Below are 57671 nucleotides of genomic sequence, written 5' to 3'. Positions count from 1 at the left end.
TTAGTCCCAATATGGATAGCGTTGCCCGAATCGACGGGATGAAAAGCAAAATTTTTATAACCGCCTGGCCCCGACAATACTGCGGGCAGGGGTTTCTCATGACCGACGCCGCAACCAGACATAGCATGTCTGGCGGTTTTCTATTAGAATTGGCTATTTGCGCAGCAGCGCACTGTACGCGCAACCTAGCAACACCAACCGGATGAGTTCTATGGAGCAAACCCCGCAGTCTCAGCTTAAACTCCTCGTTGCCAAAGGTAAAGAACAGGGCTACCTGACCTATGCCGAGGTGAACGATCACCTCCCGCAAGACATTGTCGATTCAGACCAGATCGAAGACATCATTCAGATGATCAACGATATGGGCATTCAAGTGGTTGAAAACGCTCCGGATGCCGATGACCTTATCATGGCTGAAGGTGGTACCGCCGATGAGGACGCTGCCGAAGCAGCGGCCCAGGCTCTGGCATCTGTTGAATCTGAGATTGGTCGCACGACCGATCCCGTCCGCATGTACATGCGGGAAATGGGTACCGTCGAACTGCTGACCCGTGAAGGCGAAATCGACATCGCCAAGCGGATCGAAGACGGTATCAACCAGGTACAAAGCTCCGTAGCCGAGTACCCTGAAGCAATTACTTACCTGCTCGAACAGTACGACAAGTACGAAGCCGAGCAGCTGCGTCTCTCTGACATCATCTCTGGCTTTATTGACCCGAACGAAACTGAAGATATGGCGCCTACCGCCACGCATATCGGTTCCGAACTCGGCGAAGACGATCTGGCCGACGAAGATGAAGAAGACGAAGAAGACGAAGACGAAGATGGCGACAGCTCTGACGACGACGGTGACGGTGGTCCGGATCCGGAAGTCGCTCGCGAGAAGTTTGGCGAACTGCGTGCCCAGTATGAAGTGACCCGTCTCTCCATTCAGAAGAATGGTCGCGCGCACGAAGATACCCAGGCCGCCATCGCCCAGCTGGCCGATGTATTCCGCCAATTCCGCCTGATGCCCAAGCAGTTCGATCGCCTGGTCAACAACATGCGTGAAATGATGGAGCGCGTCCGCGTGCAGGAACGCATCATCATGAAGCTCTGCGTTGAGCAGGCCAAGATGCCGAAGAAAACCTTCGTCGCGGCCTTCACCAACAACGAGTGTGAAACTGCCTGGTTCGAATACCAGAAGCAGGCTGGCAAAGCCTGGTCTCCCCGTCTGGTTGAAATGGACGAAGATATTCAGCGCGCCATCGGCAAGCTGCAGCAGATTGAAGAAGAGACCGGCCTGTCGATTGCCCAGATCAAGGATATCAACCGTCGCATGAGCATCGGTGAGGCCAAGGCCCGCCGCGCGAAGAAAGAGATGGTTGAGGCCAACTTGCGTCTGGTTATCTCTATCGCCAAGAAGTACACCAACCGCGGTCTGCAGTTCCTGGACCTGATCCAGGAGGGCAACATCGGTCTGATGAAGGCGGTAGACAAGTTTGAATACCGTCGTGGCTATAAGTTCTCGACCTATGCAACCTGGTGGATCCGTCAGGCCATTACCCGCTCCATCGCGGATCAAGCCCGTACCATCCGTATCCCGGTACACATGATCGAGACCATCAACAAGCTCAACCGAATCTCCCGTCAGATGCTGCAGGAGATGGGTCGTGAACCGAACCCGGAAGAGCTGGCCATGCGCATGGGCATGCCGGAAGACAAGATCCGCAAGGTACTGAAAATCGCCAAAGAGCCTATCTCCATGGAGACGCCCATCGGTGATGATGAAGATTCCCACTTGGGCGACTTTATCGAAGATACCACCCTGGCTCTGCCAGCGGATGCGGCGACCAGCGAAAGCCTGCGCAACGCCACCCGCGAAGTGCTGGCTGGCCTGACCGCCCGCGAAGCCAAGGTACTGCGGATGCGTTTCGGTATCGACATGAACACTGACCACACCCTCGAGGAAGTGGGCAAACAGTTCGACGTTACCCGTGAGCGTATTCGTCAGATCGAAGCCAAGGCACTGCGTAAACTGCGCCACCCGAGCCGCTCGGAAGTGCTGCGCAGCTTCCTGGACGAATAGTCCTGACCCTGTGTCAAACTGCTCTGCCAAAGCCCCGCCATGCGGGGCTTTGTTTTGTCTGGCATTTACCCTTGCAACCCTCTTTTCGCCCTCAATCAAGCTGGACAATTAGTCGCCAAGTGGTTGATATGCCTATAGACTGCCCTTTCCTCTTCCCCTATAATCCACGCCGCTAAACGCACAATTTGGCCCCTTAGCTCAGTTGGTCAGAGCAGTCGACTCATAATCGATTGGTCGTGGGTTCAAGTCCCCCAGGGGCCACCAATTCCAGAGGGTTAGCGAGATAGTACTCGCTAACCCTCTTTTCAATAGGATACCTATAGGATATCTCAGCCTGTAGAGTAACAACTCTAAAAACACTCCCCAGCCCCTCAAAAAATTTTTTCTCCACCAGGAAGAAAAAGTATCAGCCTCTTCGGTATGTTCTCTTTTGAGAACCGTCGCTAAAATTTTTTTCTCCTCCTCAGATTTCCCTTTTCTATCTCTATATGTTGAAAAAAACGGGGTTACACGGGTTACGAGGTTACAACTCGGCTCTAGCCCAGTACTGGTGGGGCTTTGAGCTGTAACCCCACTCAGGGCACAAAAAGCGAATAGAGGTTACACGCACAGAAAGAGGCATGAGGTTACAAGCCTGTAGCCCTTGTCTGGTGCGGGCTGTAGCCATTTTCCTTGACGCTGTAACCTGTAACCCCATGAGGTTACAAATCTCAGCATCCCACTACTTGCCATGTAACCCATATCGAATAGGGCTGCCTATGCTGCTATCGTGCCATCTGCTCTTTTCACAGAATGTTTCATTATGCGCCGTTAGGCTTTTGGGGAAGGGGAGCAATCAAGACGGTTGAACCACACATGAGCCTTCAGCCATTGCTATTGTCATAGCTACAGTGCCATCACGCTTAGCATCAACGAGCCATATTTGCGTTGTGGCAGGTTCTTCAATGTGGATCACTGCAAAGTGCAGATCCAGCAACTCGTATATTGCATCGATTGCTGTAGGCAAGTCCTTACACAACTGATGAATCTGTGGGTCCTTGCCCCAAGGGTTTATCGTGTGTAGATATTTACCAAGCCGGTCGTAGAATTTTTCAAAGCGTGTTCTCGTCATGTACCCCGTTGTTTTGCGACCAAAATTCCAGCCCCCATCTGGTTGACGAATTGCTGGGACAAGTGGTGTTGGATAAAAATCAGGGTTGATCGCAGCTAACGAGGCCATGATCCTTCTGGCATGGTAGTGATCGCCAATGGTCTTTTTATTATGTCTATGGCTGTCCTCATAACGCTTTTCACTGGGTGCAATCGAAGAAAAAGCTATGGCCTCCATTGCTTTTCGTATCTGCAAAATAGCACTATCAACCCGAACTGCGTCTTGAAAATTATTACTATTTTTAATTAAATTATCAGCAGAACTTAGACGGTAGAGCGCTTCAATCATCATCTCACGATAGATAATTTCAGGCCGTTTTTTAGCCTTTACCATGTCAAGTTACCTTGTTGTGTTTACTGATGCCGATAACTTTATCGGCATCGCCATCTTAGTCCTTATCAACGTTATTCTGCTCAGAGCTATCAGGATCAGCTCTCACGTACTTGACTCCATTGCGCTCATAAATATGAAAGTTTGGGTGTTTTCCTTCATGTACCTCTTCAACAAGCTTTTTACGAGGAACCGTCCCCCGCCCAGGGATTGTGTAAGTTTGGTTTTCACCGTTCTTCCCATCCTTGTTACCACGAATATTCTTCGCCATATGTGTCTCCACCATTGAGCGACATGCTCCATACGGATATTGGGGCTCTCGCTCACAAAACAAGCCATTGATGACAAAACCTATACTTGATAAGAGTTAGCCACTAGATGGTTCTCCATGGCCTTGGGCGACAAAGCCAAGATGATCCCCACATGCCTTCTCAATGAATGCCAAAGTACGTTTAGAGGCCGTATGCGCCGTCATGGTTGGCACGCTCACTTTGCATGAATGGAAAACTGAAATTTTTCAGATCTTATAAATCTGAGAAATACACATAGGTCATTGTTTTTAAATGAAAAGAGGTGATTCCAGTCGGCAAACTGAAAAATCTGGGCAATAGCGAAACTGCCACGGAAAGTACGGTTTTTATATATAAATCAGATGGTTAAGTTTTACGTCTGGCCTGCTAATGCGGCTCATTTCTGCAAAAAACTGAAATTCCTTTCACTTCGTGCAGTTCCTCGCAAGCCCCCACCCCCCAAGAGCGGCGCGGCCTAGAGCTAGGAAACTGCGGTAATCCATTTCTGCAAAAAATTTTCTTAACGAGGCCCGCAGGCGGGAGCGGATGAGCGCGGATTTCGTGGCATAGCTCTATCTGTGGCTATTCCCCAAACCAGTCAAAACTGTGGTTGTCAGTACTGATTATATAAAAATACTTTTGTCATTTTTTAACATAAACAGTATTTAAACCAATTAACTAAAGGCGGATAGTCATTACGAAATTGATTGTTGATATTGTTATGACTTACAATGACAATCAAAAATACCCCTTACAAAATACACAAAAGGCGATGTATGACTGACGATAATAAAACCTCTGTTAAAATGACCATTGCAAATGTTTTAAAGTATGACTCAGCATATTTATTAAATCAGGTACTGCCCAAGTCATCTGTAGACGAAGCTTGCATTACATACTATGAAACAGCTGTTGGGATTACATCTCTTAGATTTAAAAACCATGATTTGTTTAAGCCATACGATAGTGATTTCATCGAGTGGAATTACTTAGATATTAATGATGAGCAATGGTCATGCATAGAGGAATTATGTTATCTAAGCAGGGATGAAACCATAAAATTCATTTGCAATGATATTTTATGGCTAAACAAAAAGAACGATCCCACCCATATTGAAAATGCCTTATCCTCTATTTTTGAGATCGAATTGTCAATTGATGAGCTATATGGTAAACAAGAGGGGCTCATCACTCGCGCTTTTTGTCTTGCTGAATATCACAAAAACAAAGATCTCATAAATAGACTAAGAGATAAACTATATTCATTCATAGAAAAAAACAGAGATAACCATGAGATATCCCATGTACTATCTTTGGTTTGCTCTAACAATAAAATGGCAAAGTATAGCAACGAATTTGGCTATATTTGTTTTGATTTAGCAATAGGCATGGCAAGACGTGATTCAGAAGTCACAGCACTCAGAAAGTCGATTCACTTATACGATTTAGGTGAGCAGTTCTTTAAAAAAAATAGAAGAATGACATCATACATTAAGATGTTATCTGCACTTACAATGGAGATAATAGGTGATTATGTTTGTAATCGAAATGAGTCATCAGCCGCCAATATCATATCTAACATTGAATACTCAAATGCGATAAAAAAGATAAAGGGCCTAGATAAACAATACAGGCATGAAAATAAGTATGATGAAGTGATAACTAGGCTTCATAGGAAAAAAGAAGTCGCAGGAAAAGAGTCTCTCCATTTTTTTCCAAAAACTAAAGAAAAAGCATCTATAAGTGATGATACGTTTACCTTTGTCAGATCTTTTGCAGGTATAACAAAGCAAGAGGCATTAAAAAAACTAGCAATTGAACTACCAAGGCTTGTTAACAACTCGACAAGGCCATCATTATTCAGAGAAGAAAAAGGTTTCTTTTCTTCTTTTTTTAACACCAGTCTCAGCTTAGATGATGGAGGCCGAACAGTCTCTATAGATTCTATCAATGACTCGGATGAAAAAAGAGCACTCTATCGAGCATCCAACAACTCAAAAATACTTCTTCAATATATAGTCAAAGTTTTTGTTATTCCTATTCTTCAGATAATAAACTTAGAGCACAATGTAACACTTGATGATTTTTATAAAATCTGCAAACTCTCATCAATTGTTCCTGAGGAACAAAAATGCATGGCAGCAAAAGCTATTTACTATGGATTTTCATTTGATTTTCAAACAAGTATATATCTATTAAGCCCAATTTTAGAAAACATTATAAGAACAATATTAAAAGAGCAAGGAGCAGTAACAACGAAACGTGATACTAATTCTGATGAAGACTGTGAACTAGCTTTAGGTAGTCTACTCAGGATTCCCCTGTCCTCAGAGGTCTTTTCTGAAGATTTAACCTTAGAGTTACAGCTGTTATTTACATTAACATCAGGGGAAAACCTAAGGAATAGATCGGCTCACGGGCTAATTACAGACAACGCAGCTAACAGCCATGGCGCTATATATGCGTGGTGGCTACTTTTTAGCTGGTTTTATCTAACTCAACCTATTGTTGATAAGGTCTAATAGAACTGTATATCGAAAATAGTGGGAACATCTAAGCATGTTATCAGATAATGGATAGTTAATGATTATACATGCTCGTTCCCACTTCCCCCATAATTAGCTTACATAAAAACAAGTAAGAAAAAGGAGCAATTCGACTTATTTATTGGCAAGATCATTCACCCTCGATATCATCAATTCTATCAGCCAACACTTGGTGCCCTAACACATACACCCTAGTCGGTTTGTTCTCCATACCAGGAAGACGGACAAGAGCTTGTGTTTTGTTTGGTGCAGCTTTGATGATCCAACCGGCGACTAAAGCTAGTTTTGCGGCTTTTTTGAAATCTCGACCACGATTAATCTCTTTCCATCCTTCAGGCAATACAAGGAAAACAACCCCTTCATCAGATCCAGCTTTGGGGTTCTTTCGATAGCCGACCATCTGGGATGGACGGTGATTGCTATCATCCCAATCTGCAAATCGGCTGTACTGGTAAGCCGTGAAGAACTGGCGGATCTGGCGCAGGGTTGCCGCGTCTTCCTGGTTGCCCAAGTGGCCACGGTCGGCCAACCACGCATCAAGGCAAGCTCGCGCTGCTTTGGTGGCCTCTCCTGCTTGCCATCCAGTGATACCCAAGCGGGTGGCCAGCTCACCAGCTGCCGCAACTAGGGCAAAGCGGTTAATGGCTCGGCCAACCTGATTACCGGCCCCCTCTGGGGTCATGGTTGTGACCAATCGGCGGATCTCCCCCTTCATCCATGCGCTGTGCCCGTTCAGGTCATTGGCCAATGCCTCAACATAGGCCCGAAAGGCTGTGCCGTGTTGGTCTTGCAGGCGTTCGCGCAGGGTATCAGCGAACTGGCGGCCATCGGCCATGCCGTGCAGCTCCTCAAACGCACCGTGCTTGCCGGTATCACTCGGGATCTGGATAGTGCGGACCTCCATACCGGCAAAGGTTCGCTGGCCCGCTTGCTCGGCGTGGTCTTCCAGGGAAAGCTCACCGGTTGAGAGGAACAGCAGACGCCACTGCTTACGCTCGCGCAGTTCCCCATCTTGGCGGCTTCGGCCCTTGCCCTGTCCATTCGCCAGCATATAGGCGACCAGACCGGCCTCCCGTCCATCCACCTCCTTGATTTCATCCAGGCACAGCAAGGCATCGTTGCGGCGACTGGCGATCCCTTCTATCGCGTTACCGGTAGCTCGCCAGGTATGGGCGAACGCCTCTGGGCCGTACACGCTGGCAGCAGCCATCATCACGGTGGTCTTGCCATCGGTACTCTCGCCTTTCAGGTGGAACCCGCCCCCCTCCACCCCGATCAGCGATAGTAGTGGGGCAGCAAAGGCACACGACATGGCAAAGGCTAACCGACTATTACCGACCGCCAGGGCGGCAACCTGTGCTTGCCACTCCACCAAGGTGCCGGACGTGGTGAAGTCGTTATTCACATAGCCGGTGGTTTGCAGGATCACCTCGTTGGCATCCGGCCCCAAGTTGCCATTTGGCAGCACATAGGCCCGCTTGTGCCATCCAGTGCGCTCGACACAGGTGATCCTGGCTTGCGGCTGGCAGCTCATCAGGTAATCGCGCAGCAGGTTCTTTTTGCTCATGTTGATATAACTGAGCCCGCTTTCCGCTAGCTGGCCGAATACCTCCTCTCCACCTTTGTGAACCAGCATGCGCATGGGCATCGCCCAACGGCGGGTCTTGCCATTGGTATCCCGCCACTCCAGCAACCGGCCAAAGCCTTGGCCCTGCTCGGTGTGTGTGATCGCCCTGACATGTAGCGGGGAACTGATAGGCACCGGCACCCGCTCGGCCTCCTCCCCCTTGCCACGCCACTCCATGGCGAAGAGTCGATCTTTCCCCATGCTGTAGTTGTCGGGAAGTTCTGGTGTCTCTGGTGCTTGTTCTGTTGGGGTCTTGGTATCAGCGAAAGAGGTCATGATCGCCTTCTTGGTATCGAGCAGCCCATGGGCCTGGTGGTAATCGTTCCAGTCACCAGCTTCACCAGGAAGGCAGATCAGCCCCCCTATCGCTGTTGCTGCTTCTTGGGCTTTGGCTTGGCCAGGGTTGCCATCAATATGGGCGTCGTTGTCACCGGCAATCAGGATCGGCTCTGCCCCTTCTCGGCGCTTGGCTATCTCCGCCACGGCTAGCAGATTGCTTGCATCCATGGCGCAATAGACGGTTGCCCCTGTCGCCAAATGGACAGAGACACCCGTTGCGTAACCTTCACAGATTGCCACCCGTAGCCCGCCGGTTAACCGGTGAAATGCCCCTGCTTTCTGGCCGCCGGCCAAATAGCGCTTTTCGCCCTGGGGGTCGATGAGCTGGACGTTGACCAGCTGATCATGTTCATCAGTAAGCGGGATAACCAGGGAGCCCTGGGGGAAGTTGTGCCGCGCTTCTCGGATCAGGGTCTGATTGGTATCTGCCAGCCAGTCAGGCAGGTGCTTGAGGGAGAGATAGGGGCTACGGCCCTTAACGCAATCCCCCATGATTGAGGCGGCCCTGGTGCAGGCTTTGCGCTTGGCTTTCTCTTCATCCTGTCTGGCTTTGGCTGCTACCTGCTCGGCGTTCTGTCGGCGGGCGGCTACCTCGTTTGCATCGAGACCGTCTGGGGATAACCCGAGCAAGGTGGCCACCTCTTGGGCGACCTCCTTGGTGCTCTTGTGGGTGGCCTTGGCCAGAAGGGTTAAGCCATCACCGGCGCCGCACTGGGAACAAATCCAGGTGCCCCGCCCCTCCTTATCATCCAGGCGAAACCGGTCTTTTCCACCGCAGGCAGGGCATGGGCCATGCTGGCCACGCTTGGGGACTGATAGGCCAAGTTCAGCAAGGATAAAGGGCCATTGGCCACGGGCTGCCAGGGAGACATCAGAGACAATTCGAATAGAGGTCATGACTCACCTCCAGGCAGCCGATCATTCAGCTCACTGATCCGGCAAGAGTTGGTGTCTATGTCTTTCGCCAGTGCCTTGAGCAGGCCGGAAATGCCATAGGTAAACTCTTCATGGTCTATGCGGTTCTTACGCTCCCAATCCACGCTGGCGGACAACAAATGGGAAAGGGTATGAAGGGCACACACTGACGTATCCAGTTCAGCAGTGACGCGAGTAAGCTCTTTTGAGGGGTTCTGATGGATGTTCATGCTTGCCCCCTTTTCGCACAGGGAATACGGGCAACAAACACGAGCGGCAAACCAGGTAGATTGGCGCGCGCTTGGGCTTCGGTATCAGCGACGGCAGAAATGGTGCGTATACGGTGAAGGTCAGAGACCTTGCCATGGGTGGCGATCAGGAAGGTGAAGATCATTTGGGTTATCCCTACGTGAAGTTGACGCAGGGCGGATCGGGTAGCCGCAAGACAGTGCTCACGTAGGCAGGCACAGTGGGGGCGTTTTCTTTGGCTCCCGACCCATGCCCCCAAAACAGGATAGATCTCCGGCAAGAGGCCAGAAATGGGGGAAAGGGATACAAATTTTCCTACGTGAGTCGCCGCTTGCGGGTGTCTAATCCGCCAGCCGTACCAAGGGGTGTCTAGGCCCTTGGTGATTGGAAGGCTATCCGAATTGATCCGTGGATGCAACTCTTGCCGGGGATCAGGGGCTTTGCTATGGTGCATGGGCTTGCTCCTCTGGATTTGGGGGTGGGGTAAGCAAATAGGGAGCCCTGGCAGGCTCCCTTTTGTTTTTCTGGGCGGCTACTCCTCCAACTCCCGTTGCAGGCATTGGCGTTTGCCTGGACTGTCACACAGGGCCAGCAGGTCGGCACACTGGGGGCGGGTTGAGGTAACGAGCGCCTGACGAGCGGCGGGGCTGTCTCCCTTCAGCATCACCTGCTCGCCGCTCATTGCCTCCTTGAGTGCCGAACCCAACTCGTTTAGCGCCCAGCGGCGCGCACCTTCCAGCCCGATGATGCAGCCCTTGGCGTGGGTCAGGGCCGCCAGTTCGGCCAGCTGCTGCTTGAGGTGGGGCAAGATGGCGGGCGCCAGCTTGTGGTCGAGGTAGCTTTCATAACATCCGGCGACCATGCTCTGGGCGCTGTTCACCGCCAGCTGGGTCTGATAGAGCGGTAATGCCAAGCGCTTCTCCTGACACTCCGACAAGCTGGCTGCCGCCTTGGCATCTTCCAGTAGCTCGGTCAGCTCGCGGTACTCCCGCGCCGCTTCCAGTGATACCACCCCGCCCATCAGCTGGTTAATCCGCCCTTGGCGCAGCTCCTCGCGGCGGGCCTTGGCGGACGGGATTTGCGCCATCAGGTTTTTGCGCTGCTCGCGCAGGGTCAATATCTCTTGGTCGAGTTCCATCAGCTTGCTGTGTTCGCTTTGAAACAGGGCCACGTGCTCATCCAGTCGGCTGGCTCGGGTCGCAGCGGGGGCAGTCGGCACAGCCTGCAAGGTGGGGGTCTGTTGCATGGGGTTACTCCTCGGTGGCAAGGGTGATGGCATCAAAAGCGGCGTAGGCGGTTGGCTCGCCCAAGGCGTAGGTCTGGGCGCGGTTGTAGCGAATGCCCCAGCTGGCCAAGTCGTCAATGTCGCCCGCCGTGAGGCGGTGGGTGTGGTTGACGGTGAGCACCTGCAGGTTCTCGACCAGCGTGATGGCCAGATAGGTGCTCGGCATGTGCTGGTGCGAGACAAAGCCCAAGTCCGCAATCTTCATGCGCTGGGTTTTATCCCGCACCTGTCCGGCTTTGAGGTGGGCTTTCTGGTGGGCGCGCAGCAGGTCGCCGCCGACCATCACCACCAAGCGCGGGTCTTGGCGGTACGCCTCGGGCAGCTTCTCAATCAGGGCATAGACCATGCTGTCGAGGTCGGAGAAATCGCCCTTGCCGCTGGTTGAGAAGGTGACCGCATCGCGCAGCACCCGCAGCCCCTCGGGGTCAGCCGCCTTGGCCAAGGCGGGCCAGCCCACCATGACATCCTCCCCGTTGGGGTTGGCAACGGGGTCGGTATTGACGGCGGCAGACTGGCCATGGAAACCGACCCGTATCAGGTCATCACCAAAAGCGGCCAAGGCCAGCTCTTCGAGCAGGTTGTTGGCTTGGCGCTGGTCGAGCCCTTCAAGCATCTGGGCCAGCTGTTGCCACGTCCAGATAACGCTGCTGTCCATCTCTTCGTATTGGTGGGCGCGCTTGCTCGGCTTGGCCGGAACCATGAAACGCGCTTGCGCCTTGCGGCCACTGCGCAGGGTTGGCTTGAGCGGGTCAAAGCGTGGAGCGTGCGGGTCATCCACCCCCAAGATAGAGACCATCCACAGGAACGGGACGGCCTGCAAAATGGCCGCCGTCAGGGCCATACTGGTGGCGTTGTCGAGGTTGCCAAAACTCGGTTGCGGCGCGGGGGCAAAGCTCATGCGCACATCGCGCAGCAGGTCAGATAAAGTCATCAGAAAGGCTCCTTAGTAGAGGCGGTAGGTGTTGTCAGAGTCGGGGTTATCACGGCGGCCAGCAGTGGGCGGGTCTGGTGGGCAGGGCATCATGCTGGCGAGCTTTTTGTTGATGCTGTCGATATCCGACACCAAGGTTTCCAGCTGCTTAAACATGCGGTCAGGGTCTGGTGTCCGGTTCACCGGTTTGGTGGGGACGGGCACAGGCAAAGAAGCAGGCACCAAAAGCGGGCGCGCCTCGGGCCGCTTGGCACTAAATTGCAGTTGGGTCAGCCCCGTGATGGTCGGCTGGTCGGTGACAGAGACCCCCGCCAGATACCACTGGCCGGTGCCTGCAAAGTTTTCAGCCGCCTCAATGGTGCAAAAGCCGTGGCTGCCGCTGGTGTTGAGGTCAATCAGCTCAAGGGTCGGGCAAAGTATTGCCATCAGCTTGAGCTGGCCCGCTTCTTCCTGCACCTTCAAGGCATCCACAGAGCCAAGCGGGCGAGTGCGCGCCCCCTCTGGCCAGAGCCTCGCGGTATAGAAACTTGGGTCATATGCCTCAGCCATCTGGCGCAGGCTCTCGGGGCTGATATTGCGGCCATCCAGTGTTGGCCCCGCCGTGGCGATGCACACCCAGCCGGTTTTGACTTGGCTACTCATACCACCCTCCGCAGTGTAACTACCGGTTTTTCCCGCTCTTGCGCGGCCAGTATGTCGAGCTGCTGCTGGCGCTCGTTCACGCTCTTGCACAGTGAGCCGTGCGCCTCGGGCGACAGCCCTTGCGCCAGCGTGATGGCCATCGCAGTGGCTTTCTTGGCCGAGGGGCTCAACGTGTGGCTATAGGCCAGCGTGGACACCCAAGAGTGACCACACTCGGCATCGGTACACTGGCAATAGAGATTGGCGACACCCGCCGTCAGGCGGTTGGTCTTGGTAATGCGGCCCAGCTGGCCGCACTCGGTGCACATCACGCGCATGTGAGTACCTCCAGGGTTATTGGATGGGGTTCGCAGGTTTGCTGGAATGCAGCATCTTGCGGGAGGCGAGGAACGCATCGAGATCGGCGCGTTCGTAGAGGGTACGGTTGCCGAGTTTGTAGTAAGGGATCTCGTACCGGCCATTACTGGCCCAGACCCCAAGGGTTTTCTCGGACAACCCAAGGTAGGCGGCAGCCTCACGGCGAGTAAGGCGTTGCGGAGTGTTCTGGTTTATTACTGATTTCATCTTGGCACCCCCAGTATTGCTTTGACGGTGCTGATTTTCTCTGGGGGGCTTTTAGGATGTAAGGTATAACTGGCAAGCGGTAAACTACCCTTGCGATATTAGAATTTTTTTGTTAACGCATCTTTTATTGTGAGATGCTCTACTCCTGACTTCACCAGAGTTCGTTTCCAAGCGGAAACATGACGCACATCAGAAAACCTCATTGCTTGATGTTTATATGTTTTCCTGAGTGCATCCAATTCAATATCAAGAGATGGATATAGTACATCCAAAATGACTAAATCACTGATTGCACCATTAAACAATTTATGTGCAATCATGGCGTCCAGCAATGGTAGATATTTGTTGTTGACAGCTTTCCTTAGTGCATTTGAGCTAATACCTTTACAATCTTTCTCCTCATTAACTGACAATTCACTCCGCCACTTTTTAAGCAAGCTGGCCATATCATCAAGGATTTCTTTGTCAGAAAAGCTCTCAATATTAATGTTTACGGCTACCAGCTTTGGCATGCTCTCTTTATAACGCTCTGCAAGCAGCGTAGCGAAAGGCATCTTGGGCATTCGGTAGCTGTAGGAGTCGTTACCATTAAAGCCATAACTCTTGGCCACCTCGGCCATCGCGATAATATTCCGAACGTGTATTGGGGTAATACTATTCAGTGATGATAACACCTCCCCATGGTCATCACTGCTATAAGAAAACTCCCTCTCTACCATTTCCGCCTTAGCTTCAGGCGATAACATTGCGGACACGTCAACAAGTAACTCCTCTGGCTCAGAGATATAAATATCATCAGATAGGTACACCGCTAACCAATTAGGCAAGTAATGGTGCAAACAGGGGGAGCCAATATTAAGCATTTCCATAATATCAGCCCTTATGCGCAACTGTTCTATAAGATTCAAGGCGCTAAGCTCACTCACCTTTTCGTACTTCCCTGACGCATAAATCTTTAAAAAGCTTTCTTTATGCTCTTTATCATCTCCGTTGTTTTCTGCATGGAGAATCAGATCATCAATATCCACAATCATACTCATGAATTCAATCCTTTTCATTTGCTGCCAGCATTGCTAATACTTAAAAGCAAGCGGCGCTGCTCGTCTTCTGGCAACGTGGCAAAAATAGTCAACAGATTACTATTGGCATTATTTTTACTGTCCAGGCGGCCTGCGTATTCCAAAATATCCCGTTCAATCCTGGTTGCCGGTTTACGCAGCTCGTCAGCGGTGAAGTGGATGTAACCCTGGGTGACATCTGCACTGCGCAGGGTGCGGTGGTTCATCAGGCGCTTGATGGTGTACTGACCGACCTCGGCCAGTTCGGCCACAGTGCCGAAGGTACGGCGGGCATCGTGGCATTTGAACTCGAGCGGCGGCAGGCCGTCAGGATTCGGGTTCGGTACAGTGGCCGCACAGATCTTGGCTATGACACGGCGCGGCTCATGGATAGGGCGCTCAGGATTGCGACCAGGGAACACAAACCGGCTCTGTTTCAGGTTCCAGTGCCAACAGCGGCGGAAAATGGTGAGCAGGGTATCGGTGATCGGCAGCTCCAGCGGATCACCATTCTTGGTCTGGTCAATCCAGAAGTAGCCGCCGCTCATGCTGACCCGATCCCAGGTGAGCTGGAATACTTCAGCGCGGCGTAACCCCGTAAACAGTGCCATGTCGATGGCATCGCAGACGGTGGCGGTCGTATCGTCCCGCCAGTCGATGGCGTGCTGCCTGACCTGCTCCACAGCATCCAGCCAGCGCCTGAGTTCATGGGTGCGGATCCGGTCGTTGCGTCTGGGGGTGTTGTGCCAAAGCCGCTTGCTGCTCAGGACTTCGGTCGGTGGCTCGGGCAGCATGACCCGATCATTGGCATCCCGATAGTGATCACGGGCAAAGCGCCACACGGCCCGCAGTGTGCGCGCCCAGCGGTCAGCCTGCGCCTTGCTGCCCTTGCCGGTGCCCGCCTTGCGAAACTCTGGCGATGCGCCGTGCCAGGCACTGGGCAACCCTTCGGTGATGGCCTTGTGGCGAACCTCGATCTTTTCCCGTGTGAGTTTGACCAGGGGGATCGTCATCCAGTCGCCGGAGTAGTTGTTGAGATCGGCGCGGTAGTGCTTGGCCGTCTCTGCTCTGATCCGGTCGCCACGGCTGGCAAGGTAGGCATCTATCGCCTCGCCCAGGGTGACTTTCAGCTTATCCTGTTCGCGGCGGATCACGTTGGGGTTCTGGCCAGTGATGGCCACGTCTCCCAAGATCTCCAGCGCCTTGGCGCGGGCCATGTCGATGGTCAATGCCGGATAGCGCCCCAAGGTCGCCCTGATAAAGCGCCCCTCTTTCCTCTTGGCCACGCTAAACGACTTGGTTCCAGTTGCCCCGACCCGAAGCCTCAGCCCTTGCACCATGGCATCACAGTACTCGACCTGCTTCCCCTCTGGTGCGCGGGGCAGTGCATCGATCGTGGCCTTGGTGAATTTGAACGCTTTCATCTTCCTCCCACCAACCAGGCTAGCCAGAGGAAGGGCAGGCAAGACAGGTCTTGTAACCTCTGTAACCTCTGACTATTTATGGTGAGGTTACAAACAAACCCAGTAAAACCGTGGCCTGTAGAGAGATGTAACCTTGTAACCTCTGTAACCTCAATATTTAAACCCTATGCGACCTTTTTTGGCCCAAGGGGGGAGTGGCGTTTGCTGCTCCTTTCCCTGGCTAGCCTGCTCTTGGCCGACCAATCGATCCAGGTATCCTAAAAATCGATTGGTCGAAAAAGGATACCTATAGGATATGACAGAGGGAGAATATAGGGGAAGATCAGGGAAGGTCATAAAATGAGCGACACGCTCTAAGGCATTGATTTATATAACATCATATACTGTACGCAAATACAGTAAAATGCATTTTCCCCACGCTCATAATCGATTGGTCGTGGGTTCAAGTCCCCCAGGGGCCACCAAATTTTGAAAGGCGTAGCAGGTTAGTAACTGCTACGCCTTTTTCGTATCTGCTGATTATAAGTGCACTTGCAAGTGCACTTAGGGGAAGGCTCACTACATCGGAGTCCCTGTGTTACAAACCAATGTCGGCAGGACATTTTCCAACCACACCTCTGCTGCCGCTCTCTCGTAAATCGCAATTTCTCAACAAGATTCTTTTGAATATGTGAGATACACACAATCAAAATTTTTGATGCTTTTGTTACTATGCCAAGTTCGTAACATAAAAACGCGGAGACACGAGTGCACATTTCCAAACTAACACTTATAAATTATCGGAATTTCGCGAACGCATCGTTACGATTCAGCAAAGGTGTAAATACGATCATTGGTGAAAATGGTGCAGGTAAGAGCAACGTCCTAAGAGCGCTAAGGCTCATGTTGGATGACAATATGGTCCGAGCATCATACAGGCTCAATGAATCGGACTTCTATCGAGGGCTTGGTTCCTGGCGCGGTCACTGGATCATCATAAGCCTCGAGTTCGAGGAGATAAGCACCGATGAGGCGATACAATCACTCTTCCTACACGGCACGGGAAATGGCGAGGATGGCGGAATAGTCAGAAAAGCAACTTACAACCTGATATTTCGCCCTAATAAGCAAATTAGAATGAATTTGGCAGCACTCGCTGACTTTGATGTGCTCGGAATGAACGCGATTCTTGACCGAGTAACTATAGATGATTATGAAACGCTATTTACGGGGCGAAGTAACGCCGATTTTACAGATCCAGAGATTTATCGACGCATCGTTGGAGACTTTGACAACGCAGTTTTTCATAGTGAGGTCGAATTTCCCGAGATAGGTGCTCGCATCCCAGGTACGCTTTCGGTAACTAGGGAGGTCTCATGCACCTTTATTCAAGCTCTGCGTGATGTTGTGTCAGAGTTCCATAGCAACCGAACTAACCCACTTCTCACTCTTCTGAAAAGCAAGAGCGGGCAGATTGACCCCATACAATTTCTGCCAATCGTAGAGCGCGTAAGGCAACTGAACGCAGAAATTGGAAATCTGAACGATGTGCAAAATATCCGATCAGACATCGTAGATACGGTTTACCGCGCTGCTGGCCAGACCTACTCGCCGGCCTTGCTGGCAATCAAGTCTGATCTTCCAGATGAAGCTGATTTACTATTCCAATCACTTAAGCTCTTCGTGGGCGAGTTCGACGCGACTCATGAGGGGAGTATTCAAGAACTCAGTCTTGGCGGTGCCAACCTCATTTTTCTGACACTAAAGCTTCTCGAGTTCAAGTATCAGCACGAACGTCAGGCTCTTGCAAACTTTCTACTTATCGAAGAGCCGGAGGCGCACCTACATACGCATGTCCAAAAGACTCTATTCGATCGAATCGGGTACACAGGGGCGCAGATTATTTACTCAACGCACTCAACCCACATCTCCGAGGCCAGCAACATCCAGAACGTCAACATACTAGGGCGAGTAGGGACTGAGTGCGAGGCATTTCAACCGTCTATGGGGCTTACTCCTGACCAAATTGGCAACGTTCAGCGCTATCTTGATGCTGTTCGAAGCAATCTGCTTTTCGCAAAGAGCGTGCTGCTAGTGGAAGGAGATGCAGAAGAGATCCTCATCCCGTTGATGATAAAAAAGGTACTTGGCGTTAGCTTGGACGAGCTTGGTGTAAGTCTTATCAATATTGGTAGCACGGGATTTTCCAACGTCTCAGTGCTATTCCATGAAGATAGAATCCGCCGACGTTGCGCTATCATCACCGACTTGGATGCGGCATTTATGCCTACGAATCCCCAGTTTGGGGACGATCCTGATACCGTAAATTTCAGAGCCAAACTGCTGAGATCCCAAATATCTGGAGCAGCTCGCAAAGTTGAGCTCGATGCTCAGACTAATGGTAATGCATGGCTTCAGCCCTTTTATGCTAACCATACGTTCGAAGTTGACTTCGTGGCATGTGGTAATGCCAGGCTGGTAGTCGCATCCGTCAATGATGTATATACACAGGCCGCTAAGCGAGCACAGTCAATAGCTGAGCTGAACTCTATTCATGCCGCTCAATTCGGTAGACGTGTGCTCACCATGGCAAATTACGAAGGAAAGGGATGGTTCGCCATACTTCTGGGTAAACAGGTTGACTGCAAGACCGTCATTCCGCCCTACATTCTCCAAGCGCTCATCTTTGCACACGGAACATTCTCGACAGAGCTAATCTTCAACATATTGAAGCACAGAGTTAGCGTGAACACTCCTGCGGGAGCCGCCCCACCACCATGGCTGCAACACTATTGGGAACGTCTGCTTGAGTATCGTGCTGGCCGAGTTGACTTCAACACTATTCGGAACGAGGCAGCTATAGGGCTACCTAACGATCAGATCCTTGCATTTTTAGGGGCGCTGCCGTGACATTCGCATGGGATCAATCTGAGCTAAATGATGAACAGTCGGGGGCGGTACGCACAGAGAATAGTGTATTACTGATTGCCTGCCCTGGCAGCGGAAAAACTAGAACTCTGACCTATAAGATCGCCTATGAACTATCACGTTTGCAGAACAAGCGGCAGTTCATCGTTGCCCTTACCTATACCCACCGGGCAGCTGACGAAATTCATGATCGTATCGAAGGGCTTGGGGTGGATACCTCTCAGCTTTGGATAGGAACTATTCATTCATTCTGCCTTGAATGGATTCTGAAACCCTATGGTATCTACGAGCCTGCGTTGGCGCATGGCTTCAGGATCATAGACAGCCATGAGCAAGAGAAAATTCTAGAAGAACTGTGCCGAACGCAACCAGGAATCACTTACTGGGACTGTGAATACTATTTCACAGAACAGGGGTATGTACTGGCATGTAGGGATCAAAGTAAACACAGACGTCTTCATGCCATCTTTGAGCTGTATTTTCGCCATCTTGCAAATAACAGGCAAATAGACTTTGAACTGATGCTTTTTTACTCGTCACGCCTGATCCAAAGTCAACCTCAGATAGCGAGAGTCTTAGCTAACATTTTCCCCTGGATTCTAATTGACGAATATCAGGATACGAGGAGGATTCAATACTCGATCGTTGCAGCTATAGTGAGAGCCGGAACTGAGCGAACAAAACTATTTGTTGTGGGCGATCCCAACCAAGCAATTTTCGGTTCACTTGGAGGTTTCGCGATGCCTGTTGCCGAACTGCGGCAGCTTTGTAGTGTCCAGCTGGAAGAGCGTGCTCTGTCTGAAAACTATAGATCCACTGATAGACTGATCAGATATTTCTCAAACTTTACCGTTCACCCGACCAATATTCATGGTGCCGCATCTTACCGAACATTTCCTAGCAGCATTACCTACAACACCAATTTGGATCGCGACCAGTTGGAGGCTGAACTTGTGAGGCTGATTCGACTCAGTACCGACCAAGGGGTTCCCGCAGATCAGATCTGCGTAGTGGCACCGTGGTGGATTCTGTTAGCGGGAGTGACACGTCGACTTGCAGGTGCGTTGCCCGAGTACCAGTTCGACGGCCCTGGAATGGTTCCTTTCAGTCGTGATCAAGAGAATTTCTGGTATCGATTATCGCGGATCGCACTGACCGAGGCGTCCCCTACCCTGTATGTGAGACGGTGCCGTTGGGCAACAGAAGTGATTAGAGACTTAGGTAATGAAGGGATTGACACTCGTGAGCTATCTGCTGCCAGGCTTCTTCGGGAGAGCAACTCAATCTTGCTAGATCAGCCTGACGGACTGCAATATCTGAGGGAGTATTTCGCTATGTTGATGGCTCGCCTAGGGATTGACTGGCAGTCACATGCAATGCTCTCCGGGCATCATCAAGCATTCTTTGACAGTTCAGCGGCTAAGATCGAGCGGCTACGAAGGGAGGGGGCACCATACATTGGCGGAATTGACTTCTTCCGCAAGGTGTTCCAACACCGTAGCGGCATCACCGTCAACACCATCCATGGTGTCAAGGGGGCGGAATTCGACGTAGTGATAGCATTTGGTTTACTGCAAGGAATGGTCCCGCATTTCAGCGAAGAAGCAGAAGTAGATGGTGGGAGCCACAGCGCAAAAAAACTGCTCTACGTAGTTGGCTCTCGGGCCCGCAAACATCTTTATCTGATCTCGGAGTGTCAACGTATGAGAGGGGGCGGGCGAGGCCCCTATGCTGCAACAGATGTACTTGCCGAATGTATATTCGATTACGATGTCGTGTAGCTAATGACTGTGCGTGAGATATGACAGCTTCGATATAGCAATGTAGACATACCTCAAACTTGCGACATTAAGGTCAAGCCCCAGATAAAGAGGTTGTAAATAAGTCCCTGCAAAAGCAGGGGCATTTTCATTTCTACTACAGTGATTATATTGTTCATTACGATAAATTAAATAGAGCTAATAATTCCCCATCAGTTTAATAGCAGCATCAAGTTTGATCTCACACATGTAGATGATATTTAATGCTGCACGCTTAATTTTTATTTCATGCCCATGAAGATGGTACAAAAAATAATTTTTAAAGTTCATTCTGAAGTTGCAACTCTGTCATAGTTCTTGTTTTTGCATTTCCATGATTCTCTATATACTCAGTAGCCATATATTTCCTACGGTCGTGTGACATAATATCGGCTATTGCTTTTATTCGTTCAGATTCATTGATATTAAGTCTATTTTCTACATTAGCCATTAAATCAAGCTCTTGGCTATTAAAAAACCAATGGCAATTATCTTTATGACGACTTCCTGCAACATAACTATTTGCTCTATCCATGCCGTTTGTCCAGTACACAAAAACATCACCATCAATAGTTGTACCTTGGCTGGCATATACAGTTAATGCATAACCAAGCGCTATAGGTAATCTTCCATCTTCATTTTTATAATCAAAGTCTTTGAATGTAATACACCTTCCGTCATCTAAATTAACGCAAAAATTAATGACTCCATTAATGGCATGTACTTTGTTGATAGTTCCTAATGTCCCATTAGACACTTGTATTCGATAATCATTTTTGCAGAACTTAATACGATCACCGGCCGCAAATTTATACTTACACCGATGTTCAGAGACGATACACTCGACCTCTACCTCATTGAGGCTGACACGCCCTTCGGCTTGGAGTATTGTACGCACTTGCTCTGAAAGTAGATTTACATCTTCCCATTTCTGCGCGAGTAGCAGATGTGATTTCTCTGGGTTAGCGAGTCTGTAGTTGTTCCAAGCCTGAACCATGGCGCTTTTAGTTTCGTGGGCGTTACTACTGAAATTAAGTAGACCTCTTTGCCTAAAAGCCTCTAATGCTCTTTCCGATTCCCCGTCCCTTAATTGCATCACAGTTTCCCGAGCCCAGCTTTCACGTTGTCGCTTGATGGTTTCAATGCGGCTACAATTTAATCGGCGTGATAGATATCTTAGGCACCCACCATGTTCAATCGCATCCAGTTGTTTATCCTCACCGACCAGTATGACCTTGACATTATTTTCGACGGCGAGGTGTAGCAGTTTATGTAGCTGTCTGGTTCCGATCTGCCCTGCTTCATCGATCACCAAAACATCAGCAGTGGAAAAATGATTACGCTTTCGCTCATAGTCGGTTAGAAGTTTCGCGACTGTAAATGACGGAATGTCAGACTCCTCTTGCAGATTGTCCGCTGCACGTTTCGCTATTGTCGCGCCAACCACACGATGCCCGCTGGATTGGTACGCATGTCTTAGCACCGCCATTGCGGAGGATTTACCCGCCCCTGCCGACCCCTGCAAAATACCTAGGTCGCCATTGCAGCACACATCCAATAGCGCCACCCGTTGTTCCTGGCTCAGCGCGTAGCCGCACCCTTTTTCCTGGAACGTAATGGCTGCTTGTACGACAGCCTCTGTCAATTTCAGTTCATTACGTGCAAACAGATCGGTAGCTATTGTGACCAATTCCTGTTCCACCCTCAGAATTTGCCGGGTCGTAAACAGCTGGCTGTGCTTCTCATCTATTCCTATAGGGATCAACTCATCATCAACTAATAAAGATTCGGAGAAATTTTGGATATCTGTTGCTGGCAAACAGGAACACTGAAGTTTCTCGGCAATGAGCTGGTACAGGTCTTGTGCCCTGAATACGGCAACTCGTTCAGTCAATGCTGCGTATACATCTTTGAAAAAAAGTGGTTCAACGACAGGCTTTCCGGCTAGGCGATGCCCGCTTTGGGACTCAATGTATTTAGCTGTTAAACCAAAGCCATCAAGTTCCGATTGCCACCTTTCAAGTAGTGCGGAACGCTCGACCCGTTGCTTGGTTCGACGGGTAACCAATTTTGCCCTGTCACCAATACTGCTGGCGCTGCTTGTCGCTGACGTCTGTGTCAGGCTTTCTGTGATAGCGTGCGCACGTTTAGAGAAATAGTGAGAGATAGAATCGGGAATACATGGAAGACAGAAGCTCTCCCCGTCAGGCTCAATGGCAAGCCCCAGCAAGTTTATCTGGTAAGCTAGCTCAGCACGGTATGTAGCACCAGCAGCTTTTTGCCATAGGTATAGGTCTCGGCTGATTATTGTTCCCCAACTTCCATCTGACCGAGGCGCTACATTAGCGACCAGGGCATGGGTGTGCAGTTGGGGATCGAGATCCCTTGATGTTTCATGCTCGAAAGTCGCAGCAACCAGCCCATCAACTCGTTCTCGTCGTTGGCCTGCATGCTCTCTGCGCGTAAAAGCTGCATGATTTTCGAGAAACGAGATCGCTCTTTTGACAGCAACAAGCTGAGCATCACTGATTTTTTCACGTAAAGAATGGTCGGCGGCAGCCCAGACGATACTCACCGATTTGGGTGCGGAGAACGTGAGATCCCAGCCTGGCTGATGTGATTCACCTGGTACGGAGCACAGCGCGGTTTTGCCATTTGGAGAAAATCCTCGCATAATGGAATGGTAATCTTCTCCTATCTCTCTGCCCGATATTCCTAACGCAATGGCACCTCTACCGATCCAGATCCCGGCAGGCTGATCATCCGTCAGATAATAATCCTCGTCGACGTAATACCCAATGTGGCTAATCGCATGCACTGATAGCATAAATTAATTCCCCTTCAATCGCCCATTTCTTGTTGTTGGTTGTGTCGATATTGAGCTGCGCTGGAGCAGCCAATCAGCAGCAATATGGCTTTTGGCTATCACATTCAGTTTTGGGTAGGGCCACTGGAGCTTATACACTGCATTCCAGCCAGAACTAGTGATGTATCCAGTAACCCCTTGTGGGGTTGATTGCGGCAGGTTTACCAGATCAGACGGGGTTACGAGCTGCCAGGTTTCCTTATGCCAGCTTGCAGCTTGCCCTTGATTCTCGGAATAGGTGGGCCGTTCGTAGATCGCTTCACCAAATGCTTTGGCCGCGTATTCGGCCACGCCACCAGTAGCACCACATCGGAGTGCAATGATCGTCGAAAATAGGTTCAGCAGGGTGTCAGTATCATGCTCACCGTATATTTTATGTAGCTGTGAAATAGACTGAGCACCAGCTAATGTTCGGCATCCTTTAGAGCGACCAATACTCATCCATTCTTTCAAGTTGTCATTTTTTGGAAGGTTTCCCAGTTCATCTAGCACTAGCCAGGTATTAGCGGCCTCATTATCTGGCTTGGCGGTGACAATCGTGGTCATTAGCCCGATCATCGCGTTGCACAGGGGGGCACCGACATACCTAAGCTCTGGATGGGCCTGTATGATAATTTTCTTAATTTTTGGTTCTTTTCCACCCAACCAATCTCGAATGGAAAACAATTTTTTCCCTGTACCTCTCCAAGCCTTCTCCAGGGAGTACAGCCAAGCGGCATCTGTCATAAGAGTCGACATGAAACCATGAGTTGTTTTCGATTCATCTTCAACAAATCTCGAAGCGCGATCATAGTACCTGTCCAATATAGAACGAAGCGAGAGTGTATCTAGTGACAAGTTCTCAATCACTTGTTGCCAACCCCAATTACCCTGCCCATTTGTGCTACTGGCAGCCAAAATTCCTGCAAAAATTGCACGCGCGCCGTTAGACCACATCGGATCTTCAGCTCGCTCAGCCACAAATATTTTTGCAATCAGCTCGAAATCTTCGATAAATCTCAGATCTTTAGATATATCCCATACCGCCGAGCGCTCATCCCACGGCGCGATTAAAATCGTGTCGGAGGGGTCATAAAACAGTTCAGTAAATTCGCGTTTTTCATCATAAATAACAACCATATCCCCGTTTTTTACGATTTGTCCTAGAGTCGTCTTGATGATTACTGACTTACCTGACCCCTGCTGACCGAATACAAATACATTTCCCTCGATTTCTTTTCTACTCAACATAATATCAGGGTGTACGGCAACACCAGAACGCTGGCTGTTTTTTAGGCGGCGAAGCTTGAGTCCCACCTGTAAGCTGGCATCTTCATATAAACTCGGGCCACTGACTTTAATAAGACTTTTCCGGCCGCCTGGCATCCAAAAAATAGTTCTTGTAATAGTGAATGAAAACAGCGACGAGACAACAAAAGACCCTATTGTCGTCAGTAATATTTTGTTACGGATGTCATATGCGTCTAACAAATCAATATAGTGTTCTAACTGTGCCCATGAGTGCTGAGTTAGTAGCCACCATATTCCTCCCCCAAACCGAGCCACATGATCTGAAAAAAGCCCCCAATCGTTAGTTGGCCAGAAAAGATTTATTTGTATGACCTGGCCTAACGTACCCAAGAAAATAAATAGTCCTGCCATTGATCCCCATTGCTGATACCCAATTGACGGAGGAGCATTGGTTTTCATCGGATGATCTCCTGGCCCAGAGCCGAATTTACCTGCCTCACAGCTATTTTGCGCTCAGTGTCTGAAAGACCCACTGTTGCAGCACAAATTTCGAATGTTTTGAGTAGTAGCTGTTGTTCCAATTTTGAGAGCAGCAGAATCAGATTTTGTTGTTCACGGTGACTAGCCCATGCCTGGCGAATCACTTCTGCTATGGTCGTATTTTTTTCCTCAGCCGAGTTCACCAAATCCAGATAATCCCGCATCGAAAAACGCACGGTCACAGCCCTCTGAGTAGGTTGTTTCATTTGTCACCTCTTGAAATCATTGAAATCCTCAGCAAGGACGCCAAATTTTTGGGGATTCGGCTGATAGCCAAAATCATGTTTGAAATCACTGGAATACCGCATAGGTTGTGGCTTTCAGAGATATTTTTTGGTGTTTCGATTGCACTCACGGTGCATGGGGTCTGATTTCCGCCTAACCCAGGTACCACATCTTGGCGATAGTTGATAACAGCTACCATTGCGAGCATATTTTCCAGTGTAGGAGGAAAAATTACCTGTTCTAGGGATTGATAATCCTGCAATGCCTCAATTGTTATACTTAGGAGTTGGTCCTGAAAGTCACTTTGGCATTCAACCTTGATGATGTTTTCTGCATGACAGATTGCCCCTGCCAACAAAAACGCTATAATTTCAGCATTGCCCTCTGAAATACCATTCAATGTTGCCCAATGATTATCGATGAGCTGAACCATATAATTAATACACCTTTTTGACGGGGTCATTTTATGCCTCCATATATTTTCTAGATTCAATCCACTGGTTGATAACAGTTCTCTCCCAGCCAACTAGTCTGGGGCCTAGATTTATGGGATGAGGGAGGACTCCCTCGTTACGCCAGCGCCACAATGTTGTTTTGCTGACTCCCAGCTCCAAAGCGAGCTGCGCCGGACGGATAATAATATTTTTATTCATTGCAATTTCCTTGAGTTCCATGTGTTCGTAACTAGTATCACTAAAAAAAAGAAGGCTATCTCCTGTCAGAGTGAAGATAACTCTGTTGACACATTCGAACAGACTGCTATCGTGGACACACCATTTAAAAGAGGTGAAACGTGTACATAGATGATATTTCTCGATTCCATGAGCTAAGAAAGGCACAGGTTCAACTGATAGATGCAGTCAAAAAGTCTATCGAGAATGCCTATGAGTTTTCGCAAAGTGAAAATACGGCAATATCAGATGGCCCATATTCAGGCCAAATAGCGGCAGATAGTTTTTTTGACGATGTAAATATTGATTCCAGGATGTGTGAGGTAATTAGAAGAGCAAATGCAGGATCACTCAAGACTACCGCTAGAGATATTTCCTTTGGGCAACTACTCAGAGATGCCAAAAGTATTAGCAATGCAAAAGAGTGGATCAGGAAAACAGATGAATATTTACGTAGTGATATGTTGAATCATGAAGAGTTAACATATTTTAAACTGCGAGATGCCGAAATAGACTACACAAATGAACTCTATCATTGTCTTGAGTTAGTTTTTATTCTTGTACGAAAAAGTAAAAAAAAACAAAGAAATGATGACAGTTATTTTCTTGAATATTGCGCTCTATGCTGGAGACTCGTACATAAACAAAATAATCAGAACCTCTATGATAGTACTGATTACTCAACATCGTATTGCTTAGTGCATCACCCTAAAAAATCAGTTTATGAACACAAAAAGGCAAGGGCAGCTTTGATCTCAGCTGTTGATAAATCAGATCATGAAATGAGAGATATGTTTATTAGAAGAAAAAATGATCTTTCGTTAAACCCTAGAATATTGTATAGAGCCACTGCCATTTTTTCAGATAAACCAAGCCGAGTGGAATTGGAGGCGCACCGAACAGGAAACTCCTGGGTGGATAGTGCTCGTCTTATAATAGAGATTTCTAAAATTCATTTTCCACGAGCATCAGTTGTCTTGAATGCTATTCCTATCAACAAATTATCCTCATGGAAAGAATGGTTTTATGCTGTTATAAATTCACTGGATTCTTCTGGAACTGACAAATCCAATTGGGAGGAGGCTTGGGGAAACCTGCCCAACGATCAGGCTGCAACCAGTTTAGAGGGTGGAGAAAATGTATTATTGAATATCATTCACAGATATGAGTCTACTAATAATATCAAGAATATGAAACAGCCAAGAGGACCGAAGGCGGGTTCTGTTCCAAAAAATGACGAGCTGAGGGCAAGCATCATTTTTCTGGCAGCTCAACAAATGGCAGAAAACAATAAAATAGATGCAGCTGAAATTGGCCGGAAGCTGAATAAATCACGAGAACGTATCAGAGTATTACTAAAAGAGCTCGGCATCCGCTAATTGCTGCTGATTTTATTGAGGGATTACGACCAAATTGTTATTTCTGATTGTAGTTCCTCGACTGGCCAAATTCAATTTTATTGGCCTGTTCTGAAAGGGGGAATTCAATGCGACGCACCTCCAGCTGAAATCAATTTTCAGTCCATCATTCATGTCCCCCAAAATCAACCGTTACTACGGTATCAGCCTCCATCTGGAGCAGGTGGCGCTCCCACAATTCCAGAGCTCCGCGCTTCTCCGGTAAATACTCGTAGCGGTCATAGTGCCTGCTCGAAACATCCCTTAGGGCGTGATTCTGGAGGCGATCGCGTAGATCTTTGGCTATGCCAAGCTCACCCATCAAGGTTTTACAGGTGCGACGAAAGTCGCGGGGAATAAAGTGTGCCATCTTGCAACGCTTGCGGTATCTATCGATAGCCTGGCTAAGTGATGCCATCGGCATATGTTCATCAAGCTTGGTGGCATGGGGGAATATAAAGAGGCTGTCTGCTGTTGCCTCTTGCTGCGCCCTCAGCACACGCAAGGCGCTGCTTGTAAGTGGGATAAGATGGGGGCGATTATTTTTGGAAATATCGGCGGTAATAGTTAAAGTCTTGGCCTGCCAGTCAATACTGTCCCAGTGTGATGCTGCCAGTTCATAAGGGCGCTGCCCGCCAGTGAAGAAACATAAGCGAATCAGGCTGCGTAGAGTTAGCCCCAAGTTCGTTGGCTGTTCCATGTCGTCAAGTAGCTGTCTGGTCTCATTCCACGATAGGAATCGCTCTCCCACCCGTTCGGCGTTCCTTTGCCTGGGAATTGCGGCAACTGGATTCATTGTCAAGCCAAATTGGGCATCATCGATGAAGTTGGCTGGGTCATTGTCGTGCTGGAGCCCGTAATTGAAGGCTGCCATCAGGTAACTACGCACCCTATTGGACTGGGTATCGGCGCCACGGCGGATCATGTTCGCCAGAATGAGCTTAATATCTTGCGGGCTCACATCCTTAGCTTTTGTAGTGGGTTTCAGATATGGATAAGCTTCCTTTTCTAATGAAATCAAAACGGCTTTGTAAGTGCGTTTACCGTTTTTTCTCATCTGCTCAGTGTAGCTTCGGAAAAGCTGAAGGATGGTGCCTTGCTGTTCATGCTCTCGCTGTGCCTGTTCCCGCTCTCTTTCCTGCCGTTCCAGTTCGAACTTGGGATCTAGACCATCACGGATCATCTGACCAAACGCCCTAGATTTGTCGCGAGCGTCGACCAGTTTCAATGTTGGAAAACTGCCAAGCCTAATAAAGGCCCACCGGCCTTCTCGCTTGTAACGGAATACAAGCATTTTATTCCCACTGGGAAACACCTGAACGCCTAACCTACCAGCGCCACGAGTACGGGTATCATCAAACTGGTAATAGGGGGTCTTTTTCGCAGGTAGTGCGGCAATCTCATTGTGAGTTAATGGCATAGTTGGCACATCTCGATAAGTACACTTGTTTACAATTGCAGTGTACATACAAGTGCACTTAAGATGAAGCTTCATGTAACTCAATAACACCTCATGAAATGATGGAATTTATAACAACATGTATTTTTTGGATTTTTTTGTTGTTTCGGTGTGTGGTGAATCACCATGAAATCAATATAATATCGACTCATAATCGATTGGTCGTGGGTTCAAGTCCCCCAGGGGCCACCAAATTAGAAAAGGCCGCTCATCATGAGCGGCCTTTTTGCATCTACGTATCGGGCAATGTCCAGTGATAAGCTCGATGAGGTCATAGAAAAGACCCGCCATGGGCGGGTCTGGGCAGGGTCCGGATCAGGCGCCTCACTCAGAGACAAGGAGCCTAATGCTGAGCCTCAGGTTTGCTCGTTGCTGCCGCTCTGGATGGATGAGCGACGCCCGATGGCAGGCAGCATCCGGGTAACCAGATTGCTGCGCTGGCGCCAGGAGGTGAAGACGATGGCCAGCAGGTGCAGACCAATCAGCCCCTGCAGCGCCACCACGCACCACTCATGCCACTCGTCAGCCCCCAGTTCAAATCCCGTCTCGGTATTTTGAAACCAGCCGCTGCCAGCGGTGGCCAGCACGACCAGCCAGAGCGCCCACACGGCCAGTTTGCCGCTGCCGTGATGACCCGGTGCCGGAGGCTGCCGCTCACGCATCTCGCGCGCTTGCTGGCGAAAATCCTCACCGCTGGGGATGAGGGCACCAAGGCGAGCGTAGCCACGGGCAAAAGTAAGCCCCCAGAGCAGACGCAAGGAGACCAGCCCAATGGCGCCGTAACCCAGCCACTCGTGCCACTCCTCGCCCGCTTCGTTAACCCAGAGGTTGCCGATGCAGACCGCCACCAAGCCCCAGTGGGTCAGGCGAACCAGCGGATCCCAGCGAAAGGGCTCACCCTTTTTGCTTGGCATATTTGTGGTACTCCTTCTTCAGGTCGTTGACCTTGGCCAGATGTTCGCGCGCCTTGGCCTCATCACCCGCCTTGAGTGCGGCCAGGCTGGCGTCCAGCTCGGTCTGTACCTCGTTCATCCCTTCAAGAAATTTCTCTTTCTTGGCGGCCGGCATGTTCTTCTGCTTGGCCACGTCCAGCTGGGCCTTCATCTCGTTGATGTGCTTCTCCATGGTGGCTGCATCATCAGCCTTGACGGCCTGCTTGTAGTTGAAGCCAATCTTCTTCATCGGCTGTTCCAGATCACCCGCCACGGCAGGCAGGGTCATCAGGCCAAACATCAGGGGCAGCAGCAGGGGGCGGACGGTTTTCAACATGGGATTTCCTTATATAACGACATGCTCGAATTGTTAGGGGTACTTATGAATCCAAACAAGAATTCATCACCAGCATGATGCCATGACTCATGGTGAAACGTTTGTGAAAAATGCTGTTTTTTGTGGCAAATAGTGACAGATATGCCGCGCTTGTTTGCGCTTGGTAACTGATTGAACGCAGGTGACACGCACCATGGGGATGGTTGAAAGCGGTAAACAGGGACAAAAAACCCCGCCGTAGCGGGGTCTGAATCAGCTGGCCATTTGCTGGCGTCAGTTACTCCTGTTCGCGAACAATGGCGCGCCAGCCGATATCCTTGCGATAGAAAACGCCATCCCACTTGATGCGGCCAGCGAGCTGATAGGCACGCTGCTGGGCTTCTGCCACAGTGTGACCGAGGGCGGTGGCGCACAACACGCGGCCGCCAGCGGTCAGGCTGGTATCGCCCTCCAGACGGGTACCGGCATGGAACACCTTCTCACCCGCCACTTCATCCACCGGCAAGCCGCTGATGGGGTGGTTGGTGCTGTAATCGCCGGGATAGCCTCCCGCCGCCAACACCACGCCGATAGCGGCGCGGGGATCATAGATGGCCTCTTTCTGATCCAGCTTGCCTGCGCAAGCGGCCAGGCAGAGCTCCACCAGATCGGACTGCATCCGCAGCATGATGGGCTGGGTCTCGGGATCGCCAAAGCGGCAGTTGAACTCGATCACCTTGGGATTGCCTGCGCCGTCGATCATCAGACCGGCGTAAAGAAAACCGGTGTAGACGTTGCCCTCGGCCGCCATGCCGCGCACAGTCGGCATGATCACCTGCTCCATCACGCGTCGATGTACCTCGGCGGTCACTACAGGCGCCGGGGAGTAAGCCCCCATACCGCCGGTGTTGAGGCCGGTATCACCGTCGCCAACCCGCTTGTGATCCTGACTGGTGGCCATCGGCAGCACGTGCTCGCCATCGACCATGACGATGAAGCTCGCCTCTTCCCCCTCCAGAAACTCCTCAATCACCACCCGGGAGCCCGCTTCGCCAAAGGCATTGCCGGAGAGCATGTCGCGCACCGCGTCTTCCGCCTCCGGCAAGGTCATGGCGACAATCACCCCCTTGCCCGCCGCCAGACCATCGGCCTTGATGACGATGGGGGCGCCCTTCTCGCGCAGATAAGCGAGCGCAGGCTCCACTTCGGTGAAGTTCTGGTACTCGGCGGTCGGGATGGCGTGACGGGCCAGGAAATCCTTGGTGAAAGCCTTGGAGCCTTCCAGCTGGGCAGCGGCAGCAGTCGGGCCAAAGATCGGCTGACCGGCGGCGCGGAAGGCATCCACCACCCCTTTCACCAGCGGCGCTTCCGGCCCGACGATGGTGAGGCCGACCTGTTTCTCTTTGGCAAACGCCAGCAACCCTTCGATATCGGTCGCCTCGATGGCGACGTTCTCGACACCCGGCTCAAGCTGGGTGCCCGCATTGCCCGGCGCCACAAAAACGTGACGTACCAGTGGGGAGTGTTTGGCCTTCCAGGCCAGGGCGTGTTCGCGGCCACCGTTGCCAATGATCAGTACTTTCATCGTATCGCTCGCTTCTATTTGTGGTCACCGGACGGCCACCCGGGCCGTCAGTCAGTGGAAATAGTCAGTTGAAAAGAGACAACAAAAGGGCCGCCATCGGCAGCCCCTGACCCATCAATGACGGAAATGGCGCATGTTGGTGAAGACCATGCACATACCGTGTTCGTCGGCGGCGTCGATCACCTCCTGATCGCGCATCGAGCCACCCGGCTGGATCACACAGGAGATACCGGCCTGCGCGGCAGCATCGATACCGTCGCGGAACGGGAAGAAGGCATCGGAGGCCATCACGGAGCCCGCCACGGTCAGTCCTTCATCCGCCGCCTTGATACCGGCGATTTTGGCCGAATAAACACGGCTCATCTGGCCTGCGCCGACGCCGATGGTCTGGCCATCTTTGGCGTAGACGATGGCGTTGGATTTGACGAACTTGGCCACTTTCCAGCAGAACAGCAGATCCTGCAGCTCGGCCTCGGTCGGCTGACGCTTGCTGACCACGGTCAGGTCACCCAGCGTCACCATGCCGAGATCCCGCTCCTGTACCAGCAGGCCGCCGTTGACGCGTTTGAGGTCAAACCCTTGCGCCGGAGCCGTCCACTGCCCGCATTCGAGCAGACGCACGTTCTGCTTGGCGGCGACCGCATCGCGGGCCTCCTGGCTGACGGTCGGGGCGATGATCACTTCGACAAACTGGCGGGCCACGATGGCTGCCGCAGTGGCGCCATCCAGCTCGCGGTTGAAGGCGATGATGCCGCCAAAGGCGGAGGTGGGGTCGGTCTGGTAGGCGCGATCGTAGGCACTCAGCAGGTCGCTACCGATGGCCACGCCGCAGGGGTTGGCATGCTTGACGATGACGCAGGCCGGCTCGTCGAACTCCTTCACACACTCCAGCGCAGCATCGGTATCGGCGATGTTGTTGTAGGAGAGCGCCTTGCCCTGCAGCTGGATAGCGCTGGAGACGGAACCCGGAGCAGCATGCTCTTCGGCGTAGAAGGCGGCAGCCTGATGGCTGTTCTCACCGTAACGCATGTCCTGCTTCTTGATGAACTGGCTGTTGAAGGTGCGCGGGAAGCGGGACTCCTCGTCACCCTCCTTGTTGTCACCGTAGGAAGGAACCATGGTGCCGAAGTAGTTGGCGATCATGCCGTCGTAGGCGGCGGTGTGCTCGAAGGCTGCGATGGCCAGATCGAAACGGGTCGCCAGTTTCAGGCTGTTGCCGTTGGCATCCATTTCGCGAATAACCCGATCATAGTCGGCAGCTTTGACGACGATAGCGACATCTTTATGGTTTTTGGCGGCAGAGCGCACCATGGTCGGGCCGCCGATGTCGATGTTCTCGACCGCATCGGCCAGGGTGCAGCCCGCTTTGGCCACTGTCGCGGCGAAGGGGTAAAGGTTGACGACAACCATGTCGATGGGGGAGATAGCGTGCTGGGCCATGATGGCGTCATCCTGATCCCGACGGCCGAGGATGCCGCCATGAACCTTGGGATGCAGGGTCTTGACCCGGCCATCCATCATTTCAGGGAAACCCGTGTAGTCGGAGACCTCGGTCACCGGCAGACCCGCCTCGCCAAGCAGCTTGGCGGTACCGCCCGTGGAGAGCAGGGCAACACCACGCTCGTTGAGTGCCTTGGCAAATTCCAGAATGCCAGTTTTGTCAGACACACTCAGCAGTGCACGGCGAATGGGTCGAGCTTGTTCCATCACACTATCGTCCTCAACATAACGGGGACCGTTCCATGGGAGGCGAGGCTCAACACAGAGAGTCCCCAAATAAATGGAAGTGGGGGATTTCGCAAACCACTCTCGCCCCGACATCCGGCAAAAGCGTTTTAGGAAATGCCCGCTTGGTGCGGCGCTCTGTTATGGGCGCGTATTCTACACAAAAAATGTGACCTGTGGTGGATTTTTTGAAACAGCAAAGCCTTATTTGGCGCGGCGTTAAACGTTTTCTACTTGATTTTCTCGAAACGTTTGCACTTTCAGTGTTTTATGGGAAAAAGGGTCGCCAGGAGATGTTTATCTGCCCCTTTTATGCCCTTGGCTGGCAATCCATGAGCAAAGGGGTGATAGTGGATTCCGGTTTTTGTAGCGGCATATATTCAAGGGGAGAGAGAGCATGTATCGGATCGGTGAACTGGCCAAGGCGTGCGGGGTCAAGGCAGATACCCTGCGTTTTTACGAGAAGAACGGGCTTATCTCACCGGGGATCCGCAACGAATCCGGCTACCGTCTCTACAGCGAACAGGACAAGCGGCGGCTGGAGTTTATTATCCGCGCCAAGTCGGTCGGATTCTCGCTGGCCGATATTGGCGAGCTGCTCGACCTCGATACCAACAAGGCCAAAGTCACCTGTCAGGAGGTGAAAGCAGTGGCCGACACCAAGCTGGCCCAGGTGGAGCAGAAGATCATCGAACTGACCCGCTTTCGCGATAATCTGCGCGAGCTCTCCAATATCTGCTGCGGCGGGCCGCGCTCGGCCGAGCACTGCGCCATCCTCGAGACGCTGGAATCTGGAGCCCCGGCCCATCACGAGCACCACAGCCACGACCAGCATGACCCGGTTCACGGCTGACATGGTATGCCTGACTGAGCGTGCCTGGCTCAGAGTGACTGACTCGGCGCGCCCGACGCATTGCTCCGGCGGCAATTTGGTGACAAAATCGCCGCGTTTTTAACCGGTGCCAGTGCATCCGGTTGCCGGGCGTTAGCCTGAACAGGCGCCCGCAGCGAAAACCGCCATCCAGACACAAGCATCAACACACCAAGAGAAAAGAAGAGGAGCCATCATGGCCAAGATCCGGGTCGACCAACCCGCCCTCCCCCGTGAGGAAAATGCGCAAGGGGGCAGCTATGCCCATCAGCGCGGCGAGATAAAGGATAACCATCTGCATGCCCTGCTCTCCGATCCCCTGTTTCGCAGCCGGGTCGAGCGCAACAAGAAGGGCAAGGGGAGTTACCAGCGCAAGGCCAAATTCGGCAAGCGGTGGGAGCCCGGCCAACAGCAGATGCTCCGCGTCTGCTACTGAGCGGGTTTCTACCGACCAAAACAATCAGGGCGCCATTGGCGCCCTGATTGTTATCTCGAAACACGGTTCGCCAAACCTGGCTCACGACCTGTCGCGAGAAGCTGTCAGCGAGGTGAAGAGCAGCGCAGGAACCGGAGCGTATAGAGATACGTGAGGCTTCCGAGCAGCGCATGAACCTTGATCACGGCTTCGCAGCCAGATCGTGAGCCAGTTTTCACTCATCCATAAACAGTTCGAGCAATACGTTCAGATAGCGATGGCCGAGAGAAGTGAGCTGCCAGCTATCCCCCAAATCCTCGATCAGCTCCTTGCTTTGGGCGATGGCGAGCACTGTCTCCACCCGTTCCAGCGGCAAGCCGGTATAGGCCTCGAACTCCACCTTGGGGGCAGGTTCAAACAGGCGGAAGCGGTTCATAAAGTATTCGAGCGGCAGATCGTCTGCCGTCACCTGCCACTGCTCGTCCAGATAGGGGCGACTCTTGTCCAGATACCCTTTCGGATGCTTCACCTTGGCGGTGCGCAGGATCTGTTGGTTCGCGAGATCGGTCACCTTGCCGTGGGCGCCACAGCCGATCCCCAGATAGTCGCCAAAGCGCCAGTAGTTGAGGTTGTGATGGCACTGATAGCCCTCTTTGGCATAAGCCGAGATTTCGTACTGGCGATAACCGCTGGCGGTAAGCATGGCGTGGCCCTGTTCGTAGATATCCCACAGGGTGTCATCTTCCGGCAGTTTGGGCGGTTTGGAGGCAAATGCCGTGTTCGGCTCTATGGTGAGCTGATACCAGGATAGGTGTGGCGGGGCGCAGTCGATCGCCTGCTGCAGGTCATAAAGGGCGTCATCCAGACTCTGATCCGGCAGACCGTGCATCAGATCCAGATTGAAGGTAGGCAACTTGATGGCATGGGCCAGTGCAGCGGCCTTGCGCGCCTCTTCCGGGCCGTGAATGCGACCGAGGCGGGTCAGCTTCTCCTGCTGAAAGCTCTGCACCCCGATGGAGATACGGTTGATGCCGGCGAGCTGGAAACCGGCGAACTTATCCGCCTCCACCGTGCCCGGGTTGGCCTCCATGGTGATCTCGCAATCTGCGGTGAGCGGAATGCGGGCCCGCACCCCGTCCAGCAAGGTTTGCATCGCCTCCACCGTCAACAGGCTGGGGGTGCCGCCGCCGATAAAGATCGAGGAGAGCGGCCGCCCCTGCGCCCACTTCAGATCCTGATCCAGATCCTCCAGCAGGGCGGCGACATATTCGAGGTGAGGCAACTCCCCCTTCTGGGCATGGGAGTTGAAGTCACAATAAGGGCACTTCTGGACGCACCAGGGCACATGAATATAGAGAGAGAGCGGCGGCAGTTGCAGCATGGGGCTTCCAATAAAACGGGGGCTCAAGGCCCCCATTGTAGATGACTATGTGTAATTGACCGTGTGTAACCGACAAAGTGGCGAAGTGACTCAGTGCGCCGCAGCCAGCGCCGCTTTGAGCTTGGCCAGCGCCTGACCGCGATGGCTGAGCTGGTTCTTCAGCTCGGCGGGCATCTGGGCGGCGGTGCAGTCGTGATCCGGCACGAAGAAGACGGGGTCATAGCCAAAGCCATGTTGACCGCGCGGCTCATCGATGATCATCCCTTCCCAGCTCGCCTGACAGATGATGGGGGTGGGATCGTCAGCGTGGCGCATATAGACCAGCACACACCAGAAGCGGGCGCTCTTCAGGTACTCGGGGGCACCTTGCAGCTCGCCGAGCAGCTTCTCGATGTTGGCCTTGTCACCGGCACCCACACCGGCAAAGCGGGCGGAGTAAACACCGGGGCGCCCTTGCAGCAGATCGACTTCCAGACCGGAGTCATCGGCCACGGCGGGCAAACCGGTAATGCGGGCGGCGTGGCGGGCCTTGATGATGGCATTCTCGACGAAGGTGGTGCCGGTCTCATCGGCATCGGAGACCGCAAACTCGCTCTGTGGGATCACCTGGATCTTCATATCGGCCAGCATGGCGGCCAATTCCTTCACCTTTTTCTGGTTACCTGTTGCCAGGACAAGCTTGTTCATCGAGCACCTCCGCAAAAATAATCTGCGCATTCTATGCGGCGCAAGCGTTTAGTAAAAGCGCCAATTACACCCGCTGTGATGGGGTTACGGGGGATTTGCCACCATCGAATAACCAGCTTTTTAATACATGTTTCCATAATGGAATAACCAAAGTGATTAAATACCATTTCTATTCATTACTGTGAGTCAGTAGACTCGCGCCCCAATTCATTAACCTGGCTGACTAAAGAGGTGACAGATGCCATTGATACTTTTACTCGTACTACTGGTGCTGTTCAGTCCGCTGGCTATCGACATCTACCTGCCCGCCATTCCGCAGATGGCCGAGCAGCTGGGCGCCGAAGTAACCCTGATGCAGGGCACCATCACCTGGTTCCTGTTCAGCATGGGACTGGGGCAACTACTTGTTGGCCCGCTGGCCGATCGCTACGGTCGCAAGCCCATCGCGCTGGGCGGCGTGCTGCTCTATGGCCTGAGCGCGCTGGGGGCCGGCTTTGCCGCCAGCCTCGGCGAATTGATGCTGGCCCGGGTGCTGCAGGGCTTCGGCGCCTGCGCCACCTCGGTCGCCGCCTTCTCGGTGGTGCGTGACAGCTACGGCCCGAAAAAGAGCGGCCAGATGATCTCCTATCTCAATGGAGCCATCTGCTTTATTCCTGCGCTGGCCCCCCTGCTCGGTGGCTGGCTCACCGCCAAGGCAGGCTGGTCTGCCAACTTCTGGTTTATGGCCGGTTATGCGCTCATCGTCGGCAGCTGGCTGATGTGGCGGATGCCGGAGACCCGCCCGGAGGAGACCCGTAGCGAAGGGGCCCTCATCAGCTGGTCTCGCTACAGCCCGGTGCTGCGCTCCCCCAGCTTCCTGTTCAACGCGGCGCTGTGCATGCTGGCGATGGCGGTGATCCTCGCTTATGTCACCGCCGCACCGGTGCAGCTGATGGTGAAACTGGGGCTGGATATGAGCGGCTTTAGCTACTGGTTTACCGCCAACGCTGCGCTTAACATTCTGGCCTGTTTCATGGCCCCGCGCTTTATCGCCAAGGTAGGGCCAAGACGCACCCTGCGTATCGGCCTGCTGGTACTGATGCTCTCGGCCATCACCCTGACCCTCGCGATGCACATCGAACATCCGCTGGCGATGATGGGGCCGGTATTCCTCTCCAGCATCGGCTTTGCCATGATTCTGGGCTCGGCCGCCGGGATGGCGCTGGCACCATTCGGCCACTGCGCCGGTACCGCCGCCGCCCTGCTCGGCCTGTTCCAGATGAGCGGATCCGGCGCGTTGGTTGGCCTGACCGGCGCCCTGATGCACGACCCGCTGAGCCAGCTGGCGCTGCATATGTGGCTGCTGCTGCCGCCCTTGGTGATGCTGATGACCCGACGCGGTCGCCGCTTGTGTTTGCAATAAATCCTGTGCTCTGATGGGCACACTCAGGGGGCCATCGGCCCCCTTCTCGTTTGTATCGCCTTTACAACGAATGGCCATCCGGCAGAGAGCCTGCGATGGCAACCCCACTCACTCGATGTCAGCGGAGAACTCCCGATGAGCCACACTCTCAACGCAGCCCTGGTGGGCTATGGCTTTGCAGGCAAGACCTTTCACGCCCCCTTCCTCTCCACCACCCCGGGCTTGTCCCTCAGTTGGGTGGTGAGCCGCGATGCCGCCAAGGTGCAGGCCGATCTGCCCGGCTGCCGGGTCGGTTCACTGGAGGAGGTGCTAAGCGATGAGACCGTCGATCTGGTGGTGATCGCCACCCCCAACGACACCCACGCTCCTCTGGCCCGCCAGGCGCTGCTGGCAGGCAAACATGTGGTGATCGACAAGCCCTTTGCACTGGATCTGGCCGAGGCGCAAGCGCTGGTCGAGCTGGCCGAAAAGCAGCAGCGGCTGCTCAGTATCTTCCACAACCGGCGCTGGGATGGAGATTTTCTTACCGTGCGCCGTTTGATTGGCGAGGGGACGCTGGGGCAGATCGCCCAGTTCGAATCCCACTTCGATCGCTATCGCCCCGAAGTGCGCCAGCGCTGGCGCGAAGCGGGTGGCCCGGGTTCCGGCCTCTGGTTCGATCTCGGCCCCCATGTGCTGGATCAGGCATTGCAGCTGTTCGGCCAGCCGGACTGGTTGCAGGCCGATCTGGCCGAGCAGCGCCCCGGCGCACTGGCGGACGACTACTTCCATGTGGTGCTGGGTTACGGTGCTCTGCGGGTTATTCTGCATGGCAGCAGTCTGGTCTCGGCCACCATGCCGCGCTTTGTCATTCACGGCAGCCAGGGTTCGTTCGTGAAATTCGGTATGGATGTGCAGGAAGATCAGCTCAAGCAGGGCAAGCGGCCACCGGCGGCTGATTGGGGCATGGATAGCGAACCCGGTCAGCTCAGCCGCATTGTCGATGGTCAGTTACAGCAGCAGAGCGTAGTGGGTGAGGCGGGGGATTATGGCGCCTACTATCGCGGTGTCTGCGCCGCCATCCAGGGCGAAGGGAGCAACCCGGTGCCAGCAAGTGAAGCGCTGGCGGTGATGGCGCTGCTGGATCTGGCCCGTCAGAGCCACCTTGAGGGAAAACGGCTGCCCTGTCAGAAGCTGTCTGACTAAGGTGTGGGCCATCGGCCGCGCTTGAGCAACCTTGACCTTGCTAAACCGCCACAAGATGGCAGTAAAGCGGTGTTTTATTGTGCAATTAGTGCCATTTAACGGCATCTTGTATTGATATCAGTCGTTGCAGTGGAGCTTTTTATCCACGGCACGAAAAAATGTCATTGTGATATCCGTTTTCATCGGTAACTAATGGGGCTATATTGCGCCCGCCTGCTGCCTCCCGGCTTCTTGTTTCAATACCGGGCAACGGTGGGCGCTGTGATGGTTGCACAGACCATCTCTCCATCTTTTTTTGAGGGAATGCACATGAACAAAGTACTGGTAGCCGGTATCCTGGGTCTGATGTTGACTGCTTGCGGTCAGAAAGAAGAAAAAGCTGCCGCTCCTGCTGCTGCTCCGGCCGCCGAAGTTGCTGCCACTGTAGAAAAAGCCGCTAGCGAAGCCACCTCTACCGTAGAGAAGGCCACCTCCGAAGCGACTGCAACCGTAGAAAAAGCTGCTACCGAAGCCGCTACCAAGGTTGAAGCTGCAGTGAGCGATGCCAAGGCCAACTAAGCCTGCACCTCATTCGAAGACGGGTCCGAAGGCAACTTCGGGCCCGTTTTTTTATCTGTCGTTCAGGAGGCCGGATTAATCAGCGAGGTGAGGATGTGATCCTCCCAGCGGCCATTGATCATCAGATATGCCCGCGCGAATCCCTCCCGCTCGAAACCGAGCCGCTCCAGCAAGGCGCCACTGCGCTGATTGGCAGGCATATAGCAAGCCATGATGCGATGCAGATCGTGCTCCCGAAACAGGTAGTCGATGGCGGCTGACAGCACCTCTCTCATCACTCCCTGCCCTTGATGCTGCTGGTCGATGGCGTAGCCCAGATGACACGCTTTGAAGACCCCCATCAGGATATTGCTGAAGTTGCAGGTGGCGATCACCCGCTCGCCAGCCGGATCGATGGCCACCAGATTGACGCCGGTGCCGTTGAAGAACTGGCTGTAGCTGTCCTGCAGCCGGGCATGCCAGTAAGAGAGGGTGTAAAAGTGCTCGTCCCGAAGCGGCTCCCAGGGGGTGAGATGGTCACGGTTGCGCCGGTAGAAGTCGAGCATCATGGGGGCCTGATCCGGCGACAGTATGGTCAGGTGGGTGCGGGCCGTCTTGATATGTGGCAGCGCCATCAGGACTCCCTCTGCCTTAACCACTCATCGCGCAGCAGGCTGTAGTGGGCATGGTCCACAATCCGGTTGCCCAGCCGCTCTGCGCGCCGGGTCACCCCCTCAAGCTGCATCCCGAGCCGTTCACAAACAGCCCTGCTGGGCTCGTTATCGGTGGCGGCGCTGATCTCCACCTTCTCCATCCCCATCTCTTCGAAGGCGTGGTGGATCAGGGCCTGACAGGCACGGGTGATGATACCGTTGCCCTGCCAGCGCTCCGCCAGCCAGTAGCCGATGACCACCTTGCCAAGGTCGTGATCGATGCTGTTGTAACCTATGACTCCCACCACCTCCCCCTGATACTCGATGGCGGTGGTGAGCCCCTCGCCCCGGGCGAACTTCTCGATGGCACTGCGAATGAAGAGGGCGCTGTCAACGGGGCGCTGGATCAGTGGCGGCCAGGGTAGCCACTGGGAGAGGTACTCCCGGTTGTCATTGCAGAGGGCAAACAGTTCGCTCGCCATATCGGGCTGCAAGAAGAGCAGCGCAAGCTCGTCGTCCAACTGCCATGAAAACATGGGATTCTCCTTTCAAATCAGTGATCAAATAGCGAACCAGCCACCCAATGTAGCCAATCGCCACTGGCCGCGCCAGCCACTTTTACGGCCCCCCTCCGGCAGGCTTCGCAGAGGGTGACAGCGCACGTACTCTCCTCCCTCAAAAGAGGAGGGTGGGAGTCTGAAACCGGATAATGCTCTCCACATGACGCCGATAAATGCCCCCCAAACGGCACTTTGGCAGATCCTGCTACCCCTTTGTGCTGCGCTGTCACTTTTGACAGGGGGCACTTTCCCCCACCGGCACTAGCTTCAAAACGCCCGACCTTCGGTCGGTTTATCAACCTCATCGATTTAAGGAAAGAAGAGATGAATAAAATTTATCTGGCCGTTGCGCTGGCCTGCTGGGGAAGCGCCGCACTGGCGGCGCAAGAGGTAGAGATCAACGTAACGGCAAACGGCATCCGGGCCATGACAGGCCTCAGTGCCGCGAGTGGTACCTTGCAGCTGGAAGATGGCGAGTTTCGTCAGGTGCGGGTGGTCAAGCTGCCCAATGGCCAGCAGCGGATCCGCTACGAGCAGGTCTGGAACGGCATCCCGGTAATGGGTCAGGTGGTGGTAGCTGACAAGAGCCTGAACGGCCAGCTGCAACAGGCCAGCGGGCGCATGCTGCGCCAGATCGATCAGGATGTGGCAAGCCCGGTCGCCACCCTCTCGCCACAGGATGCCGCCAGCAAGGCCAAGGCGGGCAGCAAGGGGAGCAACGAGCAGGTCAAACTCTACGTGATGCAGGATGAGAACGGGCTGGCCCGGCTGGTTTATCAGGTCTCCTTCATCGCCGAAGGTGACAAGCCGAGCCGCCCCTTCGTCATTCTTGATGCCCAGAGCGGTGAGGAGCTCAAACGCTGGGAGGGGATCAACCACAAGGACGCCAGCGGCCCGGGGGGCAACATCAAGACCGGCAAATACGTCTACGGCACCGACTTTGGCCCGCTCATCGTGGATGACAACTGCCGGATGACCAGCCCCAACGTCGATACCATCAACCTCAACCACGCCACCTCAGGCGGTGCCATCCACCAGTTCACCTGCCCGGAGAACCGGGTCAAGGAGATCAACGGCGCCTATTCGCCCCTCAACGACGCCCACTACTTCGGCAACGTGGTGTTCGACATGTACCGCAACTGGTACAACACGGCGCCCCTCACCTTCAAACTGAAGATGCGGGTTCACTACAGCAAGAATTACGAGAACGCCTTCTGGGATGGCAGCCAGATGACCTTCGGTGACGGCGCTACCACCTTCCACCCGCTGGTGAGCCTTGATGTGGCGGCTCACGAGGTGAGCCACGGCTTTACCGAACAGAACTCCGGGCTGATCTATTCAGGACAATCCGGCGGCATCAACGAGGCCTTCTCCGATATGGCGGGGGAAGCGGCCGAGTTCTACATGAAGGGGAGCAACGACTGGCTGGTCGGCGCCCAGATCTTCAAGGGCAACGGCTCCCTGCGCTACTTCGAGGATCCGACCCGGGATGGCAGGTCCATCGGCCATGCGGCGGATTATCAGGAGGGGATGGATGTACACCACAGCTCCGGGGTCTACAACCGCGCCTTCTACCTGCTCGCCACCAGCAGTGGCTGGAACACCCGCAAGGCATTTGAAGTCTTCTTGCTGGCCAACCGCCTCTACTGGGGCGCCAACACCAACTATCAGCAAGGGGCCTGCGGCGTCAGCCGGGCGACCGCCGATCTGGGTTACAGTCAGGCGGATGTGGCACGGGCCTTCCAGACCGTCGGGGTCGATGCCAGCTGCGGCAGCACGCCGCCACCGAGCGACAACGTGCTGCAAAACGGCGTGCCGGTAAGCAACCTCGCCGCCAGCAAGGGTGGCAAACTCAACTACACCCTGAACGTACCGGCGGGCACCAGGTCGCTGCAGATCAGCAGCAGCGGCGGTACCGGTGATGCCGACCTCTACGTCCGCTTTGGCAGCGCCCCCACCAGCAGCAGTTACGACTGCCGCCCCTACAAGGGGGGCAATAACGAAAGCTGCTCGTTCACCAATCCCAAGGCGGGCACCTGGCATGTGCAGCTGTCAGGGTTTGCAGCGTTCAGTGGCGTGACCCTCAAAGCCAGCTACTGATCCACCCGGTGCGGGCCTTGTCCCGCATCGCTCTACTCATTGCGCCACCGTTTCGCCAGCGTGCGGGCGGTGGCCAACACGGTTTCCCGGGCCGGGTTGGGCCGCTTGCCACCTCGCCAAGCCATCATCACATCCCAATGCTCTTGCGGCAGATTGCGCACATCGAGCCTGACCAGCCGACCCACCTCCAGATCCCGCTTGATGGCCAGCTCCGGCATCAGGGTGATAAACCCGTGTTCCAGCGCCAGATCCCGCGCTGCACTGGCGGGTTGCACCGCATGCAGGGGGCTGGCCGCCCGCCGCAGCCGCCGCAACTGCTGGATAAAGACGTCACACCCCGGCCCCCATACCTGAGGCGCCAGCCGCTGGTCGGCAATATCCTCCAGGGTGAGGCCGTGACAACCGGCCAGCGGATGCAATGGCGAGGCGATTGCGATGATGGGAGAGCAGCAGAGCAGCTCCATCTGCAGGCCAGCAACCGGCGGGCGCTTGAGCACAAAGCCGATATCGGCCTCGCCGGTCAGCAGCGACTGCATGATCTCGCCGGAGTGATCCGTGGTGCAGCGGATTTCGAACGGCTCGTCCACCAGCTCCATCAATAGCGAGCCAAACACCACCGAAGTGAGGGATGGCAGACTGGAGAGACGGATACAAGGCAGTGCAGGTGCCCCCTGCAGTGCCAACCGTCCTTCACTCAGAGTGGCCAGCGCCGAGCGGGCGGCAGGGAGAAACTCCTCGCAGGCACGGGTCGGCGTCACCCCGCGCCGATGACGCTGAAACAGCGGTGCCCCGAGGCTCTCCTCCAGCTGGGCAATCCGCTGGCTCACCAGCGGCTGTGACCAGCCACGAATGGCCGCCGCCTGACTGAAGCTGCCCAGCTCGGCCACATCCAGCAGCAGTTGCAGATCGTCCAGATCCATAGACATAAATAATCCTGATATGAAATATAGGTAGTTGTCGTCTACCACTATATCTAAACCCTCTCCAGAATGAAGGTATCTGTGAATGAGAGGGCGTTATGGTCGATAAGGCGAGGTTTTGGGGGCGCTGGTTTCTGGCGCTGGATACCACACTGGTGATCCTGGGTTTCTTTGTGGTGATGCCGATGATCAGCCTGCGCTTCGTCGAGCAGCTCGGCTGGGCGGCCGGTCTGGTGGGGCTGGCCCTCGGCCTGCGCCAGCTGACCCAGCAGGGGCTGGGGATCTTCGGCGGCTCGCTGGCCGACCGCTTCGGCGCCCGCCCGCTCATCGTCACCGGCATGCTGCTGCGGGCGGTGGGCTTCGCCACCCTGGCCTGGGCCGACAGCGGCGCCATGCTGATCTTCTCCTGCTTCCTCTCTGGACTGGGCGGTTGCCTGTTCGACCCGCCACGGGCCGCACTGGTGATCAAATTTACCCGTCCCCATGAACGGGGCCGCTTTATCTCCCTGCTGATGATGCTGGAGAGCGCGGGAGCCGTCACCGGCGCCCTGCTCGGCAGCTGGCTGCTGCGCTTTGACTTCACTTACGTCTGCCTGCTGGGGGCAGGGCTCTTCACCCTGGCGGCCCTGTGCAACTGGACCCTGCTGCCCGCCTACCGCCTCTCGGTCAAACCGACCCCGATGCGGGAAGGGTTGGGACAGGTGCTGGCAGATCGCGCCTTCTGCCGACTGGTGCTGATCTTAAGCGGCTATTACATGCTGTGGGTACAGGTGATGCTGATTTTCCCCATTCTGGTCAAGCAGCTCTCCGGCACCACCACGGCGGTGGGCTGGATGTACAGCCTGGAAACGGCGCTGTCACTGGCGCTGCTCTACCCTATCGCCCGTTTCAGCGAACGGCGCTATCGGCTGGAGAGCCGACTGATGGCAGGTATCCTGCTGATGACGGTGGGGATCGGGCTGGTCGCCTTTGTCAGCACTCTCTCCGGCATCTTCGTACTGCTGGCCTGCTTCTATCTGGGGATCATCATCTGTGAACCGGCCCGGGAGACCCTGATGACCCGGCTGGCCAACCCCACAGCCCGCGGCAGCTACATGGGCTTCAGCCGCCTCGGACTGGCGCTGGGGGGCATGACCGGCTATGTGGGCGGCGGCTCCCTCTATGACTTCTCGCTGCAACAGGGACAACCGGCCCTCCCCTGGCTGGTGCTGGGCACCATAGGCGTCGCCACCATGTTGCTGCTCGCCCGCTGCTTCTCCCGCCGCCCGGAGCTGGCCATCAGAGCCGCCGCCTGACGCCCCCCTGCCTACGGCAGCCCCGACAACGGGGCTGCAGCTCACCCCATATTCTGCAAGCCATCACAGCAAAAGGTTGCGAATTACAACTTTTACGCTATTTTAGTTGTCATACACAACTAAACAGGAAACCACGATATGGATCCCCGTCCCCTGCGCGCCCTGTCGCGCGATCTGGTTCGCGAACTCGGCATGCTCTCCCAGCAGTGCGGCTATCTGGCCCTCACCCCCATCGAGGCTCACCTGCTGATCGAGCTGGAAAACGCCCCGGCCACCAACCAGCAGCTGGCAGAAAAGCTGCACATCGACAAATCCAACGCCAGCCGCCCGCTTGCGCGCCTCGCCGAGCGGGATCTCATCAGCTGGCACCCGCACCCCTCCGACGGCCGCAGCAAGGAGGCCCGCCTCACCGTCAACGGTCAGGGGATGCTGCTGGAGTTGCACCGGGAGATGGACGGGGCGATGGAAGAGATGCTGGCGCAGTTGAGCCTGCCCGAGCGGGAGCAGCTGTGGCAAGGGCTGCGGCTCTATCGCAGCGCCCTCTCCCGCGCCCGTCGCCAGCGGGGCTACCAGATCCGCCCCATCACGGCGGCGGACAATGCCCAGATCGCCTTGGTAATTCGCGCCGTCTCGGCCGAATATGGCCTCACCGCCGACAAGGGGTATGGGGTCTCGGATCCCAATCTCGACACCCTCTCCCAGAGCTATCAGGGGGAGAAGAGTCGCTACTGGGTTATCGAAGGGCCGGACGGTTCCATCCTCGGCGGTGGCGGTATCGCGCCATTGGCGGGAGAAGAGGGAGTCTGCGAGCTGCAGAAGATGTACTTTATGCCCGCCCTGCGCGGACTGGGCCTTGGCAAACGGCTGGTGTTGCAAGCGCTGGATGCCGCTCGTGGTTTGGGCTATCGCCGCTGCTATCTGGAGACCACTGAGGTACTGCGCGAAGCCACCAGCCTCTACGAATCACTGGGCTTTGAACACTTGCCCGGCCCCCTTGGTTGCACCGGCCACGGGGATTGCGAGATCTGCATGGTGCTGGACCTGGCACTCTAAAGTGATAGCTGCAAACAGGAGTCTCCCCTGCTTGCAGCTTCGTTTATTATGGCAGCGCCACTACCCGGAATCGCTCCAGCACCAGCGTGGCGTGCTCATCAAATTCGCCCCCTTCCGCCTTCATCTCGCATTCGAAGAATGCCTTGTGCGCTTTGCGCCACCAAGCCAGAGAGCCATCGCCCTCCCCCTCCTCGGCGGCAAACGCAGCATCAATCTCATCGAATGGACACAAGGTGACTGACACCAGTTCAACCAGAGCCTTGGGGTGACCACTCCAGTCTGTTACCACCAGCAAGTCACCCTGTTCCGGCATCCGCTCGCCCTTCTCCAGATACCAGTAAGCGAGGCTACAGGTCGCTCGCTTGCGGCCTGCTGCCACCAGCTCGGCACAGAGGTTGGCATTGTGTTCATCAGCACAGAAGTAGTCCGCTGAGACATGACGAGCCCGTGCTGCCACCGGCAGGGATAACAGATAACTCTCAGCCAGAGCCGAGCAGGCAGGATTCATCGATTCAACCATCACCTCTCCTTGGTGCATAAAAAAATCCCGCCATCTGGCGGGATTTGGTAAGCAGTATCAGTGCTCGCGAGTCTGGCGGAACTGCACGTCGGGGTGGCGCTCCTGTGCCAGGCGCAGGTTGACCATGGTCGGCGCGATGTAGGTGAGGTTGTCACCGCCATCGAGGGCCAGGTTGACCTCGTTCTTGCGCTTGAACTCTTCGAACTTCTTGACGTCGGTCCCTTCCACCCAGCGGGCGGTGGAGACGTTGACCGCCTCGTAGATGGCCTCGACGTTGTACTCGCTCTTGAGGCGCGAAACCACCACGTCAAACTGCAGCACACCGACCGCACCAACGATGAGATCGTTGCTGATCAGCGGACGGAACACCTGCACCGCCCCCTCTTCAGAGAGCTGGACCAACCCCTTGAGCAGCTGCTTCTGCTTGAGCGGGTCGCGCAGGCGGATGCGGCGGAACAGTTCCGGTGCAAAGTTCGGGATACCGGTGAACTTGAGATCCTCACCCTGGGTGAAGGTGTCGCCGATCTGGATTGTGCCGTGGTTGTGCAGACCGATGATGTCACCGGCGAAGGCGTCTTCCGCCTGCTCACGGTCACCGGCCATAAAGGTCACGGCGTCGGAGATGTTCACATCCTTGCCGATACGCACATGGCGCATCTTCATGCCCTTGCTGTAAGTACCTGACACGATACGCATAAAAGCGATACGGTCGCGGTGTTTCGGATCCATGTTTGCCTGGATCTTGAACACGAAGCCGGAGAATTTCTCCTCGGTCGCCACCACTTCGCGGCTCTCGGCCTTGCGCGGCATGGGAGACGGCGCCCAGTCAGTCAGGCCGTCCAGCATGTGGTCAACACCGAAGTTACCCAGTGCGGTACCGAAGAAGACCGGGGTCATCTCGCCAGCGATAAAGGCATCGTGATCGAACTCGGGAGAGGCGCCCTGCACCAGCTCCAGCTCGTCGCGCAGTTGCTGGGCCAGATCTTCGCCGACGGCGGCATCCAGATCCGGGTTGTTCAGCCCCTTGACCACCCGCTTCTCCTGGATGGTGTGGCCCTGACCGCTCTGATAGAGATAGGTCTCGTCCTTGTAGAGGTGGTAGACACCCTTGAAGGATTTGCCGCAGCCGATAGGCCAGGTGATGGGGGCGCACATGATCTTCAGCTCGCGCTCTACCTCGTCCATCACTTCCATCGGATCGCGCACTTCGCGGTCCAGCTTGTTCATGAAGGTGAGGATGGGGGTGTCACGCAGACGGGTGACTTCCATCAGCTTGCGGGTCCGGTCTTCAACACCCTTGGCGGCGTCGATGACCATCAGGCAGCAGTCGACCGCGGTCAGGGTACGGTAGGTATCTTCGGAGAAGTCCTCGTGACCCGGGGTGTCGAGCAGGTTGACCAGACAATCGGCATAGGGGAACTGCATCACCGAGGTGGTGATGGAGATACCACGCTGCTTCTCCATCTCCATCCAGTCGGATTTGGCGTGCTGACCCGAGCCACGGCCCTTGACGGTACCGGCGCGCTGAATGGCCTGTCCGAACAGCAGGACTTTTTCGGTGATGGTGGTTTTACCCGCATCCGGGTGCGAAATGATCGCAAAAGTGCGTCTCTTGGAGACTTCACTCAGAAATTCAGCTGACATAATTCAACGTTCTTCTATTGAGCGGTGGCATCAGCCACCGTGGGAATAAATCCGGAATGCCGCTCACGGCACATGTATACGCAACGAAAGCCACGCCAGCTGGCGTATTGCCAACCTGGTGGAGAGAGGGAGGAGGGTTGCGTTACATGGGTCTTCTCGCCTGAGTCAAAGCAAAATTGCGCGACATTATACCCGCGCGAGTGAAAAATACCCAGTCCGTCAGTCGTCTGTTTCCACCCGGTTGCGCCCGGCCCCTTTTGCCCGGTAGAGAGCCTCATCCGCACGCCGGATCAACGCGGCCAGATCCTGATCATCATCGCGCTGGCAGGCACACCCGATGCTGATGGTCACCGGATGGGACAAACCGGGCAACGCCCGTTGGCCGACCCTGGCGCGGATCCGCTCAGCCAAACGGGACGCCTCCTCCAGCCCCGTCTCCGGCAGCAGTGCCAAAAACTCCTCTCCACCGGTACGGCCCAGCAGATCCTGCTGCCGCAACTCTCTTGCCACCATTCTGGATACCCACTGCAGTACCCGATCTCCCTGATGATGACCCAGCGAATCGTTGATCCGCTTGAAGTGATCGATATCAAAAAGCAGCAGAGAAAAGGGCATTCGCTGCCTGCGGGCCAGCTCAAAGTGCTCGCGCCCATCCACCAGCACCCGACGCCGGTTATCGATGCCGGTCAGCTCATCGGTAAAGGCCAACCGATGCATCCGACGATTGCGCTCCAGCAACCACCTCATCGTCAGCAGAGCCACTCCACCGCAGAGCACCATCACCACCAGCAACCAGAAGCGACGCTCCTTGATCTGCGCCAGCTCCTGCCGCTGCAACTGCTGCTCGACCCGCAACCGCTTGTTCTCTTCCGCCTGGCGGGTCAGTTCAAACTGGCCGCGCACCCAGGCTGTACTCTGCTCTCGCTGCATCTGGTCGAGGCGCTGCTCTTGCACCAAATGATCCCGCAAGGCCGCCAGCGCAGCCGGATAGTCCCGTTGCAGCTCGAATGCTTCGCTGCGCACTGCGTAGAGATCCATCAGGTAACGAGTGTGCCCCTCAGCCTTCAGGATCGGTTCAATCTTCGCCAGTGCGCTCAAGGCCGGGACCGGATCCCGCATTTTCACCTGCAGTTTGGCCATTACCAGCTCGAGATGGGCGTGGAGGATAGGATCAACTTCAGGGGTGAGCACGCCTGCTGCCTGCGCCAGCAAGCGTCCGGCCTGCTCCAGGCGCGCCAGACCGAGCAGAGCCTCCGCCAGCATCACTTGACGATCCGCATGTTCAATCCGGTACTCGGGTTGTTGCAAAAAGGCGAGACTACGTTCGAGCTCCTGCTGCGCTTCCTGATAGCGCCCCGTCTCCAGATAGACCAGAGCCAGCTGCTCTCTCATCCTGGCCAAACCGAACCCGTCATGGTTGTGGGCAAAGTGTTCATGCAACCGGTTCAGGGTAGTGAGCGCCTCGGCATAGAGACCCATGCGGCGAAACGCGGCGGCAATCTCGAGCTGCGCCCGGTTATACCAGGTGGTCAATCCCAACCGTTCGTAGATGTCGTGCGCCCTGGTGAGATCCACCAGCCCCTGCCCTGACGCCCCCTGAAACGACAACATGGCTCCCCGGTGGGACAGCGCAAGCGCCTCCAGCTTGAGCACAGCGGCCTCCCCTGCCAACCGCAGCCCCTCATCATAATCCCGACGGGCCTGTGCCACCTCGCCGAGCAGCTGATTGAACCAGCCACGACAGATGAGTAACTCGGCAATGGCTGCGTCATCTCCCCGTTGTTGAGCCAGCACCAGTTGGCTGTCGGCATACGCAATCGCACGGCGAGACGCCTGGATGTCATCGGCAGATTGGGCCCAGCAAGCCAGACGACTGATCCGCATCAGCTGGGACGGTGGATAGTCGCTGCCATCCCGCAGCAAGCGAGCAACGCGCTCCCGCAGCAACTCGATAGGCTGATGGACCTGCTCCATCTCCTCCAGTTCATTTTCCAACTGCTCGGGGGACAAGGGTCTGGCTGCCAGCCCGAATACCGCCAGCAACAGCAGCAAGGCAAGTCGGCTCATAAACACTCCGGATGAATGGGGAAAGAGCAGCAGGCGACCCGATACCGGAAAATCACCCTGTAACAACGGCTGTAAAGGCTACCGCAAGGAGAGAGGACTTGAATGGGTTTCATCTCACATTTTACAGCAATATCATAACGTTGGAATGAGGAGGGGGATACAGAGCGAAAGAGGGGGCTGGCTCCCTCCCGGTAACTAATGATGCTGCCAGCGCCGCAGTAGCCGGCCGCGCAGACCGCAATCGAGCAGCCAGCTGTTGTCAAAGACACGCAACAGTGCCGGTTTGGCGTGCCGGGACATGGCCACTGCGTGAAAGCGGGTCTGGCGCTGGCGATAGCGGTTCATCTGCTCGAGCAGGGCATGGGGCAGACTCTGAGCGATAAAGTCCGAAATAACCAGCACATCTGCCTTGGCAAAAGCGGGCTCATCGAGTTTGACCAGCGCCTTCTCCAGACAAGGCACCAGATCGGTACCACCGTGAAAGCTCATGGAGAGGAAGCGCTCCGCCTTTTCCAGTCCGGTATCGGCGGTGATCTCAAGGGTCGCCACCTCGGTAGAGAAGAGCATCAGGTAGCAACCGCGCTTCTCATCCATCGCCACCTTGAGCAGCGCAAGAAAGAGTGCCTTGGCACACTCCTCGGGATAGCCCCCCATGGAGCCGGAGGTATCGACACAGACGATAAAGGGGCCCCGCTGCTGCAACTGCTGCCCCCCCAGCTCCGGGGTGCGCAGCATGATGCGCTGGCGCGGCAAGGTGCCGCGTGACTGGTAACTGAGCAGGCGCCGCTCCAGATAGCGGCGGTAGAACTCCAGCTCCAGCTCCGGCAGCCCCAGCATCACCGCCTCGCTTGGCAGTAGCCGCATCAGGTCGCTCGCCTGGTGGATGCCCACCAGGTCGTCCGGCACATCGTCGCTGGGGGCGGGCTCCAGCTCCAGCACCTGAACCGGTGGCACCGGCTGCTCCTGCGCCCGGCGATCCCGCTCGCTGCGCCCGAGAAGAGCGGCAATCTCCGCCAGCAAGGGCTCGCGCTGCAACATACGGGCGTATTGCTTGACCAGCACCAGACTGCGTTTGTGCCAGTGCCCCTGCGCCAGATCCCAAAGACCACCGGCTGAGATCTGGTTCGGATCGAGGGCATCGGCCAGGGTGCGGCTCGCCAGCAGCTGATCTTCAATCTCCTGACGCTGCTTCTCCCGCTCCGCCTCGGCGATCTGCTGCTGCAGTTGCAGCAGGCTCCCCACCAGACTGGCACGCCACTTGTCGATAAAGAGCTGGCGCAGCCCCTCGGTGGGGTGAGCCATCAGCTGGCGAACCAGCGAACGGGCCTCACCGGCAAAGGGGCTGTAGTGATCCAGCGACTCCAGCAGGGCGGGCAGGCGACCAATCAGCTCGGTCATCGGCAACTGCCGGTGCGCCTGATAGAGCAGGTACTCCTGCTCCAGCGCCACCGGCACCGGCTTGTGACGGATCTCCTCGCCAAGCTGCTCACCCCAGCTCTGCAGGCGCTTTTTCAGCAGCTTGCCCTGCAGCGGGGAGCGTTTGATAAATTCGGAGATCTTAGGCGACGCAGCAAGCAAAAGTGCCACCTCCCCTGCCAGCTCCCCTTCACCGATCAGGAGCCCCAGATCCAACATGCCAATCTCAAGCATGAGCGCTCCTTACTCGTCCAGCCTTGGCAACCGCTCGCGCCACTGTGTCAGCTCGCCGCGCAGCAGTTCAAGATCCCGGCTCAGCACGAAGAAGCTGTCCTCCACCTGTTGCAGCCAGCGCTGGGCAATAAAGAGGTGCTGCCGATGACGATCGAACAGAGTACGCTGCTGTTTAAGCTCCAGTACCACCTTGCCAACCTGGGCAAGCAGCTCATCAAGCGCTTGCAGCCAGGGCGCCAGCACCACCTCGGGGATGGCGTTGCGCTCCATCAATACCAGCGGGATCTGCTGGCGCTGGATATCGAGCACCTGCAGGCGCAGCTCATCGTCAAGTACCAGCTCGTAGTGTCCCTCTTTCGGGTTGCCATATTGATAACCCACCAGCGCCTCGCCGGTCGGATGCCAATGGGAAAGCAGGGTACGATCGAACACCAGGGTGCTGGTGAGACGCTCGGGATCGCTGCCATCCAGCGGTGCCGGGGTGAGCAGATGGAAGTGCACCTGCTTGCCAAAGGGTCTGGCGTTGGCGAGGGGGATCTCGATCCCCCTCGCCCGTCGGCCAAACCACTGCTTGCGCTTGCGCGCCTTGCAGCAGAGACGTTGTGCCACGCCCTGTTTGAGCTGTTTGAATTGATCCCGCAGGGCAAGCAGCTGGCGGGTCAAGGCCAGTTGCTGATAACCGTAGAGACGGGAGAACTCGGTCATCATCTCCAGCAGGGCGGTGCGGGACTCCTCGTCATGCCAGAGACAATCCTTGAACAGCAGCAGATCCACCGGTGCGACCTCATCGCGGCCATTGAAGAAGGCGCTCGCCTTGATGAGCCGTACCGCCTTCTTCCAGCGGCGATCCGACACATAACAGCGATGGGCCAGCTGGCTGTCTAGCTGCTGGCGCAGCTGATAGATAAGTTCGAAACAGGCATCCGGCAGGCGCACCTGCTCAATCTGGCTCTGCCACTGCTCGTACTCATCCCCCCGGATCTGCAGGGATTCCGGCAGATTCTGGTGGGCGTGACCGTCGCTGGCCAGCATGGATTGAAAGTTGGCTTTCTCCTGCACCCGGTCCATCCAGATCCGCACCAGCATCCGGTCGTAGAGCGCTTCCAGCCCGCTGTCCGGCGCCGGCAGCTCGTTGGAGGCGGTCACCAGCAGCCGCATGGGGATGGGATGCTGGCTATCACCATTGCGGAACTGCCGTTCGTTGATGGCGGTGAGCAGGGTGTTGAGAATGGCGGGACCCGCCTTCCAGATCTCGTCGAGGAACACCACCTCAGCCTCCGGCAGATAGCCGGCAGTGAGGCGCAGGTATTTGCCATCCTCTTTCAGCGCCTGAATGGAGAGGGGGCCAAATACCTCCTCCGGTGTGCTGAAACGGGTCATCAGATATTCAAAGTGGCGGGCGTCGTGAAAGGCCAGCTTGAGGCGACGGGCAATCAGACTCTTGGCGATACCGGGTGGCCCCAGCAAGAAGACACTCTCACCGCTGAGGGCTGCCAGCAGACCGAGGCGCAGGGCATCCTGCCGTTCATAAAGCCCCTCACCAAGGGCTGCCAGCAGCCGGGGCAGGCGCTCCTGGATGGGAATAAGACGCGCAGGGTTCTGGGCTTGAGCTAAAGACGACATAGAGAGTGTTCCGAAGCTGGGATGATGTTAGCCCCAAGGCGTGATATCCATTTGCTCGACCTTGGGTTTTGTCTTGTTATGATGTTTATTCTGGTATCTCTTGCCGCACAATACCCGCCTCTGGCAGGAAAAAACGCAAAGGCAGTGCGATACCGTATCGGCAGCGTGCTGCGCCCATGCATAGCCAGTGTCGTGATGGCACCATGCCCGCATGCGCCAGATGATGCGTTGCAAAGGGTGCAGCAAAAGCGGTTCGAGTGTACCCTGCGCAACACAATTTTCCCCAACGCAGATCAAGAGTGAGTCGCCCCAGATGCAAGATCCCGTTCGTCAGAGCATGTTGGCCCGCATGGGCATTCAAAGCTGGCAACTGCGTCGTCCGGCATTGCTGGGTGCAGATCTCGTACCCGAGCTTGCGCAAGATGCCGTGCAGCCCGACCAGACAGCACCGGCCACCCGCGCTCCGCTGCCCAGCGGCAAACTCTGGTTGCTGGCGCCTCAGCTGCCTGCCACCACGCTGCTGGCGGATATCTGCCAGCTGCTCGGCATGACCCCCGACGAGGTCTCACTGCTCAGCGAGCTGCCACCTGCCAACCTGCAAACGGCGGATGCCTCACCGCTGCTCTGGCTGACGGAGGCCAACCCGGAACGACCCGATGCGTTGATCTGTCCGCTGGCCCCCAGTGCCGCACAAAAGCGCGCCCTGTGGCAACAACTACGCCGACACCTGGCGAACAGTACGGCATGATCCTGCATCATGCCTTCAACGCCCTCTTGGAAGCCGCTCTTTTTACCTGATTTTACAAAAGTCGTCTTTGCCAACCCCGACATCCTCCACCCAGTCACCCGGAGTCAACATGCCTGAGTTTCGTCCCCTGCTCGAAGCCGATTTCGACCTTGTCTATCCCATAGAGCAGGCCGCCCACAAGGAGCCCTGGAGCCAGGCCAACCTGCTATCCTGCTTCGGTCCTCGCTATCTCAACGGCTTGATGCTGGTCGATGGTCGCCCGGCCGGCTTCTATATCTCGGATCTGGTGGCCGGAGACAGCTCGCTGATGAATATCTGTGTCCACCCCGAATTTCAGGGCAAGGGGTTGGGACGGACACTGCTGCAAGCCTACCTGACTCGCAGCAAACAAGCCGGGGCAGAGGCCTGGTTTCTCGAGGTGCGGGCAGGCAACCAGACCGCCATCAACCTCTACGAGAGCGCCGGCTTTGCCGAGTATTGCCGCCGCGCCGACTACTACGGCACCGGCAATGATCGGGAAGATGCAGTACTGATGTCCCGCCTGTTCGACTTCAGCTGATCCCGCCTCAATCGAGGGGGGCGTTATCCATCGCCGGATCCTGCAAGGAGAGAGTGGTGTGAACCACCGCCTCGAATCCGGCGGCGGAAAGCGGCATATAGAAGCCCCGCAGCCAGGTTTTCCCCGGCATCCAGATCTGCTGTATATCCACCACTATCTTGATCGGTTTGAGGGGTTGACCCGGCTGCTGGATATAGATGCCGGGCGGTGTGGCCACCTTGGGAAAACGGCGCAGGATCTGTTCACTACCATCCCCCTTGCCCGGATTGAGCCGCACCTTGACCAATCGGCTCAACGGCACTCTCATCTCTTCACTGCGCCAGAAGCGTTCGTTCAATGCCTTGCAGCGACGGCACTTGGGGGTCTCCAGCACATAGAGCAGCGGATAGCCCAGCGCCAATGCCTGCTGTTGGGCCTGCTGGTATCCCTCCGCCCCTTCATACCAGGGATTCGCAGGCTGCTGTGTCTTGCCCAGAAAGTACCAGGCCGCCCCGCCCCCCACCATCATGAGCCCGATCACGGCCAATGCCCCTTTCATCCATAGATTCATATCGTTAACTCTCCCTTTGCTCCTTTGCAGTATCGGCCAGTCTGCGCAAAGGGAGAGCTATTTGCGCTCTTTGTGATCCAAGACAAACGGCGAACACTTGTAAGCTGTAATGTTGGAGTTTAAACTCTAGCCCGATTTTTAGTGCCCTCGCGGGCGTACAACTGTAATTAAAGGATGTTTAACTGATGCCGAAGCTTCATCTGGTTCGACTGATGCGTGAACGTATTGCCCAGCTTGGCAACAAGGCTGCCCTGCGGGTTCAGCAAGATGGCCAGTGGCGCGCCATCGGCTGGCGTACTCTGGGCCAGGCCATGGACTACTGCGCACAGGCGCTGATCCGTGCCGGCCACCAGCCAACCGAGATGGTCGGCATCTATGCCCGCAACATGCCGGAATGGACGCAGGCCGATCTCGGCATCTTGGCCGCCCGCGGCGTCAGCGTCCCTATCTACCCCACCAGCACCCTCGATCAGCTGCGCTACATCGTCAAAGATGCCGGCATCAAGGTGCTGTTCGTTGGCGAACAACCTCAGTTCGATCAGGCGCTGCAACTGATTGAAAGCGGCGAGATCCGCCAGCTCATCGCCCTCGACGGCAACGTCAACCTGCGCGGCTGCGAGCAGGCGAGCCACTTCCAGACATTTCTGGTCTCCGGCAACCATCAGCCCAGTGAGCAGGAACTGCGAGTACGGGAAACCCAGTACCGGATGGATGACCTGCTGACCCTGATCTATACCTCCGGCACCACCGGCGAACCCAAGGGGGTCATGCTCGACTTCAGCAACATCGCCGCCTGTTTCGAGATGCACAACAGCCGCCTCGACCTCAATCAGCAGGATGTGTCGCTCTGCATGCTGCCGCTCAGCCACGTGTTCGAGCGGGTATGGAGCTATTACGTGCTCTACTGCGGCGCCGAGAACGTCTATATCCGCGATCCGCAGAAGGTGATGGATGTGATTGGCGAGGTGCAGCCGACCGTGATGTGCGCCGTGCCGCGCCTCTACGAGAAGGCCTATGCCATGATCCAGGCCAAAGTCGCTCAGGCTCCGGCTCTGCGGCGCGCCCTGTTTGGCTGGGCAACCCGTGTCGGCAAGCAGATGGTTGCCACCCGTCAGACGGGCAAGTCCGCTTCCCCGCTGCTCTACGGCCAGCTCTGGCTCGCCGAGCGACTGGTGTTTCGCAAGCTGCGCGCCCGCTTTGGCGGCCGCACCCGCTTCCTGCCGGTGGCGGGCGCCCGTCTGGCCGACGATGTGAACCTCTTCTTCCAGGCGATGGGGCTCAACCTCAAGTACGGCTACGGCATGACCGAGACCACTGCCACCGTCTGCTGCTACGAAGACAGCCAGTTCAAGCTCGGCTCCATCGGCACGGCACTGAACGGCATCGAAGTGAAGCTGGGTGAGAACAACGAGCTGCTGGTGCGCTCCCCCACAGTGATGCGCGGCTACTACAACAAGCCGGACGCCACCGCCGAAGTGATGACCGAGGATGGCTTCCTGCGTACCGGCGATGCCGGTGAGCTCGACAGCCAGGGCAATATCTACTTCACCGAGCGCCTCAAGGAGCTGATGAAGACCTCCAACGGCAAGTACGTGGCCCCGCAACTGGTGGAAGGGACCATCGGCAAGGATCGCTTTATCGAGCAGATCGCCATCGTCGCCGATGCCCGCCACTTCGTCTCGGCGTTGATCGTCCCCTGCTTCGAGTCGCTGGAGGAGTACGCCCGCTCCATCAACCTGCAGTACCAGTGCAAGACCGAGCTGCTGCGCCACTCCCGGGTAATGGAGTTCTTCGAAGCCCGCATCGCCGATCTGCAAAAAGAGCTGGCCAAGTTCGAGCAGGTGAAGAAGTTTACCCTGCTGCCGAGCGCCTTCTCCATGGAGCTGGGTGAACTAACCCCCACCATGAAGCTGCGCCGCAAGATCATCGAAGCCAAGTACCAGAGCGAAATCGAGGCCATGTATAACCACGTCTGATATCGCTCAGGTTCAGATGTCTAGTCCTGAAATAGGTTTACACATTTTCAACTAGCATTTTTCTACTCAGAACCCTCTATGTACCGCATCGGGGGTTCTGTATTTCAACGCATGATGCGGCCGCTCCTCGTTGTAAATATCCACCGCTTCACGCACCATTTCCCGCGCTTGCGTCAAATCCTGCGGGCTTTGCAACAATAACTCT

General features: G+C 55.0%; 50 protein-coding genes and 1 tRNA gene. 17 read left to right on the top strand and 34 right to left on the bottom strand.

Annotated elements, in window-relative coordinates:
- The first annotated feature begins 172 nt into the window (after nt 1-172).
- Together rpoD and G5182_RS17100 are read left to right on the top strand one after the other, a co-directional pair.
- On the top strand, nt 173-2068 hold the full coding sequence (gene rpoD, locus G5182_RS17105) for an RNA polymerase sigma factor RpoD (RefSeq protein ID WP_263718854.1): 1896 nt from the start codon (nt 173-175) through the stop codon (nt 2066-2068).
- A gap of 187 nt (nt 2069-2255) precedes the next feature.
- Nucleotides 2256-2332 (top strand) — tRNA-Ile (locus G5182_RS17100).
- 571 nt (nt 2333-2903) lie between these two features.
- Here the strand turns inward: G5182_RS17100 and G5182_RS17095 are convergent.
- Together G5182_RS17095 and G5182_RS17090 are read right to left on the bottom strand one after the other, a co-directional pair.
- A complete protein-coding gene (locus tag G5182_RS17095) occupies nt 2904-3551 on the bottom strand; it encodes a hypothetical protein (RefSeq protein ID WP_421254568.1) in 648 nt (215 codons plus the stop codon).
- 55 nt (nt 3552-3606) lie between these two features.
- Nucleotides 3607-3819, bottom strand: coding sequence for a DUF3892 domain-containing protein (locus tag G5182_RS17090; RefSeq protein ID WP_421254567.1), 213 nt, complete (start codon nt 3817-3819; stop codon nt 3607-3609).
- A gap of 795 nt (nt 3820-4614) precedes the next feature.
- Between G5182_RS17090 and G5182_RS17085 the strand changes: the two genes are divergently transcribed.
- A complete protein-coding gene (locus G5182_RS17085; RefSeq protein ID WP_421254566.1) occupies nt 4615-6360 on the top strand; it encodes a DUF4209 domain-containing protein in 1746 nt (581 codons plus the stop codon).
- Nucleotides 6361-6514: 154 nt separating this feature from the next.
- Here G5182_RS17085 and G5182_RS17080 read toward each other — a convergent pair whose 3' ends face one another.
- The 10 genes from G5182_RS17080 to G5182_RS17035 form a co-directional block, all read right to left on the bottom strand.
- Complete coding sequence (locus tag G5182_RS17080) at nt 6515-9247, bottom strand: DUF927 domain-containing protein (RefSeq protein ID WP_421254565.1); 2733 nt, start codon at nt 9245-9247, stop codon at nt 6515-6517.
- Complete coding sequence (locus tag G5182_RS17075) at nt 9244-9495, bottom strand: hypothetical protein (RefSeq protein ID WP_058056781.1); 252 nt, start codon at nt 9493-9495, stop codon at nt 9244-9246. Before G5182_RS17075 ends, G5182_RS17080 begins: the two co-directional genes overlap by 4 nt.
- On the bottom strand, nt 9492-9659 hold the full coding sequence (locus G5182_RS17070; protein ID WP_230848159.1) for a host cell division inhibitor Icd-like protein: 168 nt from the start codon (nt 9657-9659) through the stop codon (nt 9492-9494). Before G5182_RS17070 ends, G5182_RS17075 begins: the two co-directional genes overlap by 4 nt.
- Before the next feature lie 387 nt (nt 9660-10046).
- Nucleotides 10047-10760: a hypothetical protein gene (locus G5182_RS17065; RefSeq protein WP_421254564.1), complete on the bottom strand. Its 714-nt coding sequence runs from the start codon at nt 10758-10760 to the stop codon at nt 10047-10049.
- A gap of 4 nt (nt 10761-10764) precedes the next feature.
- Nucleotides 10765-11730, bottom strand: coding sequence for a P2 family phage major capsid protein (locus tag G5182_RS17060; protein WP_421254563.1), 966 nt, complete (start codon nt 11728-11730; stop codon nt 10765-10767).
- A 12-nt stretch (nt 11731-11742) separates the two neighbouring features.
- A complete protein-coding gene (locus tag G5182_RS17055) occupies nt 11743-12372 on the bottom strand; it encodes a GPO family capsid scaffolding protein (RefSeq protein WP_095592086.1) in 630 nt (209 codons plus the stop codon).
- Nucleotides 12369-12689, bottom strand: a complete 321-nt coding sequence (locus G5182_RS17050) for an ogr/Delta-like zinc finger family protein (RefSeq protein ID WP_081043458.1) — start codon at nt 12687-12689, stop codon at nt 12369-12371. Before G5182_RS17050 ends, G5182_RS17055 begins: the two co-directional genes overlap by 4 nt.
- A gap of 16 nt (nt 12690-12705) precedes the next feature.
- Nucleotides 12706-12936 (bottom strand): helix-turn-helix domain-containing protein, encoded by a 231-nt coding sequence (locus tag G5182_RS17045; RefSeq protein ID WP_139741614.1) that lies wholly within the window; start codon nt 12934-12936, stop codon nt 12706-12708.
- 98 nt (nt 12937-13034) lie between these two features.
- A complete protein-coding gene (locus G5182_RS17040) occupies nt 13035-13976 on the bottom strand; it encodes a DUF6387 family protein (protein ID WP_421254562.1) in 942 nt (313 codons plus the stop codon).
- Nucleotides 13977-13990: 14 nt separating this feature from the next.
- On the bottom strand, nt 13991-15418 hold the full coding sequence (locus tag G5182_RS17035) for a tyrosine-type recombinase/integrase (protein ID WP_421254561.1): 1428 nt from the start codon (nt 15416-15418) through the stop codon (nt 13991-13993).
- 747 nt (nt 15419-16165) lie between these two features.
- On the opposite strand from G5182_RS17035, the gene G5182_RS17030 reads away from it, so the two are divergent.
- On the top strand, nt 16166-18307 hold the full coding sequence (locus G5182_RS17030; protein WP_421254560.1) for an ATP-dependent nuclease: 2142 nt from the start codon (nt 16166-16168) through the stop codon (nt 18305-18307).
- On the top strand, nt 18304-20106 hold the full coding sequence (locus G5182_RS17025) for a UvrD-helicase domain-containing protein (RefSeq protein WP_421254559.1): 1803 nt from the start codon (nt 18304-18306) through the stop codon (nt 20104-20106). Before G5182_RS17030 ends, G5182_RS17025 begins: the two co-directional genes overlap by 4 nt.
- Nucleotides 20107-20404: 298 nt before the next feature.
- Here the strand turns inward: G5182_RS17025 and mobF are convergent, their stop codons facing one another.
- Genes mobF through G5182_RS17000 form a run of 5 tightly spaced genes read right to left on the bottom strand, consistent with a single transcriptional unit; the run spans nt 20405 to nt 25659 of the window.
- On the bottom strand, nt 20405-22951 hold the full coding sequence (mobF, locus tag G5182_RS17020; protein WP_421254558.1) for a MobF family relaxase: 2547 nt from the start codon (nt 22949-22951) through the stop codon (nt 20405-20407).
- 3 nt (nt 22952-22954) lie between these two features.
- Nucleotides 22955-24679: a type IV secretory system conjugative DNA transfer family protein gene (locus tag G5182_RS17015; RefSeq protein ID WP_421254557.1), complete on the bottom strand. Its 1725-nt coding sequence runs from the start codon at nt 24677-24679 to the stop codon at nt 22955-22957.
- Nucleotides 24676-24966 (bottom strand): hypothetical protein, encoded by a 291-nt coding sequence (locus G5182_RS17010; RefSeq protein WP_421254556.1) that lies wholly within the window; start codon nt 24964-24966, stop codon nt 24676-24678. Before G5182_RS17010 ends, G5182_RS17015 begins: the two co-directional genes overlap by 4 nt.
- Nucleotides 24963-25448 (bottom strand): hypothetical protein, encoded by a 486-nt coding sequence (locus G5182_RS17005; RefSeq protein WP_421254555.1) that lies wholly within the window; start codon nt 25446-25448, stop codon nt 24963-24965. Before G5182_RS17005 ends, G5182_RS17010 begins: the two co-directional genes overlap by 4 nt.
- A gap of 1 nt (nt 25449) precedes the next feature.
- Nucleotides 25450-25659 (bottom strand): helix-turn-helix transcriptional regulator, encoded by a 210-nt coding sequence (locus tag G5182_RS17000; RefSeq protein WP_421254554.1) that lies wholly within the window; start codon nt 25657-25659, stop codon nt 25450-25452.
- Between the two features lie 119 nt (nt 25660-25778).
- On the opposite strand from G5182_RS17000, the gene G5182_RS16995 reads away from it, so the two are divergent.
- Nucleotides 25779-27035 carry a hypothetical protein gene (locus G5182_RS16995; protein ID WP_421254553.1) on the top strand — a complete coding sequence of 419 codons (1257 nt, stop codon included), beginning with the start codon at nt 25779-25781 and terminating at the stop codon, nt 27033-27035.
- 145 nt (nt 27036-27180) lie between these two features.
- Here the strand turns inward: G5182_RS16995 and G5182_RS16990 are convergent, their stop codons facing one another.
- The 5 genes from G5182_RS16990 to purH all read right to left on the bottom strand — a co-directional run bounded on the left by G5182_RS16990 (nt 27181) and on the right by purH (nt 33052).
- Complete coding sequence (locus G5182_RS16990) at nt 27181-28521, bottom strand: tyrosine-type recombinase/integrase (protein WP_421254552.1); 1341 nt, start codon at nt 28519-28521, stop codon at nt 27181-27183.
- 347 nt (nt 28522-28868) lie between these two features.
- Complete coding sequence (locus G5182_RS16985; protein WP_101531414.1) at nt 28869-29426, bottom strand: cytochrome b/b6 domain-containing protein; 558 nt, start codon at nt 29424-29426, stop codon at nt 28869-28871.
- Nucleotides 29407-29781 carry a cytochrome b562 gene (locus G5182_RS16980; protein WP_005349056.1) on the bottom strand — a complete coding sequence of 125 codons (375 nt, stop codon included), beginning with the start codon at nt 29779-29781 and terminating at the stop codon, nt 29407-29409. The genes G5182_RS16985 and G5182_RS16980 overlap by 20 nt, the downstream gene beginning before the upstream one ends.
- Nucleotides 29782-30058: 277 nt before the next feature.
- Nucleotides 30059-31345, bottom strand: coding sequence for a phosphoribosylamine--glycine ligase (purD, locus tag G5182_RS16975; RefSeq protein ID WP_227341940.1), 1287 nt, complete (start codon nt 31343-31345; stop codon nt 30059-30061).
- Nucleotides 31346-31459: 114 nt separating this feature from the next.
- Nucleotides 31460-33052, bottom strand: a complete 1593-nt coding sequence (gene purH, locus G5182_RS16970) for a bifunctional phosphoribosylaminoimidazolecarboxamide formyltransferase/IMP cyclohydrolase (protein WP_040067541.1) — start codon at nt 33050-33052, stop codon at nt 31460-31462.
- A gap of 415 nt (nt 33053-33467) precedes the next feature.
- Between purH and zntR the strand changes: the two genes are divergently transcribed.
- Together zntR and G5182_RS16960 are read left to right on the top strand one after the other, a co-directional pair.
- Nucleotides 33468-33923, top strand: a complete 456-nt coding sequence (gene zntR, locus G5182_RS16965) for a Zn(2+)-responsive transcriptional regulator (RefSeq protein ID WP_005341244.1) — start codon at nt 33468-33470, stop codon at nt 33921-33923.
- Nucleotides 33924-34137: 214 nt separating this feature from the next.
- Nucleotides 34138-34377: an alternative ribosome-rescue factor A gene (locus tag G5182_RS16960; protein ID WP_421254551.1), complete on the top strand. Its 240-nt coding sequence runs from the start codon at nt 34138-34140 to the stop codon at nt 34375-34377.
- A gap of 214 nt (nt 34378-34591) precedes the next feature.
- Here the strand turns inward: G5182_RS16960 and hemW are convergent, their stop codons facing one another.
- Entirely contained in the window at nt 34592-35737 is a 1146-nt protein-coding gene (hemW, locus tag G5182_RS16955; RefSeq protein ID WP_201987902.1) for a radical SAM family heme chaperone HemW, read from the bottom strand.
- A gap of 90 nt (nt 35738-35827) precedes the next feature.
- A complete protein-coding gene (rdgB, locus tag G5182_RS16950; RefSeq protein WP_005340539.1) occupies nt 35828-36424 on the bottom strand; it encodes an RdgB/HAM1 family non-canonical purine NTP pyrophosphatase in 597 nt (198 codons plus the stop codon).
- Between the two features lie 238 nt (nt 36425-36662).
- Here rdgB and G5182_RS16945 point away from each other — a divergent pair, with 238 nt between their 5' ends.
- The 3 genes from G5182_RS16945 to G5182_RS16935 all read left to right on the top strand — a co-directional run bounded on the left by G5182_RS16945 (nt 36663) and on the right by G5182_RS16935 (nt 39569).
- Nucleotides 36663-37826 (top strand): multidrug effflux MFS transporter, encoded by a 1164-nt coding sequence (locus G5182_RS16945; RefSeq protein ID WP_005340537.1) that lies wholly within the window; start codon nt 36663-36665, stop codon nt 37824-37826.
- Nucleotides 37827-37961: 135 nt separating this feature from the next.
- Complete coding sequence (locus G5182_RS16940) at nt 37962-39011, top strand: oxidoreductase (protein ID WP_201987901.1); 1050 nt, start codon at nt 37962-37964, stop codon at nt 39009-39011.
- 309 nt (nt 39012-39320) lie between these two features.
- Nucleotides 39321-39569 (top strand): hypothetical protein, encoded by a 249-nt coding sequence (locus G5182_RS16935; protein WP_005340533.1) that lies wholly within the window; start codon nt 39321-39323, stop codon nt 39567-39569.
- A 62-nt stretch (nt 39570-39631) separates the two neighbouring features.
- Here G5182_RS16935 and rimJ read toward each other — a convergent pair whose 3' ends face one another.
- Both rimJ and G5182_RS16925 read right to left on the bottom strand, forming a co-directional pair.
- Complete coding sequence (gene rimJ / locus G5182_RS16930) at nt 39632-40183, bottom strand: ribosomal protein S5-alanine N-acetyltransferase (RefSeq protein ID WP_201987900.1); 552 nt, start codon at nt 40181-40183, stop codon at nt 39632-39634.
- On the bottom strand, nt 40183-40737 hold the full coding sequence (locus tag G5182_RS16925; RefSeq protein ID WP_005340529.1) for a GNAT family N-acetyltransferase: 555 nt from the start codon (nt 40735-40737) through the stop codon (nt 40183-40185). The genes rimJ and G5182_RS16925 overlap by 1 nt, the downstream gene beginning before the upstream one ends.
- 348 nt (nt 40738-41085) lie before the next feature.
- Here G5182_RS16925 and G5182_RS16920 point away from each other — a divergent pair, with 348 nt between their 5' ends.
- Nucleotides 41086-42861, top strand: coding sequence for a M4 family metallopeptidase (locus G5182_RS16920; protein ID WP_266134775.1), 1776 nt, complete (start codon nt 41086-41088; stop codon nt 42859-42861).
- Between the two features lie 32 nt (nt 42862-42893).
- Here G5182_RS16920 and G5182_RS16915 read toward each other — a convergent pair whose 3' ends face one another.
- Nucleotides 42894-43787 carry a LysR family transcriptional regulator gene (locus tag G5182_RS16915; RefSeq protein WP_005340524.1) on the bottom strand — a complete coding sequence of 298 codons (894 nt, stop codon included), beginning with the start codon at nt 43785-43787 and terminating at the stop codon, nt 42894-42896.
- A gap of 92 nt (nt 43788-43879) precedes the next feature.
- On the opposite strand from G5182_RS16915, the gene mdtH reads away from it, so the two are divergent.
- Complete coding sequence (gene mdtH, locus G5182_RS16910; RefSeq protein ID WP_421254550.1) at nt 43880-45076, top strand: multidrug efflux MFS transporter MdtH; 1197 nt, start codon at nt 43880-43882, stop codon at nt 45074-45076.
- A gap of 138 nt (nt 45077-45214) precedes the next feature.
- A complete protein-coding gene (locus tag G5182_RS16905; RefSeq protein WP_421254549.1) occupies nt 45215-46129 on the top strand; it encodes a bifunctional helix-turn-helix transcriptional regulator/GNAT family N-acetyltransferase in 915 nt (304 codons plus the stop codon).
- Between the two features lie 46 nt (nt 46130-46175).
- Here the strand turns inward: G5182_RS16905 and G5182_RS16900 are convergent, their stop codons facing one another.
- From G5182_RS16900 to G5182_RS16880, 5 genes are all read right to left on the bottom strand, one after another.
- Nucleotides 46176-46649, bottom strand: coding sequence for an ASCH domain-containing protein (locus G5182_RS16900; RefSeq protein WP_216980118.1), 474 nt, complete (start codon nt 46647-46649; stop codon nt 46176-46178).
- 57 nt (nt 46650-46706) lie between these two features.
- Entirely contained in the window at nt 46707-48293 is a 1587-nt protein-coding gene (prfC, locus tag G5182_RS16895; RefSeq protein WP_227016253.1) for a peptide chain release factor 3, read from the bottom strand.
- A gap of 219 nt (nt 48294-48512) precedes the next feature.
- Nucleotides 48513-50360: a diguanylate cyclase gene (locus G5182_RS16890; protein ID WP_421236000.1), complete on the bottom strand. Its 1848-nt coding sequence runs from the start codon at nt 50358-50360 to the stop codon at nt 48513-48515.
- Between the two features lie 195 nt (nt 50361-50555).
- Nucleotides 50556-52010, bottom strand: a complete 1455-nt coding sequence (gene viaA, locus G5182_RS16885) for an ATPase RavA stimulator ViaA (protein ID WP_227341930.1) — start codon at nt 52008-52010, stop codon at nt 50556-50558.
- 9 nt (nt 52011-52019) lie between these two features.
- A complete protein-coding gene (locus G5182_RS16880) occupies nt 52020-53633 on the bottom strand; it encodes an ATPase RavA domain-containing protein (RefSeq protein WP_227341929.1) in 1614 nt (537 codons plus the stop codon).
- Between the two features lie 313 nt (nt 53634-53946).
- On the opposite strand from G5182_RS16880, the gene G5182_RS16875 reads away from it, so the two are divergent.
- The gene (locus G5182_RS16875) at nt 53947-54381 is read left to right on the top strand and encodes a DNA polymerase III subunit psi (protein ID WP_227341928.1); all 435 of its coding nucleotides are present in this window, start codon (nt 53947-53949) and stop codon (nt 54379-54381) included.
- Nucleotides 54382-54490: 109 nt separating this feature from the next.
- Nucleotides 54491-54940, top strand: coding sequence for a ribosomal protein S18-alanine N-acetyltransferase (gene rimI, locus G5182_RS16870; RefSeq protein ID WP_216952883.1), 450 nt, complete (start codon nt 54491-54493; stop codon nt 54938-54940).
- 7 nt (nt 54941-54947) lie between these two features.
- Here rimI and G5182_RS16865 read toward each other — a convergent pair whose 3' ends face one another.
- Nucleotides 54948-55448: a hypothetical protein gene (locus G5182_RS16865; protein ID WP_406596058.1), complete on the bottom strand. Its 501-nt coding sequence runs from the start codon at nt 55446-55448 to the stop codon at nt 54948-54950.
- A 227-nt stretch (nt 55449-55675) separates the two neighbouring features.
- Between G5182_RS16865 and G5182_RS16860 the strand changes: the two genes are divergently transcribed.
- Complete coding sequence (locus G5182_RS16860) at nt 55676-57466, top strand: AMP-dependent synthetase/ligase (protein WP_216952881.1); 1791 nt, start codon at nt 55676-55678, stop codon at nt 57464-57466.
- Between the two features lie 66 nt (nt 57467-57532).
- Here the strand turns inward: G5182_RS16860 and G5182_RS16855 are convergent.
- A partial coding sequence (locus tag G5182_RS16855; protein WP_201906747.1) for an integrase core domain-containing protein occupies nt 57533-57671 on the bottom strand: 139 nt, incomplete at its 5' end.

Source organism: Aeromonas sp. 600948, from assembly GCF_049174875.1.
Classification (GTDB): Bacteria; Pseudomonadota; Gammaproteobacteria; order Enterobacterales; family Aeromonadaceae; genus Aeromonas; species Aeromonas veronii_A.
The sequence above is the reverse complement of the archived record's forward strand: the minus strand, read 5'-3'. Positions and strand labels throughout refer to the sequence as shown.

Coding starts and splice junctions, on each gene's coding strand:
- G5182_RS17095 (WP_421254568.1), bottom strand. CDS start 3,551: ATGGTAAAGGCTAAAAAACGGCCTGAAATTATCTATCGTGAGATGATG.
- G5182_RS17090 (WP_421254567.1), bottom strand. CDS start 3,819: ATGGCGAAGAATATTCGTGGTAACAAGGATGGGAAGAACGGTGAAAAC.
- G5182_RS17085 (WP_421254566.1), top strand. CDS start 4,615: ATGACTGACGATAATAAAACCTCTGTTAAAATGACCATTGCAAATGTT.
- G5182_RS17080 (WP_421254565.1), bottom strand. CDS start 9,247: ATGACCTCTATTCGAATTGTCTCTGATGTCTCCCTGGCAGCCCGTGGC.
- G5182_RS17075 (WP_058056781.1), bottom strand. CDS start 9,495: ATGAACATCCATCAGAACCCCTCAAAAGAGCTTACTCGCGTCACTGCT.
- G5182_RS17070 (WP_230848159.1), bottom strand. CDS start 9,659: ATGATCTTCACCTTCCTGATCGCCACCCATGGCAAGGTCTCTGACCTT.
- G5182_RS17065 (WP_421254564.1), bottom strand. CDS start 10,760: ATGCAACAGACCCCCACCTTGCAGGCTGTGCCGACTGCCCCCGCTGCG.
- G5182_RS17060 (WP_421254563.1), bottom strand. CDS start 11,730: ATGACTTTATCTGACCTGCTGCGCGATGTGCGCATGAGCTTTGCCCCC.
- G5182_RS17055 (WP_095592086.1), bottom strand. CDS start 12,372: ATGAGTAGCCAAGTCAAAACCGGCTGGGTGTGCATCGCCACGGCGGGG.
- G5182_RS17050 (WP_081043458.1), bottom strand. CDS start 12,689: ATGCGCGTGATGTGCACCGAGTGCGGCCAGCTGGGCCGCATTACCAAG.
- G5182_RS17045 (WP_139741614.1), bottom strand. CDS start 12,936: ATGAAATCAGTAATAAACCAGAACACTCCGCAACGCCTTACTCGCCGT.
- G5182_RS17040 (WP_421254562.1), bottom strand. CDS start 13,976: ATGAGTATGATTGTGGATATTGATGATCTGATTCTCCATGCAGAAAAC.
- G5182_RS17035 (WP_421254561.1), bottom strand. CDS start 15,418: ATGAAAGCGTTCAAATTCACCAAGGCCACGATCGATGCACTGCCCCGC.
- mobF (WP_421254558.1), bottom strand. CDS start 22,951: ATGCTATCAGTGCATGCGATTAGCCACATTGGGTATTACGTCGACGAG.
- G5182_RS17015 (WP_421254557.1), bottom strand. CDS start 24,679: ATGAAAACCAATGCTCCTCCGTCAATTGGGTATCAGCAATGGGGATCA.
- G5182_RS17010 (WP_421254556.1), bottom strand. CDS start 24,966: ATGAAACAACCTACTCAGAGGGCTGTGACCGTGCGTTTTTCGATGCGG.
- G5182_RS17005 (WP_421254555.1), bottom strand. CDS start 25,448: ATGACCCCGTCAAAAAGGTGTATTAATTATATGGTTCAGCTCATCGAT.
- G5182_RS17000 (WP_421254554.1), bottom strand. CDS start 25,659: ATGGAACTCAAGGAAATTGCAATGAATAAAAATATTATTATCCGTCCG.
- G5182_RS16990 (WP_421254552.1), bottom strand. CDS start 28,521: ATGTACACTGCAATTGTAAACAAGTGTACTTATCGAGATGTGCCAACT.
- G5182_RS16985 (WP_101531414.1), bottom strand. CDS start 29,426: ATGCCAAGCAAAAAGGGTGAGCCCTTTCGCTGGGATCCGCTGGTTCGC.
- G5182_RS16980 (WP_005349056.1), bottom strand. CDS start 29,781: ATGTTGAAAACCGTCCGCCCCCTGCTGCTGCCCCTGATGTTTGGCCTG.
- purD (WP_227341940.1), bottom strand. CDS start 31,345: ATGAAAGTACTGATCATTGGCAACGGTGGCCGCGAACACGCCCTGGCC.
- purH (WP_040067541.1), bottom strand. CDS start 33,052: ATGGAACAAGCTCGACCCATTCGCCGTGCACTGCTGAGTGTGTCTGAC.
- zntR (WP_005341244.1), top strand. CDS start 33,468: ATGTATCGGATCGGTGAACTGGCCAAGGCGTGCGGGGTCAAGGCAGAT.
- G5182_RS16960 (WP_421254551.1), top strand. CDS start 34,138: ATGGCCAAGATCCGGGTCGACCAACCCGCCCTCCCCCGTGAGGAAAAT.
- hemW (WP_201987902.1), bottom strand. CDS start 35,737: ATGCTGCAACTGCCGCCGCTCTCTCTCTATATTCATGTGCCCTGGTGC.
- rdgB (WP_005340539.1), bottom strand. CDS start 36,424: ATGAACAAGCTTGTCCTGGCAACAGGTAACCAGAAAAAGGTGAAGGAA.
- G5182_RS16945 (WP_005340537.1), top strand. CDS start 36,663: ATGCCATTGATACTTTTACTCGTACTACTGGTGCTGTTCAGTCCGCTG.
- G5182_RS16940 (WP_201987901.1), top strand. CDS start 37,962: ATGAGCCACACTCTCAACGCAGCCCTGGTGGGCTATGGCTTTGCAGGC.
- G5182_RS16935 (WP_005340533.1), top strand. CDS start 39,321: ATGAACAAAGTACTGGTAGCCGGTATCCTGGGTCTGATGTTGACTGCT.
- rimJ (WP_201987900.1), bottom strand. CDS start 40,183: ATGGCGCTGCCACATATCAAGACGGCCCGCACCCACCTGACCATACTG.
- G5182_RS16925 (WP_005340529.1), bottom strand. CDS start 40,737: ATGTTTTCATGGCAGTTGGACGACGAGCTTGCGCTGCTCTTCTTGCAG.
- G5182_RS16920 (WP_266134775.1), top strand. CDS start 41,086: ATGAATAAAATTTATCTGGCCGTTGCGCTGGCCTGCTGGGGAAGCGCC.
- G5182_RS16915 (WP_005340524.1), bottom strand. CDS start 43,787: ATGTCTATGGATCTGGACGATCTGCAACTGCTGCTGGATGTGGCCGAG.
- mdtH (WP_421254550.1), top strand. CDS start 43,880: ATGGTCGATAAGGCGAGGTTTTGGGGGCGCTGGTTTCTGGCGCTGGAT.
- G5182_RS16905 (WP_421254549.1), top strand. CDS start 45,215: ATGGATCCCCGTCCCCTGCGCGCCCTGTCGCGCGATCTGGTTCGCGAA.
- G5182_RS16900 (WP_216980118.1), bottom strand. CDS start 46,649: ATGGTTGAATCGATGAATCCTGCCTGCTCGGCTCTGGCTGAGAGTTAT.
- prfC (WP_227016253.1), bottom strand. CDS start 48,293: ATGTCAGCTGAATTTCTGAGTGAAGTCTCCAAGAGACGCACTTTTGCG.
- G5182_RS16890 (WP_421236000.1), bottom strand. CDS start 50,360: ATGAGCCGACTTGCCTTGCTGCTGTTGCTGGCGGTATTCGGGCTGGCA.
- viaA (WP_227341930.1), bottom strand. CDS start 52,010: ATGCTTGAGATTGGCATGTTGGATCTGGGGCTCCTGATCGGTGAAGGG.
- G5182_RS16880 (WP_227341929.1), bottom strand. CDS start 53,633: ATGTCGTCTTTAGCTCAAGCCCAGAACCCTGCGCGTCTTATTCCCATC.
- G5182_RS16875 (WP_227341928.1), top strand. CDS start 53,947: ATGCAAGATCCCGTTCGTCAGAGCATGTTGGCCCGCATGGGCATTCAA.
- rimI (WP_216952883.1), top strand. CDS start 54,491: ATGCCTGAGTTTCGTCCCCTGCTCGAAGCCGATTTCGACCTTGTCTAT.
- G5182_RS16865 (WP_406596058.1), bottom strand. CDS start 55,448: ATGATGGTGGGGGGCGGGGCGGCCTGGTACTTTCTGGGCAAGACACAG.
- G5182_RS16860 (WP_216952881.1), top strand. CDS start 55,676: ATGCCGAAGCTTCATCTGGTTCGACTGATGCGTGAACGTATTGCCCAG.